The organism is Alteromonas sp. McT4-15 (assembly GCF_020515205.1).
GTDB lineage: Bacteria > Pseudomonadota > Gammaproteobacteria > Enterobacterales > Alteromonadaceae > Alteromonas.
The window spans coordinates 57,672-114,171 of the sequence record NZ_JAJALG010000011.1; the positions used below are offsets into that span (position 1 = coordinate 57,672).

45 protein-coding genes (1 of these 45 running past the window's edge) are annotated in these 56,500 nt (G+C 44.6%); 25 read left to right on the forward strand and 20 right to left on the reverse strand.

The window, feature by feature from the left end; translation table 11 throughout:
- Together LHL20_RS10340 and LHL20_RS10345 are read left to right on the forward strand one after the other, a co-directional pair.
- Positions 1-1,128 carry the 3' portion of an ATP-binding protein gene (locus tag LHL20_RS10340; RefSeq protein WP_226433252.1) on the forward strand. The gene continues 606 nt to the left of window position 1, outside the view, so 1,128 of the gene's 1,734 nt are visible here — the last part of the coding sequence; its start codon lies beyond the left edge, outside the window; its stop codon occupies positions 1,126-1,128.
- A gap of 109 nt (positions 1,129-1,237) precedes the next feature.
- Positions 1,238-2,248 carry a sensor domain-containing diguanylate cyclase gene (locus tag LHL20_RS10345; protein WP_226433253.1) on the forward strand — a complete coding sequence of 337 codons (1,011 nt, stop codon included), beginning with the start codon at positions 1,238-1,240 and terminating at the stop codon, positions 2,246-2,248.
- 5 nt (positions 2,249-2,253) lie between these two features.
- Here LHL20_RS10345 and LHL20_RS10350 read toward each other — a convergent pair whose 3' ends face one another.
- A complete protein-coding gene (locus LHL20_RS10350) occupies positions 2,254-5,673 on the reverse strand; it encodes a hybrid sensor histidine kinase/response regulator (protein WP_226433254.1) in 3,420 nt (1,139 codons plus the stop codon).
- A 268-nt stretch (positions 5,674-5,941) separates the two neighbouring features.
- On the opposite strand from LHL20_RS10350, the gene grpE reads away from it, so the two are divergent.
- The 6 genes from grpE to LHL20_RS10380 all read left to right on the forward strand — a co-directional run bounded on the left by grpE (position 5,942) and on the right by LHL20_RS10380 (position 15,797).
- Positions 5,942-6,568, forward strand: coding sequence for a nucleotide exchange factor GrpE (gene grpE / locus LHL20_RS10355; RefSeq protein WP_202264795.1), 627 nt, complete (start codon positions 5,942-5,944; stop codon positions 6,566-6,568).
- A gap of 120 nt (positions 6,569-6,688) precedes the next feature.
- Positions 6,689-8,614, forward strand: coding sequence for a molecular chaperone DnaK (gene dnaK, locus LHL20_RS10360; RefSeq protein ID WP_226433255.1), 1,926 nt, complete (start codon positions 6,689-6,691; stop codon positions 8,612-8,614).
- A gap of 198 nt (positions 8,615-8,812) precedes the next feature.
- The gene (gene dnaJ, locus LHL20_RS10365; RefSeq protein ID WP_226433256.1) at positions 8,813-9,952 is read left to right on the forward strand and encodes a molecular chaperone DnaJ; all 1,140 of its coding nucleotides are present in this window, start codon (positions 8,813-8,815) and stop codon (positions 9,950-9,952) included.
- Positions 9,953-10,267: 315 nt separating this feature from the next.
- Positions 10,268-10,753, forward strand: coding sequence for a c-type cytochrome (locus LHL20_RS10370; RefSeq protein WP_226433257.1), 486 nt, complete (start codon positions 10,268-10,270; stop codon positions 10,751-10,753).
- A 356-nt stretch (positions 10,754-11,109) separates the two neighbouring features.
- On the forward strand, positions 11,110-13,689 hold the full coding sequence (locus LHL20_RS10375) for a bifunctional diguanylate cyclase/phosphodiesterase (RefSeq protein ID WP_226433258.1): 2,580 nt from the start codon (positions 11,110-11,112) through the stop codon (positions 13,687-13,689).
- Between the two features lie 209 nt (positions 13,690-13,898).
- Entirely contained in the window at positions 13,899-15,797 is a 1,899-nt protein-coding gene (locus tag LHL20_RS10380) for a propionyl-CoA synthetase (protein ID WP_226433259.1), read from the forward strand.
- 4 nt (positions 15,798-15,801) lie between these two features.
- Here the strand turns inward: LHL20_RS10380 and LHL20_RS10385 are convergent, their stop codons facing one another.
- Positions 15,802-16,488 carry a cytochrome b/b6 domain-containing protein gene (locus tag LHL20_RS10385; protein WP_226433260.1) on the reverse strand — a complete coding sequence of 229 codons (687 nt, stop codon included), beginning with the start codon at positions 16,486-16,488 and terminating at the stop codon, positions 15,802-15,804.
- Between the two features lie 226 nt (positions 16,489-16,714).
- On the opposite strand from LHL20_RS10385, the gene dapB reads away from it, so the two are divergent.
- The 7 genes from dapB (at position 16,715) to LHL20_RS10420 (ending at position 26,221) form a co-directional block, all read left to right on the forward strand.
- On the forward strand, positions 16,715-17,518 hold the full coding sequence (dapB, locus tag LHL20_RS10390; protein ID WP_226433290.1) for a 4-hydroxy-tetrahydrodipicolinate reductase: 804 nt from the start codon (positions 16,715-16,717) through the stop codon (positions 17,516-17,518).
- A 352-nt stretch (positions 17,519-17,870) separates the two neighbouring features.
- The gene (gene carA, locus LHL20_RS10395; protein ID WP_226433261.1) at positions 17,871-19,001 is read left to right on the forward strand and encodes a glutamine-hydrolyzing carbamoyl-phosphate synthase small subunit; all 1,131 of its coding nucleotides are present in this window, start codon (positions 17,871-17,873) and stop codon (positions 18,999-19,001) included.
- Between the two features lie 13 nt (positions 19,002-19,014).
- Entirely contained in the window at positions 19,015-22,236 is a 3,222-nt protein-coding gene (carB, locus tag LHL20_RS10400; protein WP_226433262.1) for a carbamoyl-phosphate synthase large subunit, read from the forward strand.
- Positions 22,237-22,354: 118 nt separating this feature from the next.
- Positions 22,355-22,831 carry a transcription elongation factor GreA gene (gene greA / locus LHL20_RS10405; RefSeq protein WP_014948981.1) on the forward strand — a complete coding sequence of 159 codons (477 nt, stop codon included), beginning with the start codon at positions 22,355-22,357 and terminating at the stop codon, positions 22,829-22,831.
- Positions 22,832-23,160: 329 nt separating this feature from the next.
- Positions 23,161-25,146, forward strand: coding sequence for a methyl-accepting chemotaxis protein (locus tag LHL20_RS10410; RefSeq protein ID WP_226433263.1), 1,986 nt, complete (start codon positions 23,161-23,163; stop codon positions 25,144-25,146).
- A gap of 72 nt (positions 25,147-25,218) precedes the next feature.
- A complete protein-coding gene (locus LHL20_RS10415; RefSeq protein ID WP_226433264.1) occupies positions 25,219-25,758 on the forward strand; it encodes an NUDIX domain-containing protein in 540 nt (179 codons plus the stop codon).
- A 76-nt stretch (positions 25,759-25,834) separates the two neighbouring features.
- Positions 25,835-26,221, forward strand: a complete 387-nt coding sequence (locus LHL20_RS10420) for a DUF3224 domain-containing protein (RefSeq protein WP_159628081.1) — start codon at positions 25,835-25,837, stop codon at positions 26,219-26,221.
- Positions 26,222-26,351: 130 nt separating this feature from the next.
- Here LHL20_RS10420 and LHL20_RS10425 read toward each other — a convergent pair whose 3' ends face one another.
- Both LHL20_RS10425 and LHL20_RS10430 read right to left on the reverse strand, forming a co-directional pair.
- Positions 26,352-26,795, reverse strand: coding sequence for an Hsp20 family protein (locus LHL20_RS10425; protein WP_159628083.1), 444 nt, complete (start codon positions 26,793-26,795; stop codon positions 26,352-26,354).
- 171 nt (positions 26,796-26,966) lie between these two features.
- Positions 26,967-27,161, reverse strand: coding sequence for a diguanylate cyclase (locus LHL20_RS10430; protein ID WP_264180890.1), 195 nt, complete (start codon positions 27,159-27,161; stop codon positions 26,967-26,969).
- Between the two features lie 114 nt (positions 27,162-27,275).
- On the opposite strand from LHL20_RS10430, the gene LHL20_RS10435 reads away from it, so the two are divergent.
- Positions 27,276-28,457, forward strand: a complete 1,182-nt coding sequence (locus LHL20_RS10435; RefSeq protein WP_226433265.1) for an acetate kinase — start codon at positions 27,276-27,278, stop codon at positions 28,455-28,457.
- Between the two features lie 53 nt (positions 28,458-28,510).
- A complete protein-coding gene (gene pta / locus LHL20_RS10440; protein WP_226433266.1) occupies positions 28,511-30,652 on the forward strand; it encodes a phosphate acetyltransferase in 2,142 nt (713 codons plus the stop codon).
- A gap of 93 nt (positions 30,653-30,745) precedes the next feature.
- Here the strand turns inward: pta and LHL20_RS10445 are convergent, their stop codons facing one another.
- The 6 genes from LHL20_RS10445 to miaB form a co-directional block, all read right to left on the reverse strand.
- Positions 30,746-31,990 carry a Xaa-Pro dipeptidase gene (locus LHL20_RS10445; RefSeq protein WP_413228894.1) on the reverse strand — a complete coding sequence of 415 codons (1,245 nt, stop codon included), beginning with the start codon at positions 31,988-31,990 and terminating at the stop codon, positions 30,746-30,748.
- Positions 31,991-32,093: 103 nt separating this feature from the next.
- On the reverse strand, positions 32,094-33,605 hold the full coding sequence (gene lnt / locus LHL20_RS10450) for an apolipoprotein N-acyltransferase (protein WP_226433268.1): 1,512 nt from the start codon (positions 33,603-33,605) through the stop codon (positions 32,094-32,096).
- Positions 33,606-33,740: 135 nt separating this feature from the next.
- Positions 33,741-34,598, reverse strand: a complete 858-nt coding sequence (gene corC, locus LHL20_RS10455) for a CNNM family magnesium/cobalt transport protein CorC (protein WP_159628093.1) — start codon at positions 34,596-34,598, stop codon at positions 33,741-33,743.
- A 122-nt stretch (positions 34,599-34,720) separates the two neighbouring features.
- Positions 34,721-35,191 (reverse strand): rRNA maturation RNase YbeY, encoded by a 471-nt coding sequence (gene ybeY, locus LHL20_RS10460; RefSeq protein WP_413228892.1) that lies wholly within the window; start codon positions 35,189-35,191, stop codon positions 34,721-34,723.
- The gene (locus tag LHL20_RS10465; protein ID WP_226433269.1) at positions 35,188-36,306 is read right to left on the reverse strand and encodes a PhoH family protein; all 1,119 of its coding nucleotides are present in this window, start codon (positions 36,304-36,306) and stop codon (positions 35,188-35,190) included. Before LHL20_RS10465 ends, ybeY begins: the two co-directional genes overlap by 4 nt.
- Before the next feature lie 36 nt (positions 36,307-36,342).
- Positions 36,343-37,776 (reverse strand): tRNA (N6-isopentenyl adenosine(37)-C2)-methylthiotransferase MiaB, encoded by a 1,434-nt coding sequence (gene miaB / locus LHL20_RS10470; RefSeq protein WP_226433270.1) that lies wholly within the window; start codon positions 37,774-37,776, stop codon positions 36,343-36,345.
- A gap of 255 nt (positions 37,777-38,031) precedes the next feature.
- Here miaB and LHL20_RS10475 point away from each other — a divergent pair, with 255 nt between their 5' ends.
- Together LHL20_RS10475 and LHL20_RS10480 are read left to right on the forward strand one after the other, a co-directional pair.
- Positions 38,032-39,207: an FAD-dependent monooxygenase gene (locus tag LHL20_RS10475; protein ID WP_226433271.1), complete on the forward strand. Its 1,176-nt coding sequence runs from the start codon at positions 38,032-38,034 to the stop codon at positions 39,205-39,207.
- Complete coding sequence (locus LHL20_RS10480; protein ID WP_201284048.1) at positions 39,207-39,383, forward strand: hypothetical protein; 177 nt, start codon at positions 39,207-39,209, stop codon at positions 39,381-39,383. Before LHL20_RS10475 ends, LHL20_RS10480 begins: the two co-directional genes overlap by 1 nt.
- Here the strand turns inward: LHL20_RS10480 and LHL20_RS10485 are convergent.
- From LHL20_RS10485 to LHL20_RS10510, 6 genes are all read right to left on the reverse strand, one after another.
- A complete protein-coding gene (locus tag LHL20_RS10485) occupies positions 39,363-41,432 on the reverse strand; it encodes a tetratricopeptide repeat-containing diguanylate cyclase (RefSeq protein WP_226433272.1) in 2,070 nt (689 codons plus the stop codon). The two genes, LHL20_RS10480 and LHL20_RS10485, sit on opposite strands and share 21 nt — an antisense overlap.
- Before the next feature lie 193 nt (positions 41,433-41,625).
- On the reverse strand, positions 41,626-44,712 hold the full coding sequence (locus LHL20_RS10490; RefSeq protein ID WP_226433273.1) for an efflux RND transporter permease subunit: 3,087 nt from the start codon (positions 44,710-44,712) through the stop codon (positions 41,626-41,628).
- Between the two features lie 2 nt (positions 44,713-44,714).
- The gene (locus LHL20_RS10495; RefSeq protein ID WP_226433274.1) at positions 44,715-45,812 is read right to left on the reverse strand and encodes an efflux RND transporter periplasmic adaptor subunit; all 1,098 of its coding nucleotides are present in this window, start codon (positions 45,810-45,812) and stop codon (positions 44,715-44,717) included.
- Between the two features lie 14 nt (positions 45,813-45,826).
- On the reverse strand, positions 45,827-46,036 hold the full coding sequence (locus LHL20_RS10500; RefSeq protein WP_226433275.1) for a hypothetical protein: 210 nt from the start codon (positions 46,034-46,036) through the stop codon (positions 45,827-45,829).
- A gap of 3 nt (positions 46,037-46,039) precedes the next feature.
- Positions 46,040-46,552 (reverse strand): TetR/AcrR family transcriptional regulator, encoded by a 513-nt coding sequence (locus LHL20_RS10505; RefSeq protein ID WP_226433276.1) that lies wholly within the window; start codon positions 46,550-46,552, stop codon positions 46,040-46,042.
- A gap of 167 nt (positions 46,553-46,719) precedes the next feature.
- Positions 46,720-47,319: a TetR/AcrR family transcriptional regulator gene (locus LHL20_RS10510; RefSeq protein WP_226433277.1), complete on the reverse strand. Its 600-nt coding sequence runs from the start codon at positions 47,317-47,319 to the stop codon at positions 46,720-46,722.
- Between the two features lie 155 nt (positions 47,320-47,474).
- Here LHL20_RS10510 and LHL20_RS10515 point away from each other — a divergent pair, with 155 nt between their 5' ends.
- Positions 47,475-48,026, forward strand: coding sequence for a carboxymuconolactone decarboxylase family protein (locus LHL20_RS10515; RefSeq protein WP_226433278.1), 552 nt, complete (start codon positions 47,475-47,477; stop codon positions 48,024-48,026).
- A gap of 50 nt (positions 48,027-48,076) precedes the next feature.
- Here the strand turns inward: LHL20_RS10515 and LHL20_RS10520 are convergent, their stop codons facing one another.
- Both LHL20_RS10520 and LHL20_RS10525 read right to left on the reverse strand, forming a co-directional pair.
- Positions 48,077-48,490 carry a hypothetical protein gene (locus LHL20_RS10520; protein WP_226433279.1) on the reverse strand — a complete coding sequence of 138 codons (414 nt, stop codon included), beginning with the start codon at positions 48,488-48,490 and terminating at the stop codon, positions 48,077-48,079.
- A gap of 16 nt (positions 48,491-48,506) precedes the next feature.
- A complete protein-coding gene (locus tag LHL20_RS10525; protein ID WP_226433280.1) occupies positions 48,507-48,692 on the reverse strand; it encodes a hypothetical protein in 186 nt (61 codons plus the stop codon).
- A gap of 184 nt (positions 48,693-48,876) precedes the next feature.
- Here LHL20_RS10525 and LHL20_RS10530 point away from each other — a divergent pair, with 184 nt between their 5' ends.
- Positions 48,877-49,056 (forward strand): hypothetical protein, encoded by a 180-nt coding sequence (locus tag LHL20_RS10530; protein ID WP_226433281.1) that lies wholly within the window; start codon positions 48,877-48,879, stop codon positions 49,054-49,056.
- 239 nt (positions 49,057-49,295) lie between these two features.
- Here LHL20_RS10530 and LHL20_RS10535 read toward each other — a convergent pair whose 3' ends face one another.
- Positions 49,296-50,384, reverse strand: a complete 1,089-nt coding sequence (locus tag LHL20_RS10535; protein ID WP_226433282.1) for a hypothetical protein — start codon at positions 50,382-50,384, stop codon at positions 49,296-49,298.
- 427 nt (positions 50,385-50,811) lie between these two features.
- On the opposite strand from LHL20_RS10535, the gene LHL20_RS10540 reads away from it, so the two are divergent.
- Entirely contained in the window at positions 50,812-53,373 is a 2,562-nt protein-coding gene (locus LHL20_RS10540) for a TonB-dependent receptor plug domain-containing protein (RefSeq protein ID WP_226433283.1), read from the forward strand.
- A 411-nt stretch (positions 53,374-53,784) separates the two neighbouring features.
- Positions 53,785-54,405, forward strand: coding sequence for a flavin reductase family protein (locus LHL20_RS10545; protein WP_226433284.1), 621 nt, complete (start codon positions 53,785-53,787; stop codon positions 54,403-54,405).
- Between the two features lie 24 nt (positions 54,406-54,429).
- Here the strand turns inward: LHL20_RS10545 and LHL20_RS10550 are convergent, their stop codons facing one another.
- Complete coding sequence (locus tag LHL20_RS10550) at positions 54,430-54,777, reverse strand: winged helix-turn-helix transcriptional regulator (protein ID WP_159628119.1); 348 nt, start codon at positions 54,775-54,777, stop codon at positions 54,430-54,432.
- 105 nt (positions 54,778-54,882) lie between these two features.
- Here LHL20_RS10550 and LHL20_RS10555 point away from each other — a divergent pair, with 105 nt between their 5' ends.
- Entirely contained in the window at positions 54,883-55,665 is a 783-nt protein-coding gene (locus LHL20_RS10555; RefSeq protein WP_226433285.1) for an SDR family NAD(P)-dependent oxidoreductase, read from the forward strand.
- A gap of 29 nt (positions 55,666-55,694) precedes the next feature.
- The gene (locus tag LHL20_RS10560; protein ID WP_226433286.1) at positions 55,695-56,351 is read left to right on the forward strand and encodes a cupin domain-containing protein; all 657 of its coding nucleotides are present in this window, start codon (positions 55,695-55,697) and stop codon (positions 56,349-56,351) included.
- Positions 56,352-56,500: the final 149 nt, after the last annotated feature.

Below are 56,500 nucleotides of genomic sequence, written 5' to 3' on the forward strand. Positions count from 1 at the left end.
ACGTTTCTAGCAAATATGAGTCACGAGATCAGAACACCCATGAATGGCGTAATTGGAGTGATAGATGTCATTAGCCGAACCAATTTAGCGAGTACGCAGGCAAAGTTGATAGAGACAGCAAAACGAAGCGCCAATTCGCTAATGATCATCATCAACGATATTCTGGATATCTCAAAAATAGAAGCAGGTGAGTTGAGTCTTGAAAATATTGAGTTTGATATCCTTCAGCTGACAACCGAACTGCAACAAGAGCATAAAGTTCAAGCAGAAAACAAAGCGTTGTGGCTAAGATTTGAACCTCAATCCATTGAGAATAACAACGTTATTGGCGACCCATACCGGCTGAAACAAATTTTCAATAACCTTATTTCAAACGCCTTAAAATTTACAGAAAAAGGCGGCGTTACCATTCGGTATAAAACGATAGCGTGCGAAGATGCAGTGAAATTACAAGTAGAAGTTGTCGATACCGGGATAGGTATAAGCGAGAACGCCATTGCTCATCTTTTTAATCCATTTTCACAAGCAGATAGTTCAACCACAAGAAAGTTCGGTGGTTCTGGGTTAGGACTTGCAATTACCAAGCAATTATGCGAGTTGATGGGCGGCGAGATAACAGTAACTAGTAAACCGAAAGAAGGCTCTGTATTCTCATTTTTTGTAACGTTAATGCCTGCAAAAAATGATGTCAGCAATATCACTAAGCATCCACAATTTTTGCCATCGAACGTCGATGTCGCTTTGTTATTGGTTGAAGATAATGAAATCAACATGCAAGTTATGTTAGCAATTTTAGATAACTTGGGTTGTAAAGTTGACGTCGCGCGGGACGGTAAAGAAGCGTTAGACATATTGTTGAAGACAACTGCGAATGCATACGACCTCATTTTAATGGACTGTCAAATGCCTACTTTAGACGGCTATGAAGCCACTCGTTTGATACGTGCAGGAAAGGCGGGTGACAACGTTAAGAACCTACCTATCGTTGCACTAACCGCAGATGCTATGGAAAGTCAAAAACAGAAGTGTTTTGAAGCGGGAATGAATGACTACCTCACTAAACCCGTCAATGTTGATTTATTAAAGAATGTTTTGGCACCTTACTCAAAAATAAGAGGCAGTATCTAATTCATCCATCAACGACTAAACCGCGTAGAGAACCAATTAACCCAATTTTTGCTTCGCAAAATTTAATCTTCTGATACCGTAACATTTAACGTCAACTGCTTTTACCATTATGAAACAGCAACCAGCTCCTATTCCTCACAGCAAAATGCTAAAAATTATTGAGGCCCAAACTGAGATATCAAAAATCGGATTGGATCTTGGTATGGTTATGTCGCTAACTACTCAAAAAGCGATGGAATTACTTGATGCTGATGGGGCTGTCATTGAACTTGCTGAACAAGGTGACATGGTTTATCGCGCCGCGTCCGGTGTCCTAGCACCCTTTTTGGGATTGAGGTTAGCGCAAAATTCGAGTTTGTCTGGCTTATGCGTCGCACAAGAAGAAATTCTTTATAGCGACGATGTTATGCAAGACGATCGAGTTGATAAAACAGCCTGTAAACGCGTTGGGATAAACTCGATGCTTGTGGTGCCGCTGAAGTATCACGATAGTTGTGTGGGGGTGTTAAAAGTCGCATCTAAAACCACTCAGTTCTTCGGACATTCTGAAACCTACATACTGTCGTTAATCTCAGATATGGTCGCAGCAATCATCTTTCATGCTATTGAGTTTTCCAAGGACGAATTGTACTACAAGGCAACACACGACTCGCTTACTGGTATTGGTAATCGTGCAAAGCACTACGACGACTTGCGCCAAAGACTAGAGCTGGCAAAAAAGAATAACAGTAAGTTTTCGTTAGTGCTGTTTGATATGGATGGGTTAAAAAGCATCAATGACACTTATGGGCACAGCGCAGGAGATGAAGCCATTAAGACCTTTGCCAATTTGTTATCTCAAACCTATAAATCGCAGGGTTTGGTTGCAAGATTAGGCGGGGACGAGTTTGCCGCTATTTTTACTTCGGTTGTGTCGAAAGAGCAAGCACAAAACATAATTAGCGAATTGTTTCGTCAGTTAGCGCGGTCATGGGACTGGCAGGGGCAAACTCTGCAACTACAATCAAGTGCGGGGTACGCAATCTTCCCTGACGATGGCCAAACCGTGAGCACATTGATGGAGGTGGCGGATACGAACATGTACCGTCAAAAAAGAGAAAAACACAAGTCTGAAGGGTAGCGTTTCTACCCCAAACCTTGTTTCAAAAGCCGTTTAAGCGCGGCTGGCTTAGTGGGTTTTGGTAGATACGCCATTCCTAACGAGGCGGCTTCTTCTCTTATTTCATTGCTGCGGTTGGCGGTTATCAGTAAGGTGACGTCAAAAGTTGCACCTTGTTGTTTAAGCGCTTTTACGCATGCTGTACCAGTCTCTCCCGCGTTGAGATGGTAGTCAGCAATCAAAACATCAAAGTGCATTTTTTCTGGCAGGTTGTCTTTTACCCCTTTTATCCACGTCACGCTGGCTCCCCAATCACCTAAAAGTGATTGCATTGCACTGGCAACCTGCTCGTCGTTTTCTATCAACAATATTGTTCGGTTGGTTAAAAATGCTTGGTGGCTTGAAAGCGAACTTGCTGCATCTTCGTCACACTGCTTCACACTTTGTTTAGATAAATGCATCTGGCTATTAGCCGTATTTTGATTAGCCAGTGGAACGTGCACAGAGAAACTGCTCCCTTTATTCAGCTCAGATTTAAGCGTGATACGATGCGCTAACAGGCGACATATTCTATCGACAATAGTGAGCCCTAGACCAATCCCTTCACTGCTATTTTGATTTTCTAACTGATGAAATTCGCTAAAGATATCTTGTTGCTGGTGCGCGGCAATACCGCTACCGGTATCATACACCACTACTTTTATATCTTTATCATCCGAGATTCTTCTAACACCCACTAATACTTTACCTGTATGGGTATAACGAACCGCATTTGAAAGCAGGTTTTGTAACACTCTTCTAAGTAGGTTCTTATCACTATAAACGAAAACTTTTGTGGGCACATAGCGAAGCTGTATGCCTTTTTGATTTGCGATAATGGTGAACTCTTGAACCAGCGAAGACAGCATTTCATCCAGTGAAAATACGGTTTTTTGAGCCTTTAATACGCCGGCGTCTAACTTCGTCATATCAAGAAGCATGGTCAACAGACTTTGCGCGTTGTTCAACGAGTTGACCACGCCTTCAGATAAGCTGGACAGTTCACCGCCCGCTGTTTTTTTGCTCAACATAGACGCGAACAAGGTGGCTGCATTAAACGGCTGCATAAGATCGTGTCCTGCAGCAGCGAGAAACTTTGTTTTGCTGTCGTTGGCCTGCACCGCTTGGCGTTTGGCTTCTTCGAGTTCTGCTGTGCGCTTTACAACGCGAGCTTCTAACTCTGATTTGGCGGTTTCTAATGCCTTTTGAATCGCAATATATTCGGTTATGTCGCTGTAAGTTGTCACATAACCGCCACCTGGAAGTGGGGCACCGTTTAGCTCAATTACTCTGCCATCAGGTTGCTTTCGAATAAATTTATGACGCGTTCCATTAAGCATAAAAGCAACGCGCTTATTTATTTCGTCTTGAATTGCTTGGGACGCTGTTTCGCTTGACATCGAAGTACTAAAAAGGCCGCGCTTGGCATTGTAGTTAAGAATATCGGTAATGGGCATGCCGGCTTTTAAAAAGCCTTTAGGGTAGTTGAAAAGCTCGATATATCTATCGTTCCAGGCCAGAAGTTGAAGTTTCTCGTCAAGCACACTGATCCCTTGCTCGATATTTTGCACTGAGGACTGCAGTACTTCGTGGTTAAACTGAAATGATTGAGAGGCCTCTTCAACCCAATCCACTAGCTCAGGCAGTGCATCACTGCCGGTGTCAGCGACGGCGCCGAGTAAAATACGGGCACTTGGCGCACCTACCTGTGCGGCAAGTAATTTATCAACGCGTTCGATAAGTGCGTGACTGGCGTAACCTCCTGCAAAGGCGCGATCCACATCTACCGATAATTGTTGCGTGAGTTTTTGCTGTGCATCAACGTCAAGCACGCGTTCGGTAAGCGACATCAAGTCCTTCACTTTTACCATAAACCTCGGTGCAGTAGCATGCTGAGTGTTACCTTCGTCGGGCAAGGACGCCTTAGCGTGTGTTGCCAGCGCAACAACAATAAAGGTGGTGCAATTGGCCAGCAACGAATAACCAAACCCAAGGCCTAGGGCCTCGTCAGTAGGAGGCGGGTTAAAATAATAACTGGACAACAAACTTGGGTAGAGTAGAAAAGTACACCAACATATAAAGCCTGCTAGTAGTGCAAGTAAAGCGGCAGCGCGGGTACTCTTTTTCCAATATAGCCCAAACATTAGAACAGGTAAGCATTGCCCTAAAAGCGCAATAGCTAGCACGCCGCTTTTAACAAGCGGAGCGGCTTGACTGATGTTAAGGTGATACCATAACGCGATACTTAACACCACTAACACGGTTAGCCGCCGTATGGTCAATATCTGGTTTGGCTGCATGGTATGGCCAGGTGCTGTTTTTAACCGAGCTTTTAACCACAGCGGCGTAACGACGTTGTTTGAAATCATAATTCCCATGGCCAGTGTGGCTACGATGACCATGCTGGTGGTTGCCGATAGTCCACCGATAAATGCAAATGAAGAGACGGCGATGTTGTTCGCTTGAAGAGGCAAGGCCAATACGTAAGCGTCGGAATTGATACTTGCTGGCAGCAGCATTTTACCCGCCAATGCAATAGGTATGAGAAACAGCGTCATACCCAATAAATAAAGTGGGAACAGCCATCTTGCAGTACGTAGTTCCCCCTCACCATTGTGCTCAACAAAATTCATATGAAATTGGCGGGGCAGCACAAACATAGAGCAAATACCCAATAAAACGTGTGACAAATACACCCATGGTGCACTATCTGCGTAAATGATTTCTCTGGCGGCGTCGTTAAACGAGGCCTTTGCCACGAGATCAAGCACGCCGTCAAAAAGAGAGAAACACACGAAAATACCCACGGCCCACAGTGCGAGCAACTTAATCAAAGATTCGAAGGCAATAGTCAGTAATAGCCCGGGGTGCTTGTCGGTAAGGTTTAAGGAACGGGTACCAAATATGATGGCAAAAAGTGCCATAAGACCTGCTACATAAATGCTCACTTGAGGGTTACTTGATTGTTGATCGCCTGTAATAAGGCTGATGGACTTTGTGATGGCATCAAGCTGAAGCGCAATGTAAGGAATAACCCCGACAAAACATAACAACGTAACGAAGGCCGCAATTAAGTGAGAGTGACGATACTTCAGCGAGATAAGATCGGCCAGCGAACTAATATTATGTTGTTGGCATAAGCGGCTAATATGCAAAACAACCGGAAACGCAAATGCCATGGTTAAGATGATCCCCATGTAGGTGGGAATAATTGCCCAACCGTATTGCGCCGCTTGTGACGTTGTGCCGAAAAAAGCCCAAGAAGTGCAGTGTACACCAAGACCAAGACTGTAAAGGATGGGATGTTGCTGATTATCGCGCAGGCGCTTATCGCCCCAAAACGCGACGGCAAAAAGCGCAAACAAGTACACGCCAACAAGGGTGCCTACTGTCCAAATACTTAACATAAGAAATCCGTGAAAAAACAACAGCTCAGTCAATCTCGAGCACGGTGTTTACATTAACACGCTTTTTACAAGTCGTCGCACGTCAGTACAGACTTTCTGAACAGTACTTTGGTGTTATTTTAATTATTTTAAAATTCATCCACAAAAATAATGTGGATACCCTTGATCGCCCCAAAACTAGCCCCATTAATAACCGCAACAAAGTTATTCCCAATAATTTATACAGTTTTTGGGCATTGCCTAATTAGAAAAACGTTTGGAGGTAGGCATGAGCGATAATCGCGACGTGCAGGCAGAACAAGAGAATACAGTAGATGAAACTGTGCAAGCAGCAGACGCGCAGGTTGACGCAGAAGCGGTTGAAGGTGCTGACGCACCGCTTGATGAAAACGCACAGCGTATTTACGAGCTAGAAACCGCATTGTCTGAGGCGCAAGCCACAGTAAAAGAGCAGCAAGACAGTGTACTTCGTGCCAGAGCCGACGCTGAAAATGCCCGTCGTCGAGCGGAAGGCGAAGTAGAAAAAGCGCGCAAGTTTGCGCTAGAACGCTTTGCTGGCGAACTCCTTCCGGTTATCGATAACCTAGAGCGTGCTATCGAAATGACCGATGCTGAGAACGAAGCTGTGAAGCCGTTGTTGGAAGGCGTGGAAATGACCCACAAAACTTTCTTAAGCACTATTGAGAAATTCGGATTAAGCCTTATTGATCCGCAGGGCGAAACCTTCAACCCTGACTTGCATCAGGCTATGTCGATGCAAGAAAGCGCAGACCACGAGCCGAACACGGTGATGGCGGTTATGCAAAAAGGTTATCAAATTAACGGCCGTTTGTTACGCCCAGCCATGGTAATGGTATCGCGTGCACCAAGCGGTGGTGTGGATACGCAAGCGTAAGTCACGTCTTTTGCGATAAACACACAAAAATGTCAGTTTTTTTAATTGGCAACTATTGAAAAGTTCGGGGAATAACCCCACTAAATGTACAGAATTAAGAAACTTTTTCGGAGACACGAAATGGGTAGAATCATTGGTATCGACTTAGGTACAACGAATTCATGTGTCGCAGTTCTTGACGGCGACAAACCTCGCGTTATTGAAAACGCGGAAGGCGACCGTACAACTCCTTCAATCATCGCTTACACAAACGATGGTGAAACACTTGTAGGTCAATCAGCGAAGCGTCAGGCGGTAACAAACCCTGAAAACACTTTATTCGCTATCAAGCGTTTAATTGGTCGTCGCTTCCAAGACAAAGAAGTACAGCGCGACATCGACATCATGCCTTTCAAAATTGTAAGTGCTGATAACGGTGATGCATGGGTAGAAGCGAAAGGCGAGAAAATGGCGCCACCGCAAATTTCTGCCGAAGTACTTAAGAAAATGAAGAAGACCGCTGAAGATTATCTTGGCGAGCCAGTAACAGGCGCAGTTATCACTGTTCCTGCATACTTCAATGACTCTCAGCGTCAAGCTACAAAAGATGCGGGTCGTATCGCAGGTCTTGAAGTTAAGCGTATTATCAACGAGCCAACTGCTGCTGCTCTTGCCTACGGCATGGACAAAAAGCAAGGCGATAACGTTGTTGCAGTATACGACCTAGGTGGTGGTACATTTGATATCTCTATCATCGAAATTGATGAAGTAGATGGCGAGCACACGTTTGAAGTACTAGCGACTAACGGTGATACACACCTTGGTGGTGAAGACTTCGATAACCGTGTTATCAACTATCTAGTTGAAGAGTTCAAGAAAGATCAAGGCATCGACCTTCGTAAAGATCCGCTTGCTATGCAGCGTCTTAAAGAAGCGGGTGAGAAAGCGAAAATTGAACTATCTTCTTCACAACAGACAGAAGTTAACCTGCCTTACATCACTGCTGATGCGACAGGTCCTAAGCACTTAGCCATTAAGCTTACTCGTGCAAAACTTGAGTCTTTGGTTGAAGACCTAGTGAAAAACTCGCTTAACCCGCTTAAGCAAGCACTAGCCGACTCAGACCTATCTGTAGGCGACATCAACGACATCATCCTTGTGGGTGGTCAAACACGTATGCCGTTAGTACAGAAGTATGTAACTGAGTTCTTCGGCAAAGAGCCACGTAAAGACGTTAACCCTGATGAAGCAGTAGCGGTAGGTGCGGCAATTCAAGGTGGTGTACTTTCTGGTGACGTTAAAGACGTACTACTTCTAGACGTTACGCCTCTGTCTCTAGGTATCGAGACAATGGGTGGTGTAATGACAGCGCTTATCGAGAAGAACACGACTATCCCTACTAAGAAGTCTCAAACGTTCTCGACAGCGGAAGACAACCAGTCTGCGGTAACAGTACACGTACTACAAGGTGAGCGTAAGCAATCAAGCGGCAACAAGTCTCTTGGTCAGTTTAACCTTGAAGGCATTCGTCCAGCAGCGCGCGGTGTGCCGCAAATCGAAGTAACATTCGACCTTGATGCTGATGGTATCCTACACGTGTCTGCGAAAGACAAAGACACAGGTAAAGAGCAGAAGATCACTATCAAAGCTTCTTCAGGCCTAAGTGATGAAGAAGTAGAAAAAATGGTAGCAGACGCAGAAGCGAACAAAGAAGCAGATGCGAAGTTTGAAGAGCTAATTCAAGCGCGTAACCAAGCTGATGGCATGATCCACGCTACGCGTAAGCAGCTTGAAGAAGTTGGCGATGCACTAAGTGCAGAAGACAAAGCGCCAATCGAAGAAGCGCTTACTGCTCTTGAAACAGCGTCAAAAGGCGAAGACAAAGCGGAAATCGAAGCGAAAACGCAAGAACTTATTCAAGCGTCTAGCAAGCTGATGGAAGCTGCGCAAGCACAACAAGCGGCCGCTGGTGGCGCTGAAGGTGCAGAGCAACAAGCGTCTGGTAAAGCAGATGATGACGTTGTTGACGCTGAGTTCGAAGAAGTGAAAGACGACGATAAAAAGTAAGCTGTTGCGAAAGGCCCACTGGATAGTGAGTGGGCTGTTTTTAGCAGTTCAGGCGCAGCAGGAATTTCTTGTTGCGCCTTTGTTGTGTAAATGACTTGGAACATTGAGTTAAAACGTCAGGTTATTTTCACAACAGTCAGATGTAGATTCGGTAGGCGTTAAACGCTTATCGACAAAAAAGTAGGATAAGTGAACGATATGTCGAAACGTGACTACTACGAAGTACTCGGGGTAGATAAGAGCGCAGGCGAACGCGAAATCAAAAAAGCGTATAAAAAGCTGGCGATGAAGTATCACCCTGATCGTACGCAAGGCGATAAAGCACTGGAAGATAAGTTTAAAGAAATCCAGGAAGCCTACGAAATTCTGTCAGATTCGCAAAAACGTGCCGCTTATGACCAGTATGGTCACGCAGGCGTTGATCCAAATCGTGGTGGCGGCGGCTTCGGCGGCGGTGCTGACTTTGGTGATATTTTCGGTGATGTATTTGGTGATATCTTCGGCGGTGGCCGTGGTGGCCGTGGTGGCCGTCAATCTCGTGCCCGTCAAGGCTCAGATCTTCGCTACAACTTGGAGTTGTCGCTAGAGGAAGCTGTGCGCGGCAAGAGCGTAGATATTCGCGTACCAACCCTTGTCGAATGTGACGTATGTGATGGTTCTGGTGCGAAGAAAGGTTCATCGCCAAAAACCTGTCCAACCTGTCATGGTAACGGGCAAGTGCAAATGCGTCAGGGCTTCTTTGCAGTGCAACAGACATGCCCTACATGTTCTGGAAAAGGTAAGATCATTGAAGACCCGTGTGACAGCTGTCACGGCCACGGTCGCAAAGAGAAAACTAAGACCCTTAATGTTAAGATTCCAGCGGGCGTTGACACAGGCGATCGTATCCGTCTTTCAGGCGAAGGTGAAGCCGGCGAAAACGGTGCACCAGCAGGTGACCTTTATGTTCAAGTGCACGTGCGCGACCACGATATTTTCCAGCGCGATGGAAACAACCTGTACTGTGAAGTACCGCTAAGCTTTACAACCGCTGCACTGGGTGGTGAGCTAGAAGTGCCAACACTTGATGGCAAAGTTAAGCTTAAAATTAGCCCAGAAACGCAAACCGGCCGCATGTTCCGCTTGCGCGGCAAAGGCGTTAAGTCAGTACGCAGTGGGGCAATGGGCGACTTGATGTGTAAGGTTGTGGTGGAAACACCAGTAAACCTATCTGCACGCCAAAAAGAATTGCTACAAGAGCTTGAAGACTCGGTTGGCAAGGCATCTGGCAAGCACAGCCCGAAAGCTCAAGGCTTCTTTGATGGTGTGAAGAAGTTCTTTGACGACTTAACTAACTAAGTCTCACCAGCTTACTTTTCGGCCAGCGTAATGAGTTTCCATTTCGCTGGCCAACGCGTCACTTGTAGCGTCCTTTCATCTTAATCGTGTAACCGTTTAACTTAAAACTGCGCAGCGCTATATTTGATTATTCACGTTTTCTTCATCCTCTTTCTCTATACATTTCCCTGATTTACATGCCGTTTTGTCTCAATAGAGCGCATTATCACTTGTGCTATCAAAAAAATTTAGTCACGATGAAAGAATACTATTAACGAGTTTCGTTTTTTAAAGCGAACCGAAACCAAGTGAAAAATAAACCTAAAGGGAACAGGCATGAGACGTTTTTCAAAACTAATGGTAGCCGCTGCTTCTGCGGCAACACTAATTTCAAGTACCGTAGTTGCAAGCGAAGTAACCGAAGCTTCTTCGGCAAAACACGCAAAGGCAGCTACGCAATATCGTCAAGCAATGTTTCAGCTGGTTAGAAGTAATATGGGGCCGCTTGGCGGTATGGCCAAAGGGGCCTTGCCGTTCGATGAAAGCGTTATGCAGACCAATGCGGTGCGCCTAGAGCAATTGGCTGACATGATGGGAGATTACCTCGCTGTTGATACACGAAAATTTGATGTGGAAACAGGTGCGAAAGACGAAATTTGGGAAAGTTTTTCGGATGTAGAAACGAAAATAATGGCATTGAAAAAAGCGTCACAAGGGCTACAAGCAGCCGTTAAAGCGGGCGATGAGAGTGCTTATCGTGGTGCCATCGGAAAAATTGGAGCAAGCTGCAAATCGTGCCACGACGATTATAAAAAAGACTGACTCTCTTTATAAAAGGCGACTTACAAAAAATAGCTAAGGCGCCTTTTTGCTCACTAGCTTTACTCACTTTACTCAAATTCCTATTTTAGTCTTATAGCGTTCGTACAATGCTGTAGTGATTATTGCGTCTCTCTCAACGTCTGCACGTTTACTCTTTTATTTATTAAGTGAAATGAACATTGTTTTCATTATTGCTGGAATATTGAACAGTTTTTCAGTAATGTCTTAATCTATTCGATGGCGTTTCTTTTCCTATTCGCTTGTTGCCTTTAGCCCGCAAGTGTCTTTGTTCCGGATGCTGTACTGCGCCGAATGTTTTGCTACAACATAAGCAAGTATTCGAAAGGTTGGCATAGATGGATTTACGCAGTAAACGCATGTTGATGAACATGCAAAGTTCACCACAACAGTTCAACAGGCTTCTTGATAACACTAAGCAGCGAGCCGATGCTCGTTGTGTATTGTTTGCGTCTATCAACCCACATAACGGAAATGCAACTATCATTGAAACAGACAGTGAATATGCTTTTTTAGAGGGCGATGTAATTAAATGTCCAATGCATGTCAGTTTAATGGTATCAATGACCACACTCAGTGCGCCCATCTCCGCATGCGACTTTGCGCTACCGGAGGTGTTACAGCAATTCTCAGATGGCTTTATCGTCATCGCATCAATTAGCAACCTTCAAAATGAAGTTGTGGGTGTATTACTTTCTTTTTTCAAAACGCCATTTCTTAACGCACACCAGCAAGATTATGTCGATATTGCAAGACAAAAAGTTGAAATAGGCCTTCATTATCAATTGTCGCAACATCCTTATTCTGAGCGTTTGGAAACTCAGATTAATTTATTAGAAGAAGTTAGTTCACTTTCTAGAGTGGGGGCGTGGGAGGTAGACCGACTCTCTGGCGTGCTAACGGCCACTTCAGTGACTAAGGACCTGTTAGGACTAGAGCATTTGTCGAAAATTAACATAAGACGTGCATTCGACTTTTTTGATAGCGATACGCGTCAGCAGTTGCGTAAACTATTACACAAAGCGATTAGACGGGATAAATCGTTTGTGCATTACTTCAATTTTGTTAACGCAAAAGGTCAGCGCAAGAGCGTTAAACTTACTACGCATTTGCAGTACTCAACTGAAAGAGCACAACGAGGAAGAGTTTCACGTCTGTATGGCGCAATTCAAGACGACTCTGATGTTCAAAGGTTGTCTGAATCTCAACAGAACTTTGCAGAATACATGGCCTCGCTTTTAAATAGTGCCCAGGTCGTAGTGATGAGTTTTGATAAATCCGGCACGATATTGTCAGTAAACAATCGCGTAGATAGCATGCTCGGGTTCAAGCCTGAGGATTTGATTGGGCAAGATGTGAGGTTGCTGATCACTTATCGCAAAGATGCACAACAACGCTCAATACTTCTTTCAAATGCCACAGAAGAGCAACAATGTTTGCCAAACTGTGGTTCAATTGAGCCAATACGTCATAAAAGTGGTCGGCGAATAGCTTGTGAGATACGAGTGGTCCACAACACTATCCATAACCAGAATATTTCAATAGCAACCATTAGCGACGCTACGACTCACATTCACCAATTGGAGCATTTAAAAGAGCTAGCGTTTAGAGAAAGTGTAACGGGTTTACAAAACACCCACTTGCTTACTCACTATATAAATGAATTAAACCTCTCATCTGAACAACTGAAGTCTCATTGTGCCTGCTTACGGGTGTCAGTGAAAAATACCGAAGAATATGAGCGCGCTTACGGCCAGCCAACCGTGGGATACATACTGCGGGTATTTGCACAGCGTCTCCATCGCGTTTTTGAAAATAACCCGAATCAAGACTACCTGTTATGTAAGGCCGAAGGCAGCACATTTTATCTGTTTATAAAGGCATTTTTTCACTCAGAAGAAGAGGCAACACATGCTATTGATACAGCCTATATGCTCTTGCAGGAACATGTTTTGCTACCAGTCAATATGCATAATGACCTATTGAAAGTGCATGCCCAATTATCAAGTTGCACTTTATTGTACCGACATTTGTCCAGTAGGAAGTTGTTTGATTTGTTATGCGACAGACCAGATAGACGCTACTTTCCCCTCAAGGATTGTGTTATTTCAGCTGAATATTGTCGTGTTAATAACCTTGACGTTGAGCGCCACAACTACATAAAGCATTCCTTTAACCGCGCACTGGCACAAGGCGAGTTTTTCATTGAACTTCAACCGCAATACAATGACGATCAAAAGCTTACTAAGTCAGAAGTGTTGGTGAGGTGGAAACATCCACAATTAGGCGTGATGTTCCCACAAGACTTCATTACTATTGCCGAAGAGTGCGACTACATCGCCGACCTTGATTTATGGGTGTGTAATGCGGCGTGTGAACTGCTCAGTGAGTGTATAGAGAATGGCGCAGAAACGTTACTATCGCTCAATTTAAGCGCGCGACATCTAGCGCGGGGTGACTTCATTTGTAAGTTCATTGCAATCGTTGATAAATGGAAATTGCCTCGTAAGTTACTCTCTTTAGAGCTGAGAGAAAGTGCTTTGGTTGACAGCGTTAACACCATACAAGCCAGAGTATATGAATTAGTCAATTTAGGCTTTTTTGTTTCCATCGACGATTTCGGTACCGTAAATGCTAACTTCAATATACTGCAGACGTTGCCGCTAACAGAAATTAAAGTACACAAAAAGTTTATAGCTAATTTGGCAAGTTCTACATCTGATCGGTTGGCGGTAAAGCACTTTTGTTATCTTGCACGTACTTTGCGCCTAAACGTAGTGGCGTCAGGTGTAGAGAATGAAGAACAACTTAGCCATGCAAAACAATGTGGCTGCATCGCATTTCAAGGCTACTTTCTTGATAAGCCCATGGGCGTTTCACAGTGGAAAGATAAGTTTCAGTTCTCAATAGTACAATGACCCTTTCATTGCGCGGCTAGTGTGAATCACGTTTTCCTAAGACAAACGAAGTACAGTATCAGCGAAGTGTTTATAACGACTGTTTTCGTAAAAGTAATCAATTAATTTTCATTTTTTTCAACGGTTTGTCGACTATAAGCCTGAAGTCTTATAAGCAGTATTGAACGATCCGTTGTAGTGTTTTAGTAAACCCTACAATGGATATGGTTATGAACTATAAAAATGAATACCTTGCCTCTACCAATTCATCTGATGACTTCTGGTTAGAAAAGTCTGGTGCGCTAGCGTGGTTCAGCAAACCACAAAAAGGCTGCACATCGTCTTCAAATGGCTATTTTGATTGGTTTAAGGGCGGCAAGCTTAATACCAGCTATCTGGCACTCGATCATCACGTTAAGGAAGGGCGCGGTGACAAGACCGCGCTTATCTACGACTCGCCAGTGACAAACACAGTTGCGCACTATACCTACGAAGCGCTCTTAAATGAGGTGGCAACATTTGCGGGGGCCTTAACAAGGCTCAATGTGGGCAAGGGTGATAGAGTTATTATTTATATGCCTATGATCCCACAAGCAGCAATTGCAATGCTGGCCTGTGCCCGAATAGGGGCCATTCACTCAGTTGTATTTGGTGGATTCGCATCAAATGAACTGGCTGTTCGAATTGATGATGCAACGCCAAAACTCATTGTTACGGCTTCTTGTGGTATTGAAGGCAAGAAGCTACTGCCTTACAAACCACTTGTTGATGAAGCAATTCAGTTAGCGACACATAAGCCAAATGGATGCATTCTTTTTCAGCGCCCTCAGCACAAAGCTAAACTCGATACGGGATACGACCACGATTGGGATTATCTTATGTCTACAAGCGAGGCCGTAGCGGCCACTGAACTTGATTCAACTGATCCGCTTTACGTACTCTACACTTCAGGCACAACCGGAAAGCCCAAAGGGGTAGTACGCGACAATGGGGGGCACGCGGTAGCCCTGAACTATTCTATGGAGGCCATTTACGGCATTGACCAAAATGACGTGTTCTGGGCTGCATCTGATGTGGGTTGGGTTGTGGGGCATTCTTATATTGTTTATGGACCGCTAATTAAAGGTGCGACCACGGTTATGTATGAAGGCAAGCCAGTGGGTACTCCCGATGCTGGGGCATTTTGGCGGATGGTGGAAGCCCACCGTATCAATGTCTTATTTGCAGCCCCTACCGCCTTTCGCGCAATTCGAAAAGAAGATCCCGAAGCTTCTTTCATTGAACAATACGACATCTCAAGTTTACGTACGCTGTTCATGGCTGGCGAACGGCTCGATCCTCCTACTTATTATTGGGCCCATGAGAAAGTGGGCGTTCCTGTTATTGATCACTGGTGGCAAACAGAAACGGGCTGGCCAATTTGCTCAAATCCCATGGGAATTGAAGCCAAGCAAACTAAACCGGGCTCGTCGAGTGTTCCCACTCCTGGTTTTAATGTAAAAGTACTACAAAGTGCTACTCAAGAGCAGGAGAGGGGAGAAAAAGGTGCTATCGCAATTCAATTACCACTACCGCCTGGCTGCATGATGACAATTTGGCAGGATCATGAGAGGTTTGTTGATGGTTACCTGCGAGAATTTGAGGGCTACTACAGTACAGGTGACAACGGCTATATTGATGAAGACGGTTTTGTCTTTATCATGGGACGTACCGACGATGTCATAAACGTGGCAGGCCATCGCCTATCAACAGGAGAAATGGAAGAAGTCCTTGCAGCGCACCCTGCTGTGGCAGAATGCAGTGTTATTGGGATCCACGATGCACTTAAAGGACAAATGCCGGTGGGACTAGTATTGCTCAAAGATGGTGTCAATATTAATGAAGCGGAGTTAGAAAAAGAACTGATTACTCGTGTAAGAGAGACCATTGGACCCGTTGCTAGTTTCAAAAGAGCCATTGTCGTCAATCGATTACCCAAAACGCGCTCAGGTAAAATTTTACGCAAACTACTTAGACAAATAGCCGCCAATGAGTCGGTAACTGTACCGTCTACTATTGACGACCCTGCCAGCGTTAGCGAAATAACCTCGCTTATGAAAGAGAAAGGTTTGGTATTAAACGCCGAATAAATGGTTAGTAATAATAGTACTCACCTGCACCCGGTGTTGGTGGGTACACCTCTATAGCAACATAGACGATTGCTGCCGCGACTATGGCAACAACCAATGCCAAACGCATACGGGAATGAAAAATGCCGAGGTCTCGTGTTTCTTTGGCACCATCTATCATGGGCGGTACAAGTTTTTGCTTTTTGTAGATTGTGTAAAACACAACGGCTGCGATGTGCAGACCAATAACGTAAAGCAATGCATCAAAGGCTACGTGATGTATTGTGCTCATTATCGCTAACGTCTCTTCGTCAGCTAACTGGCGGTAGGGACCGTCGAGAAATACATCGTCGGTCATATACAACCCTGAAATGGCTTGAACCGCCACTAGCAGCAACATAACAATAACAAACCAGCCACCAAGCGGGTTATGACCGAGAGATTCTGGTGAATCTTTATCAAAAAGTGTTTTTGCGTAGCGCCAAACCGCGCGAGGCCCTTTCACGAAACTGGCAAACCTGGCGTGTTCGGTTCCAATTATGCCCCACATCGCCCTAAACGTAATAAGAAATAGCGTGAAATAACCAATATAAAAATGCCACTGAATGGCATTATCGAGCCATTCGACCGTCATATACTGCGCAATAAGACTTACTACTAACAACCAGTGAAATGCACGTGTGGGCAAATCCCAAATAAGCACTTTTTCCATATAAAGTTCTTCAACCCCAATAAATAAACCACCATCTTACCTAAAATATGGGGCTATTAAACTGGTTTAAAGGGTAGCTTTTTGCTTTATGGTTGGCTTGCGGGCAAACAAACCAACCCGTACCATCGGCATTAATATATCTAATACCATAATCACATTGCATTAGGCTCGGTATTTGGCACAATGCCAGCAAGTTTGAAGGTAATGAATAAGTGTAAGCATAATGATGAAAGTAGGATTATTTGGCGCCAACGGGCGTATGGGACGCGTGCTGATAGAGGCACTTGACTTAAGTGACAATGCAGAACTTAGTGTCGCTACGGTAAGAGATGACTCGCCTTGGGTTGGCATGAATGTGGGTGAACTCGCGGGAATTGGTAAAAAAGAGGTAGATTGCACTGCGGTTTCATTGCTGTCAGGAGATGACGCCGATGTAATGATTGATTTCACGCTCCCATCGATTATTGAAAACAATTTAGCGTGGTGTGTGAGACATAAGATGCCTGTAGTGATAGGCACAACTGGCCTTAATGATGAGCAGTTAGCCGCGTTAAAAGATGCAGCGAAGCACATTCCCATTGTGTTTGCTGCTAATTACAGTGTTGGCGTCAATCTCATGTTGTCATTGGTTCGTCAAGCCGCAAGCGTACTAGGTAATACGGCCGACATTGAGATTACAGAAGCCCATCACAGATTTAAGCAAGACGCACCTTCGGGTACGGCAATGGCAATTGGTGAAGCTATTGCAGATGAGTTAGGAAGAGACCTAAAGATGTGTGCGGTATACGGTAGAGAAGGAAAAGAGCCAGAGCGCGATCAAGGAACAATCGGCTTTGCAACTGTCAGGGCAGGGGACATTGTAGGTGAGCATACTGCGCTTTTTGCCGACATCGGTGAGCGATTAGAAATAACGCATAAGGCTTCAAGTCGATTAACTTTTGCGAAAGGTGCTGTTCATGCTGCGCAATGGTTGTATGGCAAGGAACCTGGTCTATACTCCATGGTGGATGTACTTAATTTAAAGGTGTAACACCTCTAGCAGATAACGCTTGTAATGAGTAGTTGTCGAATAAGTTAGCCTAAAGTTGCACTATTAATGAGCAATAAGCCGTACTTTCGATGGTTCTGAGCAAAAAAGGTGATAAAAGCGTTATTTTGATAAATTATTGCAAATAAATTTGCCATTTTCGATGAGTGATGTATACTCGCCGGAATTTGCCAGAATTTCGTATTCTTAAGTCTTATAAATGGCTGAAGAGTGCGGTTTTATTAGCTGCAAAGATCGTAAAACGGGATGTATTGTTATCAATAACTCCCGTTTTTTGTGGGGTTTGTGCGAAAAACTGCACAAACACATAGTTATCCTTAATCTGGAGGTTGACTTGGCTAATTCTGCCCTTTTGGTGTTAGAGGATGGTTCTGTTTTTAAAGGTACGGCGATAGGCGCTACAGGCTCCGCCGTCGGGGAAGTCGTTTTTAATACTTCCATGACTGGCTATCAAGAAATTCTCACCGACCCATCCTACGCTGAACAAATCATCACCCTTACTTATCCACACATTGGCAACACCGGCACTAACGACGAAGACGTTGAAGCAGATAAAATCTGGTCAAAAGGTCTTATCATTCGTGACCTACCTCTTGTTGCTAGTAACTTTCGTCAACAGCAAACATTGTCTGAATACCTAAAAGCGAAAGGCGTTGTGGGTATTGCTGATATAGATACACGCCGTTTAACGCGTATCTTGCGAGACAAAGGTGCACAAAATGGCTGCATCATTTGTACTGATGAATTAGACGAGTCTAGCGCATTAGCGCAAGCAAAAGCTTTCCCTGGCCTTAAAGGCATGGATTTGGCAAAAGTAGTAAGCATTACTGAGCCAAAAACATGGACTGAAGGTAGCTGGGAACTTGGTAAAGGTTATGTCACGCCAAGTGAAACAAAATACCACGTTGTAGCTTACGATTTTGGTGTTAAAAACAACATTCTTCGCATGCTTGCTGACCGCGGTTGTAAAGTAACCTTGGTACCTGCACAAACGCCTGCCGAAGGTGTGTTAGCCATGAATCCAGATGGCGTATTCTTGTCAAATGGCCCGGGCGACCCTGAGCCTTGTGATTACGCGATTACGGCTATTAAAACCATTGTTGAGACTGGCATTCCTGTTTTTGGAATCTGTCTTGGTCACCAGTTACTTGCCCTAGCAAGTGGTGCAACAACAGTGAAAATGAAATTCGGTCACCATGGTGCAAACCACCCGGTTAAAGACCTCAAGCGTAATGTAGTTATGATCACCAGCCAAAACCACGGTTTCGCTGTTGATGAGTCTAGCTTGCCAGATAACCTAGAAGTAACTCACATTTCGTTGTTCGACAAGTCGTTGCAAGGTATTCACCGCACCGACAAGCCTGCGTTTAGCTTCCAAGGTCACCCTGAAGCAAGCCCAGGTCCACATGAAGCGGCACCGTTATTTGACCACTTCATTGAACTCATTGAACAACACAAGCAGTAGGAATTAGCCCGCTATGCCAAAACGTACCGACATAAAAAGTATTCTTATCATTGGTGCTGGCCCTATTGTTATTGGCCAGGCTTGTGAATTTGACTATTCAGGCGCGCAAGCGTGTAAAGCCCTTCGCGAAGAAGGCTACCGTGTTATTTTGGTGAACTCTAACCCAGCCACCATTATGACCGACCCAGAAATGGCAGATGCAACGTACATCGAGCCAATTCACTGGGAAGTAGTGCGCAAGATTATTGAAAAAGAACGTCCAGACGCGATCCTTCCAACTATGGGTGGTCAAACGGCACTTAACTGTGCGTTAGACTTAGACAAACATGGTGTTTTGGAAGAGTTCGGTTGTGAGCTTATCGGTGCGACGGCAGATGCTATCGATAAAGCGGAAAACCGCGAGCGTTTTGACCAAGCGATGAAAAACATCGGCCTTGAATGTCCTCGTGCGGAAATCGCGCACAGCATGGATGAAGCGCACGATGTTCTAAGCCGCATTGGTTTCCCTTGTATTATTCGTCCGTCTTTCACCATGGGCGGAACCGGCGGTGGTATCGCGTACAACATTGATGAATTTAATGAAATTTGCCACCGTGGCCTTGACCTTTCACCTACTAGCGAACTGCTTATAGATGAGTCGTTACTAGGCTGGAAAGAGTACGAAATGGAAGTGGTACGCGATAAAGCAGATAACTGCATTATTGTATGTACTATCGAAAACTTCGACCCTATGGGTGTTCACACCGGTGACTCTATCACTGTAGCACCAGCACAGACGCTAACCGACAAAGAATTCCAGCTAATGCGTAATGCAGCCATGGCTGTACTGCGCGAGATTGGTGTTGAAACCGGAGGTTCAAACGTACAGTTTGGTGTAGATCCTAAAACAGGTCGTATGGTTATCATCGAGATGAATCCGCGCGTATCGCGTTCATCAGCACTAGCGTCTAAAGCGACGGGTTTCCCAATTGCAAAAGTGGCAGCAAAACTAGCAATCGGTTACACACTAGATGAACTCGCGAACGATATCACAGGTGGATTAACACCTGCGTCGTTCGAGCCTTCAATTGACTACGTTGTGACTAAGATCCCACGCTTTAACTTTGAGAAGTTCGCTGGTGCAAACGACCGTCTAACGACTCAAATGAAGTCGGTAGGTGAGGTTATGGCCATTGGCCGTAACCAGCAAGAGTCACTGCAAAAAGCCCTTCGCGGCCTAGAAGTAGGCGCAACTGGCTTAAACCCAATGGTAGACCTTGACGACCCAGAGTCGCGCAACAAGGTTGTTTACGAACTACGACAGCCTGGCGCAGAACGTATTTGGTACATCGGTGATGCATTCCGTATGGGTATGACGGTTGACGAGGTATTTAACCTTACCAACATTGACCGCTGGTACTTAGTACAGCTTGAAGACCTTATTCTTCTTGAAGCTAAAGTGGCCGAACTTGGTTTACCTGGTATTGATGCAGAGCTAATGCGTTCACTTAAGCGTAAAGGCTTCTCTGATACGCGTCTTGCTGAGCTTACCAAAGTAGCAGAAAGCGATGTTCGTGAAACGCGCCGTGGCTTTGGCATTTCACCAGTATACAAGCGGGTAGATACCTGTGCGGCAGAGTTCTCAACTAGCACGGCTTACATGTACTCAACGTACGACGAAGAGTGTGAAGCAGCGCCAACAGATAACGACAAGATCATGGTATTGGGCGGTGGTCCAAACCGTATCGGACAGGGCATCGAATTCGATTATTGCTGTGTTCACGCTGCACTCTCTATGCGCGAAGACGGCTACGAAACTATCATGGTTAACTGTAACCCTGAAACCGTTTCAACCGACTACGACACGTCAGATCGTTTGTACTTCGAGCCCGTAACCCTTGAAGACGTGCTTGAGATTGTCGCGAAAGAAAACCCGAAAGGCGTTATCGTGCAGTACGGTGGTCAAACACCACTTAAACTAGCACGCGCACTTGAAGCGGCAGGGGTACCCATTATTGGCACTTCACCTGAAGCTATTGACCGCGCTGAAGACCGTGAGCGTTTCCAGCAAATGGTGAACAAGCTTAACCTTAAGCAGCCAGCTAACGCGACGGTAACTAACGTTGAGCAAGCCCTAGCAATGGCTGAAGAAATTGGCTTCCCGCTAGTTGTTCGCCCAAGTTACGTACTAGGCGGTCGCGCGATGGAAATCGTATACGACATTAAAGACCTGAAGCGCTACTTAAACGAAGCGGTAAAAGTGTCTAACGACGCCCCTGTATTGCTTGACCGTTTCCTAGACGATGCCATTGAAGTTGATATCGACGCGATTTGCGACGGTAAAGAAGTGGTTATCGGCGGAATTATGGAGCACATCGAACAAGCGGGTGTTCACTCTGGTGACTCTGCATGTTCACTGCCTCCTCACTCACTGTCTAAAGAGATTCAGGACGTAATGCGTGAGCAAGTTAAAGCCATGGCGCTTGAACTTGGCGTAGTGGGCTTGATGAATACACAGTTCGCCATTAAAGACGGTGAAGTGTACCTAATCGAGGTAAACCCACGCGCAGCGCGTACCGTTCCGTTTGTGTCTAAAGCCACTGGTATTCCACTTGCGAAAGTGGCTGCACGTGCAATGGCAGGTGTTAGCTTGGCAGAGCAGGGTGTAACTGAAGAAGTCATTCCTCCTTTCTACTCAGTGAAAGAAGTGGTACTTCCGTTTGCTAAGTTCCAAGGTGTAGACCCACTACTAGGCCCAGAAATGCGCTCTACGGGTGAGGTAATGGGTGTAGGCGATACGTTTGAAGAAGCTTACGCTAAAGCAAACCTAGGCGCTGGTGCTCCGCTTCCGAAAGAGGGTAAAGCACTTATTTCGGTTCGTGATAACGACAAACCTCGTATGATTGAACTGGCAAAAGCACTTGTAGATGCTGGCTTCAAAATTGAAGCGACACGCGGTACCGCAACTACGCTATATGATGCAGGCATCATGAGCACCGTTGTGAATAAAATGTCTGAAGGTCGACCAAACATTGTTGATGCAATCAAAAACGGTGAATACGCCTATTTGATTAACACAACTGAAGGTCGCCAAGCCATCACTGACTCGGTTTACATTCGTCGTGAAGCGTTACTTAATAAAGTAACCTACACAACTACCATGAATGCCGCATTTGCGACTATTCGTGCGAAGTCGGCTGATGACCGCAATAAAGTAGCATCGGTTCAAGAACTACACGCTAGAATCAAACACTAATGACATACGCTAGGATACGAGGTATCCTAGTTGTATTACATTTGTGTGAATGAATAAAAAGTGCGCCTATGCGGCGCACTTTTCTGTTTTAAATTACTAGTTAGGCGAGACTGTATTCATGAGTCAGTATCCAATGACAGCGCGTGGCGCTCAAATGCTGCGTGACGAATTAAACGAACTTAAAACTAAAACCCGTCCGCGTATTATCGAATCGATTGCTGAAGCGCGCGAGCACGGCGATCTTAAAGAGAATGCCGAGTATCACGCTGCTCGTGAACAGCAAAGCTTTTGTGAAGGCCGTATTCAGGATATTGAAGGCAAGCTTTCTAATGCTCAGATAATCGACGTTACAAAGATGGAGAACACAGGCAAGGTCATTTTTGGCACTACTGTTACAATTTTGAACGTCGATACTGATGAAGAAACGACATACCGCATAGTCGGCGATGATGAAGCTGATATTAAAAACAACCTGATATCGGTCAATTCACCAATAGCCCGTGGCCTTATCGGTAAAGAACTTGATGACATGGTAACTATTCAAACGCCAGCAGGTGCAGTAGAAGTTGAAATCATCGAAGTAGAATACATTTAGTTATACTCTGCTTGTCCTAAACAAAAAACGTCATTAATTCGCATTAGTGGCGTTTTTTTTCATCTATACCTAAATAAAATAATAATTTAGCTAATTCATCTCTCACTTTTTAAATTACCACCTATACTTTTTTTGTGTACAAAGGGCGGAGAAACAGCATACTTGTACGTTTTTGGGGTTTTTACGGCGCAAAGAGATTATTAAATTAAATCGAACGAGAAGAATCTGCCGGAAACACGTAAGATCAAAGCTCTCCCCCTTGATAGTCTAAATTTTCTAGTTCTGCGCGCGCTCTACGCTGTTTAGTCGAACAAAAGGAGGAGTATATCTTGGTACTCATTAATCGACTTTCCGTCGTTCAATTAACGCTTATAGGTACAGGCACACTGTTTTTGTCTATTGCATTTTTAGCGTTTAAAGACATTAATCAATCCCGCACTGAAATGGTAAACGCCGATTTGGATACGGACCTTGTCACCTTGGTGTCAGCAGTTGAACGTGTAGCTCATCACCATGCAGTAGAGCGAGGCCTAACCGCAGGCTTTTTAGGTAACCCAACTGAAGAAGCGCGCGCTAAAGTAAAAGCACAGAGAGAAAAAGCCGATGACGCGCTCGATAACCTTCGCACTGTCGCCAACGCTGATTGGCCTGAAACGTTTCAAGTGAACAATATTTTGAATCCACTGTACACGTGGGAGAACAATAAAGGTACCGTACGTTCAAATGTGGACAATCTTCAAGGAAAACAGGCATTTAAATATTACAGTGGCCTTAACTCAAGAGCACTTAATGCGGCAAATTCGTTTACGCTTCTGGTTTCAGACAGCAGTGCAAAGCAATTGCTAACCCAAGGGCTTTTACTAGCCCAAATGAAAGAAAAACTAGGCCAGCGGCGGGGTAAACTGAACGCGGTCATGGCAAAGCGTTCGATCAGTGAAGCCGTAAGAGATGAAGTAGAAGCTTACAATCGAGAGATTACTTACTTAACAGACAAGCTTTTACTGAACCTTAGTGATGAGTTTCTTAGTCAATTTAAAGCATTGTCTTCAAGCTCAGTATCTGAGCGTATTGATGACATTTCTGCGCGAGCCATTCAAGAGTCACCAGATTTCACCACTTTGCCTAGCAGCAGTGAGTGGTTTGGTATGGCGACTGAACAAATTGGTCAAGTGGCCAAAATATTAGGCACGGTGTTCGAGCAAGTTAAGCAGAACGCCGATGATAAAGCGAGTAGTGCTTATTCTGCTCTTATCATTACCATAGTTATGGTTGTGCTAGTTATTGTTTTTATCGCAATTATTTATCAGGCTCTAATAAGTATCATTACCAAGCAGTTAAAGGTACTCGTTGCTAATTTGGATAAAATCGCCACACAAGGTGATTTAACCGTTGATGTGAGTATGAGTACCAGCAATGAATTGGGTGAGATATCACGCTCGGTAAATACCACCATACTTGCACTGCGTGATTTGGTGAAAGGCTTAGGGACATCAATAGCGACAAGCAGTCGGTTATCAGCACAGCTTGAGAAAGCCAGCAGTGAAATGCTTAAAGATGCGGGGAATACTCAACAACTGACCGCAAATATAGCCTCTGCAGTGGAGCAGGTTGCAGTCACAAGCAGGGAAATTGCGCAGTCCTCACTTGATACACTTAGTGCCAGTAAGCAATTAGATGAGTTGGCGAATCAATCTTTAAAGGCTAACCAAAATATTAGAAACAGTATGGAAGTGCTTGCTGATGATATTAAAGGCGTGCAAAAAAATGCCGGCGAGATGGAGATGAAAGTTGGCGAAATCTCTACCATTTTAGAAACCATCAACACATTATCAGATCAAACCAACTTATTAGCACTTAATGCTGCGATAGAGGCTGCGCGCGCAGGCGAACATGGGCGCGGATTTGCTGTTGTCGCAGACGAAGTACGAAAACTGGCGCAAAGTAGCCGAGAGTCGTCTGATAAAATTTCGACGCTTCTGTCTAGTCTAAGAGAAGCAAGCGTCGTCGTTGTTAACGATATTAATAAGAACGTTGAATCGATATCTAACTCTATGGAAACTACCACAGAAGGGCGCAAAACAGCCGAGCAAGTAAAAGAGGCTGCTGGTAATGTAGAGGATATGGCGAACAATATGTCATCCGCCGCTGAACAGCAGTCTGTCACGACAGAAGAGATTGCTAAAGAACTGGTGACAGTGGAAGAAGCCGCAAGGCACGAAGTGGATATTGCGCAAAATCTTTCAAATTTGTCAGGTGAAATGCAAGCCAACAATCAGCTATTACAGCATACCATCGATGGATTTAAAGCCGATTAGTCGTTATTGTAGATAAACTTGATTTCGCAATATCGCGCTAATTTATTGTCTAAAAGAAGAATACGAAAAACGATGGCTGATATAGAAACACTAGATTCAAAAGTGGTGTATCAAAACAAATGGCTTAGGGTGCGGGAAGACAAAATTCGCCGCAAAAGCGGAAATGAAGGTATTTATGGTGTAGTAGAAAAGCCTGATTTTGCGATTATCTTGCCAATAGAAAATGATGTTGTGTATATGGTTGAACAGTATCGTTATACCATTGGTGAGCGTCAACTTGAGTTCCCCCAAGGCGCATGGGAGGCAAATCCTGATGCCGACCCCGCAGAGCTTGCTGCTGGGGAACTTAAGGAAGAAACCGGCCTTTCGGCGACACAAATGATTTACGTGGGTTTCCAGTATCTGGCCTATGGTTTTTGCAATCAGGGATATCATATCTATGTTGCTAAAGGGCTGAGTCAGGGCGAGCAGAAGCTTGACGTCGAGGAAGAAGATTTACGTATCGTCCCCCTGGCACTAAATGAGTTACGAGAAAAAATCCTCACTGGCGAAATCAAAGATGCCAGTACGTGTAATGCCTTCGGACTTGCCACGCTAAAAGGACTTATCTGAACAGCCTGTTACAATTTCCGCACTTTGATTTTTTTGCGAAGCAGGTTAGCATGGCAAAAAATTCAGGATTTAAGTAATGGAATGTAAAGGACAATTCTTAATCACGCGTTGGGAAGAAGAGACACTTTCAGAAAAATGTGAAGGAGTTAAAACTTCACATGCTTCCATTAGTCAGGCCTACTCTGGTGATATGGCAGGCGAGGCAGACATCGAATTTCTTATGAGTTATCAGTCTCCAGCAGAAGCTAGGTTTACTGGCTTCGAATCGTTTGTCGGTGTGATAAATGGTTTACGTGGAACGGTGACTTTAGTGCACAGTGGTAAATTTACAGGTGGCGTTGCAAGCAGCGAATTTAATGCAATAGCATCCTCGGCTACCGGAGAGCTAGCGGGGAAAGAAATTCACGGGCACTTTCAATCGTCTGAAGCGGGTAAAGCCAATTACACGATTTTTATAGACTAGGGCGTATTAACCTTTGCGTTTTACGCTAATGCTTAGCAAGAAACTTTCTAAGAAAAGAATCCCCAAATAAAAAAACGGCGCCATACGGCGCCGCTAAAAAGTTGGGAAACAAACCAAGAATTTTTACGTATTAGTTCTCAAGTAAGCGAGAGCCAATTTCGATTTGACGAGGTTTCTTGGCTTCAGGTATGACTCGCTCCATATCGATATGTAAAAGGCCATTTTCCATGTCTGCTGCAAGCACTTTTACGTGATCGCCCAGTTGGAATTTGCGTTCAAAATTACGCTCAGAAATACCTTTGTGTAAGAACTTACGCTCTTTATTTTCTTTCTCTTCCGCTTTTTTGGTACCAGTTATAGTAAGCGTGTTTTCTTCAACTTGAATAGAAACGTCATCTTTACTAAAGCCAGCGATTGCCATAGTCACCCGATACTTGTCATCGCCTAACAGTTCGATGTTGTACGGCGGATAAGTACTTTGTTTCTCAGCGCGAGATGCTGCATCAATAAGTGACGCTAGGTGGTCTGAACCAATAAAAGAACGGTAAAGTGGAGATAGATCGATAGTACGCATAGTCATATCCTCAAAATTAAGCAATATGTTTAAATTAATGTGCCCCGACTTCGCGGCGGCGGTGTTGTCGACCTGACCTTTCAGCGCCGACAAATTATATATAGGATTGGTTGATTTCTTTTCAATGCTTAAAAAGCAAAAAAAATCTAAATTTTTTTATGGTATTGAATTTCATCGCCTTTTTACTTCGACTTTATTTCGGCCACTTTCTTTTGCAGCATAAAGTGCTTTGTCAGCATTGTTAACTGTGTGCTCAAATGAAAGTGCGTTGTCTAGAGTAGCAACACCAAAACTGGCAGTAATTCGAAGTCGCTCACGGCTATCTTTACGCGTTTGCAAAAAAGTCAAAGACCTTTGCAAAAACAAGCGTATGCGATAATTTTTATAGAATATTTAGCATAACGTTAACCAACGCTGCTGATTATAAATGCTACAATTTGATCTGACTCGATATCTCAACAATTTTACTAAAAAAGCCAAATGAAAAAAGAAGTTATTGTATTAAATTGCGGCAGCTCATCGGTGAAGTTTGCCATTATAGATGCTGATACTGGTGTAGCAGGGTTATCTGGTATTGCGGAAAGTCTAGGCAACAGTGACGCGAGTTTGTCATACAAGCTTAATGGTGAAAAATCAAAACAGCGCCTAGGTGAAAAAGCGGGCCACACAGAAGCACTTAATGCTATTCAAGAGATCATTGCAAAAACCGGTGTGAAGCCTATTGCAATTGGACATCGCGTGGTTCACGGTGGTGAAAAATTCAAACAAGCAGCCTTGGTGAATGAAGACGTTCTTTCGGCCATTGAAGCCTATGCCAGTATGGCGCCACTGCACAATATGGCCAACCTAAAAGGCATAGTCACAGCCCAAATGGCTTATCCAGACTTGCCGCATGTTGCAGGATTTGACACGTCTTTTTTTCAAAGTATGCCGCAAAAAGCGTTTATTTATGCACTACCAATTGAATTGTATAAAGAACATGGCATTAGGCGCTATGGATTCCATGGCACCAGCCACAAATTTATTCTAGATAGCACTGCTGGTTTGCTCAATAAGCCTGTCTCACAAACCAGTATCATCAGCGCTCACTTGGGCAACGGATGCAGTGTATCTGCTATTGAGCAGGGTGAAGCGGTTGATACTAGTCTTGGGTTTACGCCGCTTGAAGGGCTAGTTATGGGCACGCGTTGTGGCGACCTCGACCCTTCATTACCGGGTACGTTACAGAAAAAGCTTGGCAAAACGGCTGACGAAATTAATGACCTACTCAACAAGCAGTCTGGATTGCTTGGCATTTCAGCGCTTAGCAATGATTGCAGAACGTTGGAAGATGAGGCGCTTAAAGGCCATGAAGGTGCGCAGCTAGCAATTGAGATTTTTTGTTATCGCCTTGCTAAATATATCTCTGGCTATATGGTCAGTGTTCCAAGTTTAGACGCCATTGTGTTTACGGGTGGCATCGGTGAAAACTCATCACTTATTCGCGAAACCACTATGGGCTATTTTAAACATTTTGGTATCACAGTTGATGAACAAAAGAACCTTGAGGCGCGATTTGGAAAAGGGGGAGAAATCTCCACGTCTTCATCTACTACATCAGTTTTTGTAGTGCCCACTAACGAAGAGTGGGTTATTGCCGCCGAAGCGGCTGAGTTCGCTTAACTTTTATCAAGAGAAACTGCCGTTATATACTAACGGCACGCACAGGAGTCGCTATGTCTCGCCGAATTATGTTGATCCCAGTAGGAACCAGTGTCGGTCTTACTACTGTCAGCATGGGTCTTGTTCGTGCTATCGAAGAGCAAGGTATTAAACTAAACTTTTTTAAACCTGTTGCGCAGCCAAGAAAAGGCGACAATGGGGAAGAGCGTTCCACTGCTATTATCGCGCACCACGCTAGCGTATCGCCGATTACTCCCTTCTCGCTAGACTATGTAGAGCGCATGATCAGTAACGATAATACTGACGAATTACTTGAAGAAATTATTGAACGCTTTGAAGATAACTCTGAGCAAGAAGCTGTCACTGTTATAGAAGGGTTGGTTACTACACGACATCACCCCTATGCTGAGCGCCTGAATTTGGAAATAAGCCGCGCGCTTGACGCTGATATTGTCTTTGTTGCAGTGCCGGGTAACGACTCGGTAACCGATCTTAATCATCGTCTTGAAATTGTAGTCGACACTTATGGCGGCCACAAAAGTCAAAAAGTGGTGGGATGTATTTTCAACAAGGTTAATGCGCCGTTTGATGAACATGGGCGACTTAGAGCCGACATTGGTGCTATAGAGGCGCCTGAGCATGATGAATCACGCACACAGGCACTTCGCGAACTTCCCATTTTTAAGAAAGGGTTGAGTTTACTAGGCACGATTGACTGGAGTGCAGATCTTGTTTCGCCTCGTGCAACTGATGTTGCAAAGCACTTAAATGCCACACTGTTAAATGAAGGTGACTTGGCTATTCGTCGCTTGAGTAGTGTGACCTTTTGTGCCCGTGAAATTCACAATATGACGCACACTCTAAAGCCTGGCGCATTACTTGTGATGTCTGGTGATCGCGGCGATGTGTTTGTTTCGTGTTGTTTAGCGGCGCTAAATGGTACTAAGCTAGGTGCGCTGCTTTTAACAGGCGGCTACGAGCCTGATGAAAACATTATGGCACTGTGCAGCCAGGCGATGGAGACCGGCTTGCCGGTAATGTTGGTGAACACTAATACCTGGCAAACCGCACAAAATCTTCATGCGTTTAATCAAGAAGTCCCTGTTGATGATAGTCAGCGCATTGAAAAAGTGATGGTACATACGGCTGAAAGTTTAGATGCAAAATGGGTTACCTCGCTGACGCAAAAAATATCGCGTCAGAAGAAACTATCGCCCTCAGCGTTCCGCTTTTATCTCACTAATCGTGCAAGACAGGTTAATAAGCGTATTGTGCTGCCAGAAGGAAATGAGCCACGCACCGTAGTTGCTGCGTCAATTTGTGCTAAACGTGGTTTGGCACGTCCTGTCCTACTAGGTGATGAAACAGAAATTAGGCGCGTTGCAGAGCAACAAGGTGTAGTGTTGGGCGATGGTGTTGAAATTCTGTCACCCAGTGAGATTAAACAAGACTATATCTCTGGCTTGGTTGCGCTTCGCGGTCACAAAGGGGTAACGGAAGTTGTTGCCAAAGAGTTATTAGACGATAACGTTACGCTAGGCACAATGATGTTGCAGCAAAATCATGTGGATGGCTTGGTCTCAGGCGCTGTGAACACCACTGCAAATACCATAAGGCCTGCACTGCAGCTTATTAAAACTGCGGAAAACGCATCGTTAGTGTCATCAGTTTTCTTTATGTTATTGCCTGATCAGGTACTCGTTTATGGTGACTGTGCTATTAACCCTGATCCAGACGCTAAGCAGTTAGCAGATATTGCGATTCAGTCTGCGACTTCTGCTCAAATGTTTGGCATCGAGCCTCGTGTTGCAATGATTAGCTATAGTACGGGAACATCAGGTGCTGGTAGCGATGTAGAAAAAGTGCGTGAAGCGACAAGAATAGCACAAGAATTACGTCCTGATTTACTTATTGACGGCCCACTTCAGTACGATGCCGCTGCAATTGAAAGTGTTGGCAAGAGCAAAGCGCCTAATAGCCCGGTAGCCGGCAAGGCGAATGTGTTTGTATTTCCTGATCTTAACACCGGCAATACCACCTATAAGGCAGTTCAGCGTAGCTTTGATTTGGTATGTATTGGGCCAATGCTTCAAGGGATGAGAAAGCCAGTAAACGACTTGAGTCGTGGTGCACTGGTGGACGATATCGTGTTTACTATTGCTCTGACGGCAATCCAAGCAGCAGGCAGCCAATAGGCTGTAAAGGCTCAAGTAAAAAAATGGCGCTCATGTATTATCAGAGCGCCATTTTTCCAATGTCTTATTAAATAGCAATCTCGTATAAATTAGTTACATAGCGTACTGCTTTACTATGCGCCCATCTTTCATAACGAACCCTACGTTCTCCATTAGACTCATGTCTTTCATTGGGTTGCCCGGGACAGCAACAATATCTGCAAGCTTCCCTTCATCTAAACTGCCAAGTGTTGCGTCTTGTTTTAATAAACGCGCTGGATTGATGGTAGCGGCTTGAATGGCTTGCATTGGTGTCATGCCAAATTGCACCATGCGTGCAAACTGTTTTGGGTTATCGCCATGAGGATAAACGCCAGCATCAGAGCCAAATACCATGTTTACGCCTGCCTTAACGGCTTTCTCGAAGTTTTGGCGCTGGGTTTTGCCTACAACTCGCTCTTTGTCTAAGCTCTCTTGTAAAATTCCGGCTTTCTCGCCTTCGCCTAAGATGTACTCAGTAACGTAAATATCCATCGAAAAATACGTACCATGCTTTTTCGCCAAACTAATTGCTTCATCGTCTAGTAAACTCACATGCTCTACTGAGTCGACGCCTGCTTTAATTGCGGCTTTGATACCACTTGTTCCATGGGCATGTGTCGCCACAGTTAAACCGCGCAAATGGGCTTCATCCACTAACGCTTTCATTTCTTCAAAGGTATATTGTTGTGCGCCTACTTTTGTCCCTTTCGACAATACACCACCAGTGGCACAAAATTTAATAACAGTTGCGCCATATTTGATATTGCGACGCACCATTTTTCTGACTTCCCAAGGGCCATCAGCGACGCCTTCACTGTAATTGTTATATTCGTAGGGAAGAAGGTTGCTATCACAGTGACCACCGGTGACGCCTAGGCTAGGGCCTGCCACAAACATACGTGGGCCTTCGACATCACCTGCATTAATGGCATCGCGAAGTGCAACGTCGGCAAAACCTGGTGCTCCGACATTTCGAACGGTGGTGAACCCTGCTTCGATAGTTGCTTTGGCGTGTTTTACACCTGTAATCGCAGCGCGAGGAAGAGACACTTCTAAACGTTTATAGCCATGACGTGTTGCGTCGCTTGTTAAATGAACATGCATATCCATCAGGCCCGGCATTAATGTAGCATCGCCTAAGTCGATGCGCTTGGCATCGCTTGGTAGGGTGAGTGAATCGAGTTCTCCTGATGCACTAATAACATTGTCGGTAACAACAATTGCTGCGCGCTCAACAATGCGGCCTTTTGTAACATCAACCATGCGATCAGCCGTTATGACGAGCGTTTGCGCTAACGCTGCAGAAGTTGAAGCTATTGCGGCAAACGCTGCAGCGAACGATAATTTAGTAAAACGGGTAGCCCAAGTCACGACATATTCCTTCAATAACAGTAGTTAATAGAACGTGTTAGGGCGTACGTTAATTTTTGGTATCGTTTCGTTTGATATAAACCGCCCCAACCAAAAGCGTTAAAACTATAAACCAAACACCTAGATCTTGCAGGTGGTAATACGGTGTAAAGCCGGTGGTTGCGATAACTGGTGCCGTAATACTTGCCGTTTCAAATTGAGGAAGTACCGAAGTTACTTTCCCCTTATAGTTTATAAAGGCAGTAATGCCATTATTGGTGGCTCTTAACACAGGACGGCCTAGTTCAAGTGCTCGCATTCGGGCTATTTGTAAATGCTGAGCTGGGCCGTGTGAGCGACCAAACCATGCATCATTGCTTACGGTTATTATCATATCGGTATCAGCGTGGATATTGGCTAACACTTGCCGTGGAAACGCAATTTCAAAACAAATTGCGGGCGCTAGTTTAATGCCGTTTGCTTCTAAGTTCGGTTGCTCGAAATCGCCGCGTGAAAACGACGACATGGGCAAGTCGAATAACGGTGCAAGAGGGCGAAGAAAGTCTTCAAAAGGAACAAACTCGCCAACGGGTAAAAGGTGGTGTTTGGAAAAGCGGTTATTATGAAAATAGTGATAGTCTGGACTTGTAGAGTCGGCAGTGCGTTTACCCAAGACAATCAGGTTGTTCCACGCTTCATCAGTTTCCCAGTTATAGTTTACAATCCCGGTGATAAGGGCTGTCCCTTCATTAAACGCCCGTTCATTGACTTTAGCAAGATATGGCTGCGCGAGTGGTTCTAGCTTGGGCACGGCTGCCTCTGGCCAGATGATTAAGTCGTTGTGCCACAAACCTTGGGTTAACTCCCAATAAGTTTGCATGGTAGGGGCGTCCTGTTCTGGCACCCAGCGCAAACTTTGCGCAATATTTCCTTGTACCATCCCTACGCGATAAGTGTGTTTAGGCTGCACCCAAGCGTGTTGGCTAAGCACATAACCACTTACAAATAAACATGAAATAACGATGGTGGCGTTAGCGAGAGAGCGCCTGCTTTTTACCAATGCAAGCATGGCTGCACTCAATACCAAAAGCGCAGAGATACCTGTCTCTCCAATAATGGGTGCAAAGCCGCTAAGTGGACTGTCTAGTTGGCTATAGCCAAGTGAAAGCCAAGGAAAGCCAGAGAGCATCCAACTTCTTAACCACTCAGCCAGTACCCAGAAAAAGGGCAGTGCCATAGGCCATAGCGTTGGCGAAAAGTACTTTGCTGTCAGCTTGGCGGCAAGGGCAGGGTATAGGGCCAAATATCCGCACAATAATGCCATTAAGCCCACTGAGGCAATAAGTGGCAAGCCACCAAAATCCGCAATGCTAACGTGCACCCAGCTTACCCCTGCACCGAACCAACCGGCGCCAAACAACCAGCCAGCCAAAAACGGTTTGTGTTTTAATTTAATGACTTGGCGAAGTGCTAAGGCCAATGCTGGAATGGTGATCAACCATAAATTAAATGGGGCAAAAGCGAGTGTTAAGCTTGCGCCGCTAAGGACAAGTAGGAAATGGGGAATATAGGGCTTTAACATGATAGTAAAAAAGCAACCGTGTTTATTGTGGTTAATGGCGTATACTGTTTACACAAAAAAGTGCCTGTAAAGACACTAAGCCAAAAAAAACAGGTGCCATTAAACACCTGCTTTCTTCATTTGAATACCGTCAACTTATTCTAGTGATGGCACTGACACTTTTAGCTGTATAAGTCGGCGTTTGTCAGAGTTTGTCACCTTAAACTGAATATCATTTATGGTGATTTCGTCATTCGTTTCTGGCATATGCCCGAATGCTTTCAAGACAATGCCGCCAATGGTATCAGCTTCTTCTTCACTGAATTTGGTCTCAAAAAACTCATTGAAATCATCAACAGGCGTTAAGGCCTTAACGGAATAGGTAGATTTATTCAATGGGCGAATGTCATCTGTACCGTCTTCTTCGGTATCGTATTCGTCTTCAATCTCGCCTACGATGATTTCAAGGATATCTTCGATGGTGACCAAACCAGATACGCCACCGTATTCATCAACAACAATGGCCATGTGATAGCGCTGCTGACGAAACTCTTTAAGTAATACATCAACACGTTTACTTTCAGGTACGATAACCGCTGGGCGAAGAATATCGCGAAGGTTAAATTCTTTTTCTGCGTTGAAAGCAAATGCGAGTAAGTCTTTCGCTAATAATATGCCTTCGATATGGTCTTTGTCTTCACTGATAACAGGGAAGCGAGAGTGGGCAGACTCAAGCATAACAGGTAAAAATTCTTCTACCTTTTGCTCAACATCTATAGTGGTCATTTGAGCGCGTGGGATCATGATGTCCCTAACTCGCATTTCATTTACCCCAATTACCCCTTCGATCATCTCGCGGGTTTGAGGGTCGATGATTTCGTTTTGTTCAGCATCAGTAATGACTGATACTAACTCTTCTTTACTTCTCGGCTCGCCAGAAATTGAATTTTTTAGTTTATCTAACCAACTCTTGCCTGATGAGCCGTTGGTAGAGTGAGGATTATCGTCGCTCATAATGTCCGTTTACTAGTTAGTTCAACGCCAACGTTAAAATGCTTCGTGCTGGTCGTCAATGATTTATTGTTATTAAGTATAAATGGTTAAGCTTTACAAAGGCTTATATGAAGCGTTTGCGCTTAAACCTCGTAGGGGTTTTCAATACCCAAACCGGCAAGGATTGCAATTTCTTTGCTTTCCATTTCTTCGGCTTCGATATCGTCTATATGGTCATAACCCATTAAATGCAAGATGCCATGCACAGTCATGTGTGCGTAGTGGTGGTTAACGTGCTTTTCTTGCTCTACCGCTTCGCGGCTAATAACAGGGGCGCAAATTACGAGGTCGCCTAGCAGGTCCATTTCGACGCCAGGCGGCGCTTCAAAGGGAAAGGACAACACATTCGTTGGCTTGTCTTTTCCGCGATATTCATAATTCAAGCTTTGGCTTTCATCTTCGTCTGTAAAGCGGACTGTTATTTCTTGCTCAGTTAGCCCTTCGAAAGCGAGTACGGCATTAGCCCAAATTGTAAGCTGTTCTGGTGAAGGAATAGCGTTTAGCACGCTTTCTTCACCTTCGTACGCTTGTTGATAATCGATAATAGCGGTCACGATTGGTTATCGTCTTTTTTTGTGGTGTTAGCATTTGAGGCCGGCGTCGAAGCAGGTGTCTCTGGCTTAGCGTCACTTGCCGCCTGTTCACGCTGCATTCTTAACGCTTCTTCTTTACGCTCTTTGCGCAAGCGCTCTTGCTCTGCATCATGAATTTCATAAGCGCGTACTATGCGAGCGACCACGGGGTGTCGAACAACGTCTTCGGCGTTAAAGAAGTTAAATGAAATATCATCTACTTCGCTAAGCACTTCAATGGCGTGGCGAAGCCCTGATTTTGCGCCGCGCGGTAAGTCCACCTGTGTGATATCACCCGTAATTACGGCTTTTGAATTAAAACCAATACGCGTTAAGAACATCTTCATCTGTTCTACCGTGGTATTTTGGCTTTCGTCCAAAATAATAAAAGCGTCGTTAAGTGTACGACCGCGCATGTAGGCTAACGGAGCAACCTCAATGACGTTGCGTTCCATAAGTTTTTCCACTTTTTCGAAGCCCAGCATTTCAAATAGGGCGTCGTAGAGTGGACGCAAGTAAGGGTCGACTTTTTGAGAGAGGTCGCCAGGTAAAAAGCCTAGCTTCTCACCTGCTTCAACTGCAGGGCGAGTCAGTAAAATACGACGAATTTCCTGACGTTCCAGTGCATCAACGGCAGCGGCTACTGCTAGATAGGTTTTACCTGTTCCAGCAGGACCGATACCAAATGTTATGTCGTGGTTAACAATGTTTGCCACGTACTGTGCTTGGTTTGGATTGCGCGGCTTAATAACGCCGCGCTTAGTCTTGATGTTCACCTCTTTGCCGTAACCGCCAGTCGCGTCTTTCTCGATGACGCGGGCTTCTTGAATGGCTAAGTGAACCTGTTCAGCTTCCAAATCAGGAACGCGACCTTTGATAGGTTGCGTTTCAATATAAAGTAGCTTTAGAAGTTCGCTGGCGCTTTTTATTTGCTGTGGTTCTCCTAACACTTTAAACGCGTTATTGCGGTAGGTAATTTCTACGCCTAACCTACGTTCAATCTGTTTGATATTGTCATCAAAGGGACCACATAAACTGGACAAACGTTTTGTATCTGCCGGTTCTAAATCAAATTCATTACTTACCAATGTACTCAAGCTACTTTATTCCTCGCTTTACTCAATATTGTGTTGTTAGGCAGGGTTAAATTGGCCCACACCCAGCTCATCTGGCAGGTCTGCCTGATGCTTTGCCATAATAGATTGGGGCGAAACTGCAACACGCAAGCCCATTTCGCTCTCTCTGCGCACAACTTCACCACGCAGTGAGTTTGTGAAAACATCGGTGATGTTCACATCGACGAATTCGCCAATCATGTCAGGTGTACCTTCGAAGTTCACTACACGGTTGTTTTCTGTACGTCCAGAAAGCTCCATTGGGTTCTTCTTAGAAGGGCCTTCTACTAAAATACGTTGCTCGGTACCTACCATATGGCGCGCAATACGCAATGCTTGTTGCGTGATGCGTTGTTGAAGAAGGTGCAGACGCTGCTTTTTGGTTTCTTCACTTACATCATCAACCGCATCAGCTGCTGGTGTTCCAGGGCGAGCGCTGTAGATAAAACTGAAGCTCAGGTCGTAATCAACGGCCTGAATTAAATCCATCGTTGCTTCAAAGTCAGCGTCAGTTTCACCCGGAAAGCCGATGATGAAGTCGCTAGACAAGCTGATGTTTGGACGAATCTTTTTCAATTTACGCATCTTAGATTTGTATTCCAGCGCTGTGTGTCCACGCTTCATCAAATTCAAAATACGATCTGAACCGCTTTGAACCGGCAAATGCAGGTGGTCAACCAACTCGGGAATAGACGCATACGCTTCGATAATATCGTCTGTAAACTCTACGGGGTGAGACGTGGTGTAACGAATGCGGTCGATACCGTCAATCGCGGCCACAAGTTCAAGTAGTTCAGAGAAGCGACAAATAGTGCCATCGAAGTGCTCGCCGCGATAGGCGTTGACATTTTGACCCAACAAGTTCACTTCGCGTACACCTTGGCCGGCAAGTTGTGCTATTTCAAGTAACACGTCGTCCACAGGGCGACTGACTTCTTCGCCACGCGTATACGGTACCACACAGAACGTGCAGTATTTTGAGCAACCTTCCATAATTGAAACAAACGCCGTAGGGCCCTCAGCACGAGGCTCGGGTAAACGGTCGAATTTTTCAATCTCAGGGAAGCTCACATCAATAACTGACTTTGCGCCACCTTGTAATTGATTGATCATTTCAGGTAGACGGTGCAGTGTTTGCGGCCCAAATACCAAATCAACAAAAGGTGCACGCTGGCGAATAGTATCGCCTTCTTGTGAGGCTACACAGCCGCCCACACCAATAATAAGTTCTGGCTTATCTTGTTTTAGCGTTTTCCAGCGGCCTAATTGGTGAAACACCTTTTCCTGCGCTTTCTCACGAATAGAGCAGGTATTAAGCAAGATTACATCGGCTTCTTCAGCACTTTCTGCAGCACTGTAGCCATGCGTTGAGTCGAGTAAGTCTGCCATTTTTTCCGAGTCGTACTCGTTCATTTGGCAGCCCCAGGTTTTGATATACAGCTTTTTAGTCATAACAACTATTCGTTAACCTGATAGAGTTCCAAACAAGTGGTTGTGCTCTACCGGCAAGCCAACGCTTGCTTCGCACAGCCCCAGTTGCTGGAAGATGTTCAAAATAGCCGCATATTTTACCTGTTATGCACGCATATTCCCAGTGTATTACGATGATTCATTGAGATTTGATCTAAGGCAAACCAATTCTACGTTTTACTTCACACAGCAAAGCGTTTTACGACATAATGCAAGTGCGTGATTTAAGGAGTGTAAATGGTCGATTTTTGTATCAACGGCGGTGGTATGGTAGGTGCTGCACTAGCGCTTGGTCTTGCTCAGCAGCAATACAAGGTAGTAGTAATAGAGCCGCACTTGCCAAATGCTTTTAGCGAAAGTGACGGTCCAGATCTTCGCGTTTCGGCCATTAGTGAATCGTCCGTCACGCTTCTTAAAGCGCTAGGCGCGTGGGATTACATTAAGGCTAAGCGTGTAAAGCCCTACATTGGTTTAAGTGTATGGGATGATCCACAACATCGTACTGACTTCACAGCAGACAGCATAGATGTTGAGCAACTTGGCTATTTTGTCGAAAATAGGTTGTTGCAGTTAGGCTGTCTTGAAGCCCTTGAGCATTACGACAATGTCACCGTGATTAGCGGCACTAAAGTACAATCACTGTCGCTCGGCGACACCGCTAATGTCACTTTAGATAATGGCAATAGAATTGAAGCTCAGTGGCTTATAGGAGCAGATGGCGCGAATTCTCAAGTGAGACAAGCGGCAGGCATCGGCAGCACAGGGTGGCAATACGCACAGCAAGCGATGGGGATTACCATAAAGTTAGACAAGCCCGTTGACGCAATTACATGGCAGCAATTTACCCCTAGCGGGCCGAAAGCGTTTTTGCCCATGTTCGATAATTATGCGTCTCTTGTGTGGTATGACAGTGCTGATGAGCTTAAACGTCTTAAAAGTTTGAACAATACGCAGCTTTCACAAGAAGTCATCAATGCATTTCCTCACGAATTAACCCAAAACGACAATCGATTCACTATTGTCGATAAAGCTATCTTTCCACTAACGCGTTCTCATGCAAATAGTTATGTAAAGGGCTGTTGCGTGCTACTAGGCGATGCGGCACATACTATTAACCCTTTGGCCGGGCAGGGGGTAAACTTGGGCTTTAAAGATGTAGAAACTTTCTTGTCGGTTACCGCAAATCATGCACCATTAGATTCTTTGGAGTTTGCAAAGGCGCTCTCGCGAGATTTCGAATCACCAAGGCGGCGCGATAACCTTGTGATGATGACTGTAATGGATGGCTTCTATACCTTGTTTAGTAATGATATTGCCCCCATTAAATGGATTAGAAATCAGCTTCTTTCAGTAGCGCAAAACATTGAGCCTGCAAAGAAGCAAGTACTTAAGTACGCGATAGGAATACGATAATGGAAGTATTAATTTTGTTGGCGGTGCTTTTTGGTGCATTGGCCATAGTAATACCTTTGATTGAGCGCTCTAAAATGCGCGTGAGTAACGAGGACGCAGCAAAGTGGGCAAAGTGGATTTGGCCGCTAATGGGGATTTTACTTATTGCCCAGTTATTAAGGCTTATTTTCTCTTGATAAAGTGATCATGCCTTCGTTCTCCAGTGCAGTTAAATCAGCTACTGATGAAGGTAATGGCAATGCTGTGCTTTCAACAATATCAGTCACTCCTACCCATGTAGCTTTTCCTGAAGTTTTCGCTGCGTATAGGCACTGATCGGCAGCGTGAAAAATGGTATCTAGTGGGCTTACAAGCTGGCGCTTTCGCTCACTTTCACAAGCAAAGGGAAAGCAGGCAAACCCAACACTACAGGTGACTGACTTAGTTTGTCCTTCATCGAGTACAAATGGTATTTGTTTGATGTCGCTGACTACGCGCTCTGCTAATAAAGTAGCGTTTTGCCGGTCGATAAACCGCGCTACTGCAACGAATTCTTCACCGCCCCAGCGAATAAGAAAATCTGACCCTCGAAATATCGCTTTAAGTCGTTTTGCCGTTTGTTGTAATACCTTGTCGCCGGCGATATGACCATAGGTATCGTTGATCTGTTTAAAATTGTCCAAATCGATAACAAAAAAGCATAAATCGGCTTCTTGCGGTCGTACATTGTTGCTCTGTTGATATTTGCGCAATGCAGTAGTGATGTCGGCATCTATGTGGCTTTCAAGAAAGCGTCGGTTATGTAACGCCGTTAACTTATCAGTAAGGCTCATTGCTGCAAGCTCTTCATTCGCTTTTTTGAGCTCTGCAGTTCGTGCACTTACTTCTTGTTTTAGTTGTCTAGTGTATTTCGACTGAGCTCGACGAGAGTAAATCAAAAATGCTAAAAGCCCTAGCAGAAGCACAATTAGAAAGAGAGTTTGTCGGCTTTCTCTTTCGCTTTGAGCCTGAACCTGCTGGGTAGCTTGCTGTTGTTTTAACAGCTCAATTTCGTTCGCACGACGAATGAACTCGGTTTGGGCTTGAGTAGAAGCAAGCGCATCAAGTCTTTTTTGATTGAACAGCGATTCGTCTAATTGCTTTTGCTGTTTTAATGCCTGGTAGGCTTTATTGACCTCTTCTAACGTTTCTAGCGTGGTAACTTTTAGTGCCAATAGTTGTGACACTTGGTGCAGTTCGCCCATTTCTTCAGCAAGGGGAATCGCCTGTTCGATAAGGGCTAACGCGTTGTTATAGCGTTCTTGCTGAGTATAAATTTCAATAAGCGTTTGATACCCGTCTAGCAGTAAACTTTTGTATTGCCCGTGTTCAGCGCGCTCAATGATTCCCTTTACCATGACTTCAGCGTCAAGTAAGTTACCTTGTTTAACTGCCAAGTCACTTAAGCCAGAAAGCGCCCAGTCGATGTCTCGTTTAGCACCTATTTCGACAAAGAGGGAGTGAGCACGCTGCATGTAGTGTGACGCAATGTCGTAATTGCCCATTTGCATATTCACATAGCCAATTTTGTAACTGCTGTAGGCAATGTCTTTCTTGTTACCACTGGCTTCATCGATGGTAAGCGCTTGTTCAAAATAGCTAAGTGCTTGTTCGTAATCGCCCATGACACGCCGAATATCCCCAAGGTTATATACCGCAGATGCAATGCCTTGTTGATTGCCAGATGCATAATTCGACTCAAGTGCTTTTTGATGATAATCAACAGCCTCGTTAAATTGCCCCATTTTCTCAAGAACAACTCCAAGACTATTATTGATGCTGGCCATATCCTTTTCTGAACCGTTTGATTGGAAAACCGCTAGTGCCATATAAAGATATTCAAGTGCGACAGTGTAATTAGATTGGTAGCGGTAGGTTAGCCCTATTTGGCGATAGGTTTTCGCGGCAGCTAACTCATTATTGGTATCTTGGTAAAGGGCAAGAGCGCGGTTGAGCCATTGTTGTGCGTCTTTGTAGTCATTGCGTTCCATAGCATTTCTACCGAGTTGGAATAACGTGTCAGCCTCAAGTTGCGTGTTGCTTTGCTGCTCGGCACGTTGAAGCAATGTTATGGCCTGTTGTTGCGCCTCATCTAGCTTGCCAGCTTCGCGTAATTGCACAATATCATCGATGGGCGATGCGAAAGCCGGTTTTGTTCCCAGCAAAAGAAAGATAAATGTGAAAGCAACGCGTAAAAGCAACTTCATAACACCGCGAATACAAGAACGAGTTTTTAAGTATAAGCTTAAATAAACGTGAGTACTACTTTATGTCTGCTACCTGTGGCGGGATGAATTTTTTAACTTAGAAGCAGAGCAAGTAACGGGGATGTTGGACCGGTTGTGGATAGCAGATTCAAAACAAAGTGCTCAGCGAATGCTGAGCACTTTAACTAGAGTGTTAGGCTGCCTGTTGTAGTTGCGGCTCGGCAATATGAGGAGCTTGCTGGTGATTAGTAGCCAGCTTTTCATAAAGTAGCGGCAACACGATTAGTGTAAAGAACGTACCAATCAGCATGCCCGCAACAAGTATGATGCCGATGCTGTTTCGTGCCTCAGCCCCCGCACCTGTTACCAATACCAACGGGAAGTGACCTAATACAGTGGCGCCCGTTGTCATTAAAATGGGACGGAGTCGAGTAGCTGCAGCGTCTTTAACAGCATCAAGTTTACTTTTGCCCGTTAACTGTAATTGATTGGCAAACTCAACAATTAAGATACCGTTTTTGGCTATAAGACCAATTAGCGTGACCAGACCAATTTGACTGTAAATATTAATGGTTGTGAGTGACAAAAATGGCAGCATTAATGCGCCAGCAAGTGCTAGTGGTGCGCAACCAAGCAGAACAACAAGGGGATCTCTGAAGCTGTTAAACTGAATGGTTAGTAAGAAGTAAACAATGATCAGCGCAACGCCCAACACCCCTAACATGGTGTTGCCTTCCTTGCGTAACTGCCTAGATTCTCCCGCGTAGTCTATTGAGTAAGAGGGAGGAAGAATATCTGCGGCGATAGACTCTATTGTGCTAAGCCCTTGCTCTTTGGTGATATGAGGCAAGACACCAGCCAGTATTCTGAATGAACTTTGCTGGTTAAATGAGCCCAGAACGCGCGGGCTGGTAAAGGTGTCCAGAGAAGCAAATGACGAAACCGGTACCAGTGCGCCTGAGTCAGTGCGTACTTTCATATCAAGCACCAATTCAGGATTGTAGCGACTGTTATCATTAACAATAGGAATTACTCGATATGCCTTTCCTTCCTTGTTGAAGTAATTCACAAAGTTGGTCGACATCAATACGCTGAGTTGGTCATTGACCTCTTGAACAGATAGACCCAAATCGGCTAATAGGGCTTTGTTAATTTTGAGTTCGGCCTGAGGTAAATCGATTTTTAAGTCGGTATTAACAAACAGGTAGTTACCCGAAGCGTTTGCTTGGCTTATAATTTTGTCTGCATACTCTTTCATTGTGACAGGGTCGTCAGTCGTACGAAATACCACTTCAACATCAAATTGCCCGGCGGTTGGCAGTGAAGCGGGTAATATGGGAAACAAGGTAAGCCCAGTTACGCTTCCTAATCGACCATAAAGGTCATAAATCATATCGTGAACGGAGTGCTCTCTTTCCTCAAATGGAGCGAGTTCAACACCACCAAATCCCGCTGATGCTGTGAGTATTTGCCAGGTAAATTTTGCGCCCTCAGATGCGTTTAGCACTTCAACGGTGTCGTTCATTCTCTGTGAAGTATATTGCTGAGAAGATTCTGGTGGGGCCTCTACCACCACATTGATGGCGCTTTGATCTTCTGTGGGCGCGAGTTCCTTTTGTGACAGCATATAAAAGGGGACGCTTAACAGCGAAAATACAATAGCAATTAGGGTAATTTGAGCGCGCCAATTAAAGCAGTGAGCGAGTGCGCGTTGATAACCACGTTGTAAACTGTCGAAATAACTATTGACCTTTCTGGTAAACGGACCTTCTTTGCCGCCTTCAGGATTTACATATGCACTCATAATAGGTGACAAGGTTACTGCAACAACGCCGGAAATTAACACTGCAATGGCTAAGGTGAACGCAAACTCTCTAAATAAGAAACCGGTAAGGCCTGTTAAAAATCCAATAGGCGCATAGACTGCGGCAAGGGTTAATGTCATTGCGATCACGGGAATTAATAACTGTCGTGAACTAATCAGCGCTGCTTGAAGTCGAGGTTTTCCCTCGCGCATGTGACGTGCGACGTTCTCAACCACAACAATAGCGTCATCAACAACAAGGCCAACCGATAGAACAATTGCAAGGATGGTCAACAGGTTTAGTGAAAAGCCAATTGCTGAGATGACAGCAATTGCGCCTAAAACAGAAATAGGAATAGTAACCAGTGGTACCAATGCTGTTCGAAATGAGCCCATCATTAACAGAATTACGATTCCCACTAGCAGCACTGTCTCAATAAGGGTTGTAAATATCTCTTTGATGGAATCTCGCATGTAAAGCGTACCATCGTAGCCCGTAGTGATATGCATTCCTTCAGGTAGTGTGGCGTTAACGGCCTCAAGCTTTTCATACAAGGCGTCACCAATATCTATTTCATTGGCGCCCGGCAGTGCCCATACGGCAAGAAATACCGTTGTTCTGTCGTCTAAACGCGCGGTGACTATGCCCTCGGCTTCACCTAGCGTGACGTCTGCGACATCGCTAAGCGTTAACTGGCTACCCGCATCGTCTCGTATGATCAATCTCTCAAAGTCTTCAACAGACGCAAGGTTAGTATTTGCCATTAAATCAATGCGCTGCTGATTATTTTCGCTGTAGCCCAAGGTAGCTATCGTATTGTTGGTTTGTAGAGCACTGAAAACTTCATTTGCACTCAACCCGTATACAGCTAATTTGTTGGGGTCTAGCAACACTCGCATTGCCGGATTACGACCACCTTCAAGTGTTACCTTTTGTACGCCATTGATATCGTTAAGTACCGGTACAACATTGCGGATTAGATAGTCACTGACTTCACTGCGAGTTTCATTGGTTGCTTCCACATCAAGATAAAACACGGCATAAGGACTGTCTGCCCGAACAATATCAATAGCAGGGTCCTCTGCACCCGTTGGAAGTTCGAATTTAATCTGATTAAGTTTCGTTGTCAGGTCTGACAGTGCATCTGTAGTGTCATGATTAAGCTCGAGCCATGCTGTAACTTTGCTCAACCCCGCGGTTGTCACAGAATCAACGTAGTCAACACCCGGTACGGTTGAGGTAACACGTTCGATAGGCTCGGTTACATAGCCTTTAACCACTTCTGCAGACGCGCCGGTATAGACCGTATTGATAACCAATGATGCACTTTTTATCTTGGGATATTGTTGTACTGAAATTGTATTCGCGGCATTAAGCCCCGCTAATAAAATCAATATCGAAAGGACAATGGCAAGCACTGGTCGCGTTACAAAGGCGTCCATTATTGAGGGCTTATTATCATTAGGCATACTCATGCTTATTCTCCACTTTCGCTCTCGGCTTTGGCCGCTTGCGTGTAAACCAATAGCCCTTCTGAAAGTTTGAATGCGCCCTCTGTTGCAATAAATTCATTACCGGAAAGGCCGCTTAATATGATCTGACTGTCTTTTATTCTCTGACCAAGTTGCACTTTAATAGGGTGAGCACGCCAATCATTGTTGCTATCACGCTTTAACGCATAAACATAGTTGCCTGTGTGGTCGCGATAAATGGATGTGGTAGGCACAATGACATGCTTACTCGGCGCGCCGCTCACTGTAACGCTAACCATTTGATTGGGGCTTAGCGTATTTTTGCTATTATCCAGAAGTGCTCGGTACACAATTTGTCGAGATGTACTGTTAACGGTCGGGGTTCTCGCAATAATTCTGGCAGTCAATGCGGTAGTTGATTGGCCTATGGTCGATACGGTTATCATATCGCCAATGCTTGGCTGCAGCGCGGTTTGGGGCAAAGCAAAATCTATCCATATCTTATCGCTAGTGCCTACAATCTCGGTTATTTGCGTGTTAGCATCAAGCATCTGGCCAACCTGATAGTCTTCAAGCCCTACCATCCCGTCAAAAGGAGCTACAAGGGTTTTCTTTTGAATAACAGAGGAAAGATTTTCCACTTCCGCTTCCGCGATAGACTTATCGGCTTGTGCCATATCAACGTCATTTTGACTTGTGCGCTTTTGTGCAAGTAGTGTGTCCTGTCGTTTAAACTGCGCTTCTGCTAACGCTAACCTTGCTTTCGCTGCCTTTAAGTTAGCGCGTTCAATCTGACTATCTTGACGCAGTAGTATTTGCCCTTGTGTTACCTTATCGCCTGGCGCAAAACCAACGTAAGTAATGGGGCCTGCATACTCTGTGGTTATTAGAAGTGATTTAGGCGCCTTTGCTTCACCGATGACCTCGTAGCTATTTTCAATGTCCATAATTTGGGCAAAGGCGCTTTGTACACTTCCCGATGGTTCGGGGAACGATTCTCCAAAAGCAATGGCGGCCTGAATTTGTTGAAACTTCACAAACCCCAAAGAGGCAATAACAACAAAGATAAGCGCGATACTGATAAGCCAACGTTTAATGTTCATAATAATGGTCTCAATTAGCGAAAATCTAATTCTGTAAGCAGATTCACGACGCGAGTCACAGCGTCTTGCGTGAGCGGGTGACGCCACGGGTAACTATTTATAAGGCGTATCATGCTGCGAATAAGTGGGTCTGAAGGAGAAAGGGGAGCCATAATTGATGCTGTGCCCTCGACAAGCTGTCGCGACTGTTGAACGCGTAATACTTGCTCGTAACCAACATTCATTGCTCACCCACTAACGGTTATTTCTTCTATAAACTCTTCAACATTAACCGCGTCTTCAAATTCATCAGCCGTAATGCCCTCTGACAAACGCGCTTTAAATGTCTGCTCGCATCGCGCTCCTGCATCTATCATTTTTTGAGTCCATTGCGCTGAAGCTTTTTGGATGACCGCATCGTTGGTAGCAAAAGACTCGAGTTCATTGGCAAATGGGAAGCACTGCATTTTTTCTGGAGAGAGCAAGCAAATAGCAATGACTTTCTCAGGAGTAGTAAGCGCGAGATCAAAAACGCGTTTAAAGACGGAAGAAATATGAGAAAAAGATTGGTGGGCAAGCGCCATGACAATATCTTCTTTACACTGAAAGTGTTTGTAGACAGAACCCATGGACAATTCAGCTTTTGCGGCAACTTTTGCCATTGTAAAGCTGGTAACAGAGGACGTCAGAATACATTCTATAGCAGCGTTTACTATTTTTACTTGTTGTTCTTCAACGCTAAATTTGGGTGCTGGTGCCATGACTAAATCGCTTTTTAAACTAAATAATGGTAAGCATAGTCTTGTGCCTTATGCTTTGAGATGCACTTGAACTTTATTCGAATGCCATTCGAATAAAGTTCAAGTATGGTCCAAAAGGGGGTTTTGTCACCTAATTTATGGCGCTAAATGTATCGGTTTAGGTTTGCTTAACGGCTAGATTCAATACCAGCGGGCCATTGACCTTTAAGATCGAGCAGCACTTTGTCGACCATTGATTGGATTTTGTCAGTATCTTCTTGCATCAGTGCAAATGCACGTAGGCCGACAAATTGATTTTGTAACCAGTCTGCAGCGAGCTTAACTGGCGTATGTGCAGGCAGTTCCTCTTTATCTATCGCTGAGGCCACTACGTTCTCGAAACAGACCTTTGCATTCTCCATGCCCTCCAGTACGGCCTTTTTGGCAATCTCACCAATTAAGTCGAGTTCTGCGATAGATTTCACTAAAAGACATTGGCGCATATAGCGCTGCTCATTTGGATGAACAAGTGAATCTTCAAAAAAATAGCGAAGCGCTTGAAGCGGCGAAGATGATTCAGCGACAGCATTAAGCTTTTGCTGGCTTACTTGCGCGTACTTATCGACGACCAATTTGAAAAGGCCTTCTTTGCTTTGAAAACGCGCGTATATGCTGCCTGGTCTCATGTCCAAAGCTTGCTGAATATCACGCATTCCGGCTGCTTGGAAACCTCGTTTCCAAAAAAGAGCAGTAGCCTTTTCGATAATATCGTCTTGGTCATATTTCATTGGCGCATACCTTATTCACGAAAGTTTTGAACATGTGTTCAATTATCGCTTGAACGATTGTTCAAGTAAACCTATTATTGTCATCAGTACAGTATAGAAGAGTGGCGGTACATACCGGCATCTCGATTTTTTGTTCACATCAATAGGAGAGTGACATGAGCGATTTTACGTTACATACAAAAGAAACAGCACCTGAAGCAGCAAAGCCGCTACTTGATAATTCGCAGAAAGCGTTTGGCATGATTCCTAATTTGCATGCGGTAATGGCAGAGGCCCCAACGTTGCTAGAAGGCTATCAAGTACTTCATAAGCTTGCACAAGAAACGTCGTTTAACGCAGAAGAACTAACGGTTGTTTGGCAGGTGGTAAATGTAGAGCATGCTTGTCATTATTGTGTGCCTGCCCATACTGGCATTGCAAAAAGCATGAAGGTGCGCGATGACCTTATTGAAGAGCTTCGCAATGACGAAACCTTGTCTGATACAAAGCTTAATACACTAAAAGAAACTGTTCTTGCTGTAACGCGGGGGAGAGGACATATAGCACAAGCTCAATTGAGCGCATTTTATGATGCGGGCTATTCTCATCAACAGTTGCTCGAAATTATCCTTATTCTTGCACAGAAGGTTATGAGTAATTACACGAATCACTTGGCCGATACGCCAGTGGATGAACCATTTAAAAAGTTTGATTGGTCACCGAAGTAAGAAGTTTACAAAGTGAAAACGGAAGCTTAGCTTCCGTTTTTAGTAATTAGCTATTTACCCACAGTTTCTTCGATTTGTTTTTGTACCCAGCTTCTCGCCTGTGTTACATCTTCAAAAAATGCCAAGTTGTCACCGGCGTCTTGGTATATACTGCCTAGGTGATTTTTGGCAAAGTTTGGAGAGTCACATTCTCCAACAACCAATGCCGTGGCCACTCGACCGTTTTCGATATCTTGTTTGACTAATTCTACTAGACGATTTTTTGCATCTGGAACATGAATAGGCTCACCGTAAATTACGATTACCACCCCCCAAGGTCCCCCCGACAAATCTTGCAGAATAGTTTGTGCAGCCTGCTCAGAGCGTTTCACTGCTTCTAAATTCCAAGGCCCGCGGCCTTCTATCGTCATAATTCTTCCGTCACGGGTTACAGCGACTTCACCGTGAGGTATAAACTGCGTCACACGATAGCTCCTTAGCTTATTGTGTCACCCAAGTTAGCTGTGAGCGTAATTCATTGACTGTATCTACAGTAACAATGTCCTCATAACCTTTTTCTTGAAGCTGTTGCACTAGGTCTTCACAACTTGTGCATGTTGTGTGCTTTGCAATAGCGATTGCTTCAATGAAACAAGAAAGGTGAGAGGAAGATTCGGTATTAATCATAAAGCGCTTCTTTTACTACTTAGTGGGTTTTCACTTTGTCGAATCAAAAAGACAATCTCATTACATGAGTGTTACTTTTTTATGAATAGCGAAAACACAATACAAAATCAATACTTGAAATGTATATACACTGCATATATGTTTTATATACCGAATGAATGGTGGATAGCGCGTGGAGTGGTCAGTGCCTGATAAAAACAACAAAAAGAAGAAAAAGAATAGCCAGATGATTATTCGCATCAATGATCAAGAACGCGCTGAGTTTATTTCGTTATGCGAAGATCTCGATACGTCAGCTGCGCGTGAAGTACGCCGCTTTATTCGCGAGTTCATTGCCAAACACAATGAAAAAAACACGCTGTAAGTCAGCAAAAAACTGAAGATAAGGATAGAACAATGGCTAAAGTTAAAAAGCTTAAGAAAGAGATAAAAGTAACAAAAGCGAAAATTTCAAAGCAAGAAGGGAAGCTTAAGAAATTGAAAAAGAAACTAAAAAAAGCGAAATAGGCAGTCGATTTTTTTCGGCTACACCTTTATTGCCGAAACGACTTGAGCTAATTAGTTTTGAAGAGCGCGATAGGCGCTCTTTTTATTATCGACCTGTCATTTAAGTAATAGCGCGAGGCGATTGTGCCACGTGTGTTGTGTAAGCACGGTTTCTTGTCCTTTTTTTAACGCCTCTACATAAGCGCTATCTGTTGCCTTGGGTAAGGTGTGTTCGAAGCCAAAAACGCCCTTGTTTGCAAATATAGACTCAGCAAATTGTGCGTGATACGACAGTACACCCGTGCCAGAGGCTAGTGCATAAAGCACTCTTTCATGTAAACCGCTTTCAAAACCTGGGGATTGATGCACAACAAAATCAGATTGTGCTATTAAGGGCAGGAGTTCAGAAAACGACACACTATCTTTGTATTGATGAAAGCTACATACCTCACTGTAGCGTGTAACATCTCTCCCAATTACCGTTAGTCTTCTATTGTGAGTTGCACAGTCAATAAGGCAAGCTTCTCGCTGTTTGGCGCGCAGGTATTTATCTACCGTTGCCGAAATCCGCAAAATCATTTCATTTAGCTGCGTTCGAGCTGGGCGCTGTGCTGATGGCATAACACCAATAAATTGAAGAAAGTCAGTGACGGTATGGCTGGCTTCAATGACCTGCCCAAGTTTACCCCATACAGGTGCCAATTCCTTTCTAAACGCCTGTTTATCAATAAAGGACACTGGGAAGAGAAGGGGGATAGCACAAGCATCAGAAGCAGGCTGACTGGATGGAACTGAAAAATTCAACGGTACTGCATGAGGGAAGTAATATGCCTCGACACCACATGCGCGTAGAAAAGCTTCGTGCTCTTGCGCCACGCACAGCACCTTTACCGGTTGACCAAAAAATCTCAATATTAAATGAATTGGGTTGTCGACACAGAATACGTAGAGGGGCTTTTCTTTTGCGTAGTCCAATGTGTTGTAGTTTTCAGAAACTTCCCCTAGGCCAACACCATTAAAGCTGAAGATCATGTCATAGTCATTTAAAGGTAATATGTGAACTAGACCGTCTTTAATTGTCGACTCGCTTTGCACATTGAGAAAATCAACATCATAGCCAAGTATCGTTAAATCGTGGGCGATACCGTCTAAAAAGTAAGAAACGACCTGATATTGATTTTGTCCTGTTAGCACAAGTGCTTTCATAATTGGTTGACGCCGCCACTTTTCCAAGTTGAATGATTTTAGTGATGTAGTGTTTATTTTAAGCCGATCTCAAAATGCATGAAGATGCTGAAAAATAGACAATAAGTCCTGCATTTATACAATATTACCGTGAGGTGTGTGTCAGTGTAAGCAGAAGTTAAGAATTTATTACAACTTTAGTCTTGTATGTGTAATTTGACTTATGATTTACTCACGCTAGTGCTAGTGACTCCTCACTTCTAACAATAATAAGTCTGTTCAGACGCGCCTAGCATTTAGCAGTACTCCAACGACAGAAAAAAGAAATCAACTTTGACCTCTTTGTAGTGGTTACTTTAACAAGTAGCAAAAAGGCAAAGTTGATCATGTGCAAGCGTGATAACACACTGCGCTTTGAATAAAATTGACAACATTCAGGAACATCACAATGCAACAGGCAAAATTTAACGCTTCGGTTTTCAAGTTTTCCTTAATTGCTGGTGCAATGGCAGGCATGCCGTTTTCTTCTAGTGCGTTCGCACAGGAGCAAACCTCCATTGATGAACAAGACGTCGAACAAATACAAATTGTCGGTTCACGTCGCGTAGGCCGTACGGTTAACGACTCACCAGTTCCAATTGATATCATCGATTCGTCTTCTATTGAGGCAACAGGTCTCACAGAGACCAACATGATCCTCAATACATTACTGCCAAGTTTTAACTTTCCTCAACCCTCAATTACTGATGGTACCGACCACGTGCGTCCTGCTCAGCTTCGAGGCTTGGCGCCTGATCACACACTCGTGTTGGTGAATGGAAAACGACGCCATACTTCTGCATTGCTAAATCTAAATGGTTCAGTGGGGCGTGGCTCGTCTGCGGTTGATTTAAACGCCATTCCAGCTAACGCGATTAAGCGCATTGAAGTATTGCGTGATGGTGCTGCCGCACAATACGGTTCAGACGCCATTGCAGGTGTTATTAATATCGTATTAAAGGACGCCAGCGAAGGCGGTGACGTATCTGCGACCTACGGCGCGAATGTTACGTCTATGGATGGGGTTGCGAATTTAGAGAGTGTCAGTGTTGATGCAGAGGGGAATTTAGCATTTAACACCGGTTCAGACCGTGACCTCACTGATGGCCAAACGTTTACGCTGCGTGGCAATATGGGGTTTGAATGGGGTGATGACGGCTTTGTTAATATTTCGGCGGAGTACCGTGACCGAGGTCAATCAAACCGCGCAGACTTTGACCCTAGGGAAAATTACGCCCGCGATGAAAACGGCGCGCTGGATGAACGAGAGCTTACAGTAAATCGCTATAACCATGTGTACGGCAATGGTGAAGTAGAAGACTATGCGCTATTTGTTAATGCAGGTAAAGCCGTGTCTAGCAATGCTGAATTCTATGCCACAGCGGGGGTGAGTACTCGCGATTCCATCGGTGGGGGTTTTTATCGTCGTGCCCAAGATAGCCGAAATGTGCTCGATATCTATCCAAACGGTTTCTTGCCATCCATTCAAACTGATATTACAGACATGTCAGTACTTGCCGGTATTAAGGGCTATGGCAATGTATGGAACTATGATTTGTCGCTTACTCATGGCGGCAATGAGCTTGAATACAGTGTGGTCAACAGCTTAAATACCTCATTAGGCCCAAGTAGCCAAACCCGTTTCGACGCAGGGGCTTTAGAATATACCACTACCATTGTTAATGCTGATGCATCTCGCTTGCTTGATACCGGATATTTCTACAGCGAGATGAACTTTGCAATGGGGGCTGAATATCGCAGAGAAAGTTACGACATTACTGCAGGTGAAGAAAACTCTTACATTCGTGGAAGTTTCGGGCCCGGTGGAGCGGTAACAGACCCTGTTTCAGGGCCTTTTGGTGCCGCTGGTTCTCAGGTATTTCCAGGGTTCACACCTGCGTCTGCGGGTGACAATAGTCGTCATAATTACAGTTTTTATGTAGACCTAGAAGCCGATGTTGTTGAAAATTGGAATGTCGCAGTGGCTGGGCGCTACGAAGATTATTCTGACTTTGGCAGTACGTTTAATTGGAAAATGTCTCACCGTGTAACGTTAACCGATGCATTTGCGCTGCGCGCATCTGTCTCGACAGGGTTTAGAGCACCATCACTGCAGCAGCAATACTTCACTTCAATTGCTACGGTATTTGTTGATGGCGTACCCACTGAAACCGGTACATTTGCACCGTCAAGCGATGTCGCACAAGCGTTAGGTAGCCCAGGCTTGGATGCGGAAGAGTCGGATAACTTCAGTGCCGGTTTTACTTACTCTCCGACACCAGACTTTAACTTAACGGTTGATTTTTATCGTATTGATATTGACGATAGAATTGTACTGTCTAATAACCTTTCAGGTGATGCTATTGAAGCATTGTTGGCGGGCACTGGCGCTAATCGCGCGCGTTTCTTCCTAAATGCGATTAATTCACGTACCGAAGGTGTTGATATTGTGTCGACCTATACGTTTAATACATCAAATCTAGGTGCGTTTAATTTTAACGCAGGTATTAACTTCAATGATAATGAAGTAACTGACATTCTTGATGCACCAGAAGTATTGCAAGGTGCAGGTTTCGACCAAAGCAATTTGTTCAATGATGTTGAGCTTCGTCGCTTTGAAACAGCGTCACCGGAGAGTAAGGTAAACCTTGGGGTAACATGGTCATATGACCGTTATAACGCTACCTTGCGCACCACGCGCTATGGTGAGGTTGAAGATCCTAGCTCAATTGAAGCGCGCAACGAGATTATTCCATCAGAATGGATCACTGATCTTGATGTTCGCGTTGCAATCACCGATGGTTTGAGCGTTTCAGTAGGGGCGAATAACCTATTTGATGTATATCCAGAAGCGACAAGAAATCTCGTTGACGATGTGACTACATTCTCAAACATCTTCCCGTATTCAGGTTTTTCACCTTACGGGTTCACAGGTCGTTTTGTTTACACAAAAGTGAACTACGCTTTCTAAACAACACGCGCAGTACGCTAAAGGCCGATACCTTGTATCGGCCTTTTTTCATTGCAGCTTTTACTGGATAAGATTAATTAAGCAGCGGTGTGTCGCTAAAAGTGCAACATCATCGTCAGGGATAAAAGCGTCGTAGTCTTGCTGACAACGAGCTTGTGATTCTTTTCGCATCTTACTTCTACGTATCGCTGTCAGAAAGTACCGAAAGAGGGGACCATGAGCTCGGTAAGACGAGTTCGTGAAAATGCGACGGTTCTTGCGTTCATTGATCACCTTGAATTTAAATGAATTAGCGTACATATAAGTTCAGTATAGTATTACAGTAAGCACGACAGGCGATATGTTTGCAAGTAACGTAAACTTGCGACGTCGCTTCCTATTTTATGCTGCATTTATCAATAAGGACTTTTCTTGGCTAATTTTCACTTTTATGAACCGCAGCTTGGACATGGCTTAGCCCATGATCCATTTAACGCCATTATTGCGCCGCGTCCCATTGGCTGGATTTCAACTCAGTCAAAAGCAGGCGTGCTCAATCTGGCACCATACAGTTTTTTTAATGCCCTTAATTATACGCCCCCTATTATTGGTTTTTCTTGCGTAGGTGGAAAAAAAGACTCTTTAGTCAATGTGCAAGAGACAGGTGAGTTTTGCTGGAACTTAGTGTCAAAGTCGCTGGCACAGGCAATGAACCAAACAAGCAAGCCCTTACCACCAGAGGAAAGTGAATTTGCAATTTCTGGGCTAAAAACAGTTAACAGCAAGGTCGTATCCGTACCCCGCGTAAAAGAGAGCCTTGTGAGTATGGAATGTAAGTTAACTGACATTGTTCAGCTAAAAGATGCACAAGGAGAAGCCGTAAATAGCTGGTTTATTATGGGCGAAGTAGTGGGCGTGCATATCGATAAATCGCTGATTGAAAACGGCGTGTATAAGACACTAAAAGGCGAACCTGTTATGCGCGGAGGTGGTGCTGGTGACTACTATACCATCAGTGAAGCAGACTACTTTGAAATGCTTAGACCACAATAATGGCGTGACAGTAGCCAAAGACAGTTAATTCTCGGCAGTACCTGTGAGGTCTTCTTGTAAGGCCTCAATCTGCTCTAGCACTGATAGAAAACGTTCGCCAAAAGGCGTAACTTCATATTCCACTCTAGGCGGTAATTCGTGATAGACCTGTTTTTTAAGAATGCCAAAATCCAGATTGCGTTTTAGACACTGATTGAGCACTTTTGTACTTAACCCTTCAACCGAGCGTACCATTTCCCCAGGCCGATTGACGCCATTAGCCAACAATTGATACACCGTAAGCGACCATTTGCAGCCGTAAATGGTTTCGACCATGCGCGCGCTATCTTGTGGCGGCAACTTTCTTTCAATTTGTTTTTCTTTAGTATTCATAAAGATGTACCAAAAAGTACCTACCGTACCAAATTATACTTACTATTCATTGGCTTATCTGAAGCGTAAGGTTACCACGAATTTTCAAATTGAAGGACAGTTATTATGACGTTTTCATTCAGTGGTAAAGCTTTAATTGTAGGTGGTTCAAGTGGTATCGGTTTAGCAACGGCTGTTAGCTTAGTTAGCAGCGGCGTGAGTGTGACCATAGTGGGAAAAAATACTGACAAACTGCAGCGTGCAATAGCAACGCTTAAAGACGCAGTTCAAGATAATCGAGTGGTTGTAGATTCATTGAGCGCTGATTTATATAAAGATAGCGATGTGGAAGCGTTAATTGCACACGTAAAAGCGCAAGCCGCACCGTATCAGTATTTGGTTAATGCAGCTGGTTATTTTAATCCTACCGCCTTTACGCAACATACGCCAAGTGACTATGATCAATACCATCAGCTTAATAAAAGCGTGTTTTTCATTACGCAAGCGGTAGCTATTGCTATGCAAAATGCGGGTGGCGGCAATATCGTTAATGTAGGCTCTATGTGGGCAAAGCAAGCTGTTAAGGCTACGCCTTCGTCCGCGTACTCAATGGCAAAAGCAGGTTTACATGCGATGACGCAACACCTTGCTATGGAGCTCGCTGAGCACAATATTCGAGTTAACGCTGTTTCGCCAGCTGTGGTAAAAACACCCATTTACAATGCCTTTATTCCAGAAAATGAGACGGATGAAGTACTTGCTTCTTTTGACGCTTTTCATCCAATTGGGCGTATTGGTACACCAGAAGATGTCGCCAGCAGTATTGCTTTTCTATTGTCTGACCAAGCAAGTTGGACGACTGGTGCCATCATCGATGTTGATGGCGGCGTGATGGCTGGTAGAAACTAAGCGAAGTAATATAAACAAGAAGGTAGCTTATGCTAAACATGAATTTTGACATACGACTCGCTATCGAAACACAAAGTGAGCCATGGCAGGCGTCGCCGTCAAGTACGGTTTGGCGTAAGCCTCTTGAGCGCGAAGCGAGAGAGTCAGGCCATACAACCAGCGTAGTAAAGTACGAAGCAGGTGCCAGTTTCAAACAACACAGCCACCCGTTAGGGGAAGAGATCTTTGTGCTTGAAGGCGTGTTTTCTGACGAACATGGCGACTATCCCGCAGGAACATATATTCGCAACCCTCCTGGGAGCAAGCACAGCCCTTTTAGTAAAGAAGGATGCGTAATATTGGTGAAGCTTAATCAGTTTGATAAGCGCGACCTCGAAGAGGTGAGAATCAATACCAAGACGACACCATGGCTTCAAGGGCAGGGCGGTTTGCAGGTGATGCCTTTGCATCAGTTTGAGCATGAAAGCGTAGCGTTGGTAAAGTGGCCTGCGAATGAAGTGTTCAAACCTCACCGACATTTTGGTGGCGAAGAAATCTTTGTGCTATCTGGCACGTTTAAAGATGAACATGGTAGCTATCCTCAAGGTACGTGGCTTCGCAGCCCTCATATGAGTCAACACCACCCCTTCGTTGAGGAAGAAACAGTGATTTGGGTTAAGACTGGACACTTGCCAGTCGCGTTGTGAACTTCCGCCTTGTCTAGACGATAAGTCCTGAAACAAAAAAAGGAGGCCTTCGCCTAATGCCAGTCAGTTAAGCTGACTGGCATTTTTCTTTTTGGCGGGGTACTTACTTGGTTTGGGTTTAACACATCGTGGATATAACCTATCCTCTC

Excerpts from the sequence above, each read along its gene's own strand:
- LHL20_RS10345 (WP_226433253.1), top strand. The coding sequence starts at position 1,238 with ATGAAACAGCAACCAGCTCCTATTCCTCACAGCAAAATGCTAAAAATT.
- LHL20_RS10350 (WP_226433254.1), bottom strand. The coding sequence starts at position 5,673 with ATGTTAAGTATTTGGACAGTAGGCACCCTTGTTGGCGTGTACTTGTTT.
- grpE (WP_202264795.1), top strand. The coding sequence starts at position 5,942 with ATGAGCGATAATCGCGACGTGCAGGCAGAACAAGAGAATACAGTAGAT.
- dnaK (WP_226433255.1), top strand. The coding sequence starts at position 6,689 with ATGGGTAGAATCATTGGTATCGACTTAGGTACAACGAATTCATGTGTC.
- dnaJ (WP_226433256.1), top strand. The coding sequence starts at position 8,813 with ATGTCGAAACGTGACTACTACGAAGTACTCGGGGTAGATAAGAGCGCA.
- LHL20_RS10370 (WP_226433257.1), top strand. The coding sequence starts at position 10,268 with ATGAGACGTTTTTCAAAACTAATGGTAGCCGCTGCTTCTGCGGCAACA.
- LHL20_RS10375 (WP_226433258.1), top strand. The coding sequence starts at position 11,110 with ATGGATTTACGCAGTAAACGCATGTTGATGAACATGCAAAGTTCACCA.
- LHL20_RS10380 (WP_226433259.1), top strand. The coding sequence starts at position 13,899 with ATGAACTATAAAAATGAATACCTTGCCTCTACCAATTCATCTGATGAC.
- LHL20_RS10385 (WP_226433260.1), bottom strand. The coding sequence starts at position 16,488 with ATGGAAAAAGTGCTTATTTGGGATTTGCCCACACGTGCATTTCACTGG.
- dapB (WP_226433290.1), top strand. The coding sequence starts at position 16,715 with ATGAAAGTAGGATTATTTGGCGCCAACGGGCGTATGGGACGCGTGCTG.
- carB (WP_226433262.1), top strand. The coding sequence starts at position 19,015 with ATGCCAAAACGTACCGACATAAAAAGTATTCTTATCATTGGTGCTGGC.
- greA (WP_014948981.1), top strand. The coding sequence starts at position 22,355 with ATGAGTCAGTATCCAATGACAGCGCGTGGCGCTCAAATGCTGCGTGAC.
- LHL20_RS10415 (WP_226433264.1), top strand. The coding sequence starts at position 25,219 with ATGGCTGATATAGAAACACTAGATTCAAAAGTGGTGTATCAAAACAAA.
- LHL20_RS10420 (WP_159628081.1), top strand. The coding sequence starts at position 25,835 with ATGGAATGTAAAGGACAATTCTTAATCACGCGTTGGGAAGAAGAGACA.
- LHL20_RS10425 (WP_159628083.1), bottom strand. The coding sequence starts at position 26,795 with ATGCGTACTATCGATCTATCTCCACTTTACCGTTCTTTTATTGGTTCA.
- LHL20_RS10435 (WP_226433265.1), top strand. The coding sequence starts at position 27,276 with ATGAAAAAAGAAGTTATTGTATTAAATTGCGGCAGCTCATCGGTGAAG.
- pta (WP_226433266.1), top strand. The coding sequence starts at position 28,511 with ATGTCTCGCCGAATTATGTTGATCCCAGTAGGAACCAGTGTCGGTCTT.
- lnt (WP_226433268.1), bottom strand. The coding sequence starts at position 33,605 with ATGTTAAAGCCCTATATTCCCCATTTCCTACTTGTCCTTAGCGGCGCA.
- corC (WP_159628093.1), bottom strand. The coding sequence starts at position 34,598 with ATGAGCGACGATAATCCTCACTCTACCAACGGCTCATCAGGCAAGAGT.
- miaB (WP_226433270.1), bottom strand. The coding sequence starts at position 37,776 with ATGACTAAAAAGCTGTATATCAAAACCTGGGGCTGCCAAATGAACGAG.
- LHL20_RS10475 (WP_226433271.1), top strand. The coding sequence starts at position 38,032 with ATGGTCGATTTTTGTATCAACGGCGGTGGTATGGTAGGTGCTGCACTA.
- LHL20_RS10480 (WP_201284048.1), top strand. The coding sequence starts at position 39,207 with ATGGAAGTATTAATTTTGTTGGCGGTGCTTTTTGGTGCATTGGCCATA.
- LHL20_RS10485 (WP_226433272.1), bottom strand. The coding sequence starts at position 41,432 with ATGAAGTTGCTTTTACGCGTTGCTTTCACATTTATCTTTCTTTTGCTG.
- LHL20_RS10490 (WP_226433273.1), bottom strand. The coding sequence starts at position 44,712 with ATGAGTATGCCTAATGATAATAAGCCCTCAATAATGGACGCCTTTGTA.
- LHL20_RS10495 (WP_226433274.1), bottom strand. The coding sequence starts at position 45,812 with ATGAACATTAAACGTTGGCTTATCAGTATCGCGCTTATCTTTGTTGTT.
- LHL20_RS10500 (WP_226433275.1), bottom strand. The coding sequence starts at position 46,036 with ATGAATGTTGGTTACGAGCAAGTATTACGCGTTCAACAGTCGCGACAG.
- LHL20_RS10505 (WP_226433276.1), bottom strand. The coding sequence starts at position 46,552 with ATGGCACCAGCACCCAAATTTAGCGTTGAAGAACAACAAGTAAAAATA.
- LHL20_RS10510 (WP_226433277.1), bottom strand. The coding sequence starts at position 47,319 with ATGAAATATGACCAAGACGATATTATCGAAAAGGCTACTGCTCTTTTT.
- LHL20_RS10515 (WP_226433278.1), top strand. The coding sequence starts at position 47,475 with ATGAGCGATTTTACGTTACATACAAAAGAAACAGCACCTGAAGCAGCA.
- LHL20_RS10525 (WP_226433280.1), bottom strand. The coding sequence starts at position 48,692 with ATGATTAATACCGAATCTTCCTCTCACCTTTCTTGTTTCATTGAAGCA.
- LHL20_RS10535 (WP_226433282.1), bottom strand. The coding sequence starts at position 50,384 with ATGAAAGCACTTGTGCTAACAGGACAAAATCAATATCAGGTCGTTTCT.
- LHL20_RS10540 (WP_226433283.1), top strand. The coding sequence starts at position 50,812 with ATGCAACAGGCAAAATTTAACGCTTCGGTTTTCAAGTTTTCCTTAATT.
- LHL20_RS10550 (WP_159628119.1), bottom strand. The coding sequence starts at position 54,777 with ATGAATACTAAAGAAAAACAAATTGAAAGAAAGTTGCCGCCACAAGAT.
- LHL20_RS10555 (WP_226433285.1), top strand. The coding sequence starts at position 54,883 with ATGACGTTTTCATTCAGTGGTAAAGCTTTAATTGTAGGTGGTTCAAGT.
- LHL20_RS10560 (WP_226433286.1), top strand. The coding sequence starts at position 55,695 with ATGCTAAACATGAATTTTGACATACGACTCGCTATCGAAACACAAAGT.